Genomic DNA, 56095 nt, shown 5'->3' on the forward strand with positions numbered 1-56095 from the left:
GGCCACGACACGCACTGGCTCAACTGGCGACGCCGCCACCAGGCCCGCGCCCGCTGGTTCCACCAACGCACACGGCTGAACCGCGACTACGCCCTGGTCAGCTAGCAATTGGCGGCTGCCGTACTAGGACGAGGTGAGACGAGGATGAGACGACCAGTCACGCTACGGCTCCTGGCGGCACTGGCCACGGCAGGAATGGGGGCGGCGGTCTGCGTCGCCGTCACGACGCCCCAGGCGTCGGCGGCCGTCGGCAGCGCCACCGGCTTCGCCAGCCGCAACGGTGGCACCACCGGCGGCACCGGCGGGCAGACGGTACGCGCCACCACCGGTACCCAGATCCACGCGGCCCTGTGCAACCGGGCGAGCAGCAGCACCCCGATCATCATCCAGGTCGAGGGAACCATCAACCACGGCAACACCACCAAGGTCTCCGGTTCGAGTTGCAACACCGCCGCCGACGTGATCGAACTCAAGCAGATCAGCAACGTCACGATCTTCGGGGTCGGCAACGGGGCGGTCTTCGACCAGATCGGCATCCACATCCGCGAGGCCAGCAACATCGTCATCCAGAACGTGACCGTCCGAAACGTCAAGAAGTCGGGCTCGCCCACCTCCAACGGCGGCGACGCCATCGGCATGGAGGCCAACGTCCGCAACGTCTGGGTCGACCACGTCACCCTGGAGGCTTCGGGCGGGGAGTCGGAGGGCTTCGACGGCCTCTTCGACATGAAGAACAACACCCAGTACGTGACGCTGTCCTACAGCATCATGCGCAACTCCGGGCGTGGCGGCCTGATCGGGTCCAGCGAGAGCGACCTGTCGAACGGCTTCATCACCTTCCACCACAACCTGTACGAGAACCTCGACTCCCGGGTGCCCCTGCTGCGCGGCGGCACGGCCCACATCTACAACAATCACTACGTGAACATCCGGGAGTCCGGCATCAACTCCCGGGCCGGCGGCCGGGCGAAGGTGGACAACAACTACTTCCGCAACTCCAAGGACGTGCTGGGCACCTTCTACACCAACCAGGCCGGCTACTGGCAGGTCAGCGGCAACACCTTCGACAACGTGACCTGGTCCAGCCGCAGCAGTGAGAACAACCCCGCCGGCCCCAACCCGACCTCCAACACCAGCGTCAGCATCCCGTACGCCTACAGCCTCGACGCGGCCAGTTGCGTGCCGAGCGTCGTCAGCCAGACCGCCGGCGCCAACAAGGGCATCCGGACGTCGAACGGCAGCTGTACGCCGACCAGCCCGACGACGGGGCCCACCACGCCCGGGCCTGGGCCGACGAGCCCGACGCCGGGGCCGACGTCGCCGCCGAGCGGGACCAACCTCAGCATCGGCGCCGGCTCCGACGGCTCCAGCAAGGCCAGCGGCACCAGCTACGGCGACGTGCGGGACGGCAACATGAACACCGCCTGGTCGCCGAGCGGCGCGACCGGACAGATCTCGATCAAGTGGGACAGCAACACCAGGGTCTCCCGGGTCAACCTCCGTGAGGCGTCCGGCGCGGTCGGCAACGTCCGCTCCTGGCGGCTGCTCAACCACGACACCGGCGCCGTCCTGGCCTCCGGCAGCACGGCCGGCGTCATCACCTTCCCCGCGGTATCCCTGCGCAAGATCACCTTCGACATCACCAGCTCGTCCGGCACCCCTCGGATCGCCGAATTCGAGACGTACGCCGGATAACAGCGCCGGTCAGCCGGCACCCGGCCGCGGCGAACGACGGATCGTCGAGCCCCCGCCCTGACCGCCGCCCCCTTCCGTACCGATGATCCATCGGGCGAGGGCCGTCAGACCCACGGCCCTCGCCCCCTGCTGCCAGCCGTTCGGTTCGACGGCGTACGGCAGAATCTGCGGGCGATGCACGCCGCGACCATCCTCACCGCGCTCGCCGACCTGGCTCCGGCCGGAGCCGAGCGGGTCTTCGACGTGTCCGGGACCGGCCGACCACTGGTCTGGCTGCCGGAGCCGCACCGGGGTCCGCGCACCGCCCGGCTGGACCGCCTGGCCGCGCTGGACACACTGCACCGCGATGAGCGCGTGCTCCGCCGTGGCCTGGCCTTCCTGGTCGGTACGGCAGACGTGGAGGGCGCACGCCGGCGGATCCGGTTGCCGCTGCTGGCCCAGCCGGTACGTCTGGAGCGCGGGCTGCGCGGTTACCGCGTGCTACCCGCCGGTGACCTCGAACTGACCTCGCTGATCGAGGACCGCGACCTCGCGGCCCGGCTGGAGGCCGCACCCGGGCTGGCCGGACCCGGATGGCTGACGGCACCGGGCACCACCGCCTGGCTGACCGCGGCGGCGCAGGCCGCTGGGCTGAAGGTGACCTCGGTCGTCGCGACACCTCCGCGCAGCATCGACGACGAGACGCTCACCGGCGTGACCGCCGCCGCGATCTTCGTGACCCGGGACGTGTTCGCCGGTCGGCTCCGCGACACCCTGCTGAACTGGGCCGGCCGGCCCGGACTGGCGGACACCGCACTGAGCAGGCTCTACCTCGGCCCACCCGACACCACCGGCGGCGGGGCCGACGCCAGCCGGCCCAACGGCGCTGAAGCCGGTCAGGATGACGTTCTGTCGCCACTGCCACTGAACACCGCGCAGCGCAACGTGATCCGGCGGACCCGCACCGAACCGGTGGTGGTGGTCTCCGGTGCACCGGGCAACGGCAAGAGCCACGCCCTCGTCGCCGCCGCGTTGGACGTGGTGGACCGGGGCGGATCGGTGCTGGTGGCGACACAGTCGGTACACGCCGCGGAGGTGTTGGGCGAGCTGCTACGCCGCTATCCCGGGCCTCCTCCGGTGCTCTTCGGCGACGCCGAACGACGCGAAGCGGTCGCCACCGAACTGGCCGGCGGCAGCGCCGTCGGGGTGGCCGACGCGCAACTGCGCCGCGACGCCGACGCCGTGGCGGCTGCCGGAGACCGGGCCGCCGCGATCCGATCCGGCATCACCGCAGCGCTGGAGCAGGAGCGACGCGCCACCAGCCTGCCCGGCTGGCAGCCGCTGCTACCCGCCCTGAATCACGACGCCCCGGCCGTGTTCGACCCGGACGCCGACCTCGCCGAGATCCGGGCCGCCCTGACCGGCGCGAACCAGGACGGCGACCGCTGGTGGCAGCGGCTACGGCGGACGTACGCCTCCCGTCGGCTCCGACGGCTGACCGGCGCCGGCCCTGACGTACCCGTGCAGCGGTTGATGGCCGCAGTGGACGCCGCGGCGGCGGTCCGCGCTGCCGCGCGGTTACCCGCACTCGGCGGCACCGAGCTGACGGCCGCCTGGTCGGCGCTGGCCGAGGCGGACGCCGCGCTCGCCGACGCGGTCGGTGCGGCGCTGCGCCACCAGGCCACCAGCGCCCGGCGGTGGACCGGGGACGCCCGACGAGCCGCCAACGGGCTGGGCACCGCCCTGCGTGCCGGACGCAACCGCCGCCGGGAACTGCTCGCCGGGCTGGACGCCGAAGCCCTGGTGCGCGCGTTGCCCCTGTGGGTGGGCACGGTCGCCGACGTCGAGGACCTGCTGCCGCCGGTCGCCGGCATGTTCGACCTGGTGGTGCTGGACGAGGCGGCGCACGTCGATCAGCTGCGGGCCGCCCCGGTGCTGGCCCGGGCCCGCCGAGCGTTGGTCGCCGGCGATCCCCGGCAGTTGCGGTTCGTCTCCTTCGTCTCCGACGTCGAGGTGGCCGCCGCGCTGCACCGACACGGTCTGGACCGGGTCGCGGACCGACTCGACGTACGGCGGGCCAGCGCCTTCGACCTGGCGGCCGGCGCCGCACCGGTCACCTGGCTCGGTGAGCACTACCGGTCCGCCCCGCATCTGATCGGCTTCTCCGCCCAGCGGTTCTACGGCGGCAGACTGGAACTGGTCACCCGGCACCCCGGCAACGAGCGGACCGACGCCATCGACGTGCTGACGGTCGCCGAGGCCACCGTGGTCAACGGCGTCAACCAGGCAGAGGTGGACGCGGTGCTCGACCTGATCGGGACGCTGGCGGATCGGCCACCCGAGGGCGGGATCGCGGTGATCAGCCCGTTCCGGGCGCAGGCGGACGCGATCGAGGCGGCCTTGCTGTCCACGTACGACGTCAGCGAGATCGAACGGCTGGGCCTGCGATCCGGAACGGTGCACGCGTTCCAGGGCAGTGAGGCGGACCTGGTGATCGCCTCCCTCGGACTGGTCGACGACGATCCGCCGTCGCGGCACCGGTTCCTGGCCGAGCCGAACCTGTTCAACGTCCTGATCACCCGGGCCAGGAAGCGCCTCACGGTGGTCACCTCGCTGCGCTCGCCCGAGGGCATCCTCGGCGACTACCTTCGTTACGCCGAGCAGCCGCTGCCCAGCCCATCCGAGTCGGGCAACCGGGCAGCGGACCCGTGGATCCGCGCCCTCGCCGCCGAACTCGAGCGGCTCGGGCTGCCGGTCCGGGCCGGCTATCCGGTCGGCCGGTGGAAGCTCGACCTGTGCGTCGGCGACGGCGCGGAGGCGGTCGGGGTGATCTGCGGTGTGCACCCGGAGGGCGTGGCGGCGCACGTGGAGCGGCAGCGTACGCTCGCCCGCGCCGGCTGGCGCATGTACGACGTGTTCGCCAGCCACTGGACCGGCGACCCGATCCGGGCCGCCCTGGACCTTGCCGCCCGGATCACCAGCGACGCACTTCCTCAGAGATAGGCGAATCCTCACCGGCTGCTTCAGCGCGGCTTTGAGAACGGCCTGTCGCTTGCTCGGTGCCATTGCGCACCCCGAGGACGCAATGTCATAGGCGTGGGTGCGCATCCTCGACGCGATCAGCCTTGACGTAGGCCAGGAAGTCGGCCTGCTCAGGCGCGGGCAGCCCCGCGAACGCGGAGTAGGCGACGGCCCGCGCGTGCGGCGTTTCCGCTGCCAGCAGCCCGATGATGGCGGCCCAGGCGAGCGAGACCGAGTGGAACACGCGGTCCCCGCGCAGCGCGGTGAGCCTGCTCAACTCCCCCAGCCTGCTTGCCGCGCCGTCGTCCGCCTTGGCCCGGTCGACCAGTTCGAAAACGGCCTTGCCCCGGTACGGCCCACCGCTGCTGGCCAGCTCCGCCAACTCCTCGTTGCGCATCTGTTGCACCGGCGGTGGCGTGATGTTCGGCGGGTGGGGCACACTCATGGCGGATCTTCTCCAAAGATCTTCGCGTACTCTTCGCGGATCAACCAGTTCAGGTGCTCGACGGAGTCCTGGTCACCGATGGACTCCGCATAACTGATCTCCTGTTGGTAGGCGCGTACCTCGTTCTCGTAGCGCACCACGGGGTCTTCGAACCAGCCTCTCATCCCGACCCAGCCCGCAGCCTGATCCTCTCGGAGGTGCTGCATCTCGTGCAGCAACGCGCCGTACGAGGCATCCGGGTCGAGGATCAGGTGCCCCGGCTGCCCCGGCGACGGACTGGGCCCGTACGCGAGCCCGCCCTCGCGGAAGGTGATCTCGACACCCAGCTCGCGAGCCTGGAGGATGGCCGCGTCCCACTGTTCCGGATGGGTGTCGCGGGCCGCGCCCCACTTCCGGAGCGGATCGGCATCCGAGTGCAGCAGGTGTGTGTCGCGGGTCGGCGCTGGCGGCGGTGCCGAGGCACGGTCGCCGAGACGGCGGAGAACGGTCTGCAACTCCGCGATGAGTTCGCCGAGACGTCGCAGGATCGGTGCCAGCCGACGCAGGCTGCTGACGAGTCCGTGCAGCAGCCGGGTGATGCGCGCCACCCACTTGGCGGCAAGGGTGGTGACCTGGGTGACGACCCAGGGCGTTGCCACCCCCAGCGTGACGCCGGCTTCGGCAAGCCACACCCACAGGCGTACGGCCAGCACGGAGACGAACTCGGCGATAAGATCACGGACGAGTTCGCGGACCATGGCGACGAGTAGCCCGGCGCCGGCGGTGATCTCGGACATGGCGTTGCTGGCTCGGGCGAGGGCATCCAGTACGGCCTGGTGCTCCTGGCTGTGCCGGCGATAGGCGTCGGAAGCCGCACCCTTCCAGCCAGCGATCTGCCGGCTCACGGCGTCGCCGAGCGTGACGCGAGACTCCCCGATCGCGCCGGTCACGTTACGCCAGGTCTGGGCGTACGCGGCGATCTGATCGGGATCGCCAGCCAACTCGTCGAGCGCCTCGGAGAGCGGTTTGACATGCTCGATCAGCCAGCCGACGCCCCAGGCGACGAGCTGACCCAGCGGGTCGGTGACAAAGGCGAGGGCGTCCATGGAGACGGCGAATCCACCGATCGCCGTGTCGATCCATCCGCCTCCGGCGAAGCTTGCCAGCAGGCCGTCGATGTCCTCGGCGATGTAGATGCCGCTGAGCGCGGTGGTGCTGTCCTGGCGGGAGGCGATCAGCGGATTGGCAGGCTGGCTCATCGACCGGCACCGGAACCGAAGAGAGCCGCCACATCCTGATCGCCGCTCTCGTACCGGATCGCGCTGGCCTGCACATCGTCCGCCGTACGGCGCAACGCGTCGGTAGCCTCGTGCAACGCGTTGGTGGTGGCCTGCTGTACCGGGTCCAGCAGGCTGGGGATGAGCTGGCAGAGTCGACCGTACGCATGCCGGCCCAGTTGCACCGATCCGGCTGCCCGACGGCACTGATCGACCATTTCGGCGACCCCGTCGACACTGCCGGCGTGCTGGCGCAGTGCCCGGCTGTCAACGTCGAAGCCCGGCTCACCAACCATCGCGCTGCCGCCGGAAATCGCTGCGCAGCCCCTCTTCGTGGTCGTCGTCCACCTCGGGAAAACGCTCGGCGTAGCTCGTCACCACAGCACGGGCGGTCTCGGAGCCGGCGCCGACGGTCTGGGCGGCAATCTCAGCCACCGCCCCGGCGAGGCGGCCCTGGGCCCGACGCATCGTCGTCATGATCTCCGCCGCGACCCTCGCCCCGGACCAGCTCGACAACCGATCGCCAACCCGCAGGTCGGTGACCACTCCCGAGCCAGCCACCGTCACCCGCACCGCCCCATCAGCGCCGGTGGCCGAGACCGACAGCTGAGCGATCCGCTGCGACATCGCCTGCGCCTGCTCGGCCCGCTCCGATACGGACGCCGCCCAGGCATGCGTCCATTCCTCGGCCGCGTCCGCCGCCCCGTCGAACGAAGCATCCATCACAGTCGTTCCCCCACGGCGAGCCACGATATCCACCGGCACCGCTCGAACCTAGCCATGTGTCGCATCTCGGCTATCCCGAGAGGTAGGTCACGGCCACCCTGACCAGAGCGGTAACAGTGGTGCCGATGCCGGCGACCGTCGCCGTCCGTTGCCAGGAACTGCCCGACCTGCGCGGCATCGCCACCCGCATCGGCGTGGCACGCCGAGCCTGTGGAGACCACGGCAGCGGGCTGTCGCCCCGCGAATGGGCCACCCGAAGCGGCCACGCCGAGACGGAAGCGTTACTCAAAGCCGCATCGGACCTTGTCAAGGTCTGAATCGCAATAGGCCCGCGCAATGCGGTACCTGGGAGATCGCCCTGACATCCTGCCTCCCGTAGCACCAGACTTGCTTCGAGGCTGCGCTCGTTAGGAAGCGGCCCGCGAGGGCCGCCTCCGGCTTAGGAGCGGGTCCGGACCAGTGGTCAGCCGGAGGGCATATCGACAGACTACTCCTTCATTACCTGGTCGGATTGATGATCTTGGCAACGTCGATACGCTCGACCCTGACGGCACGGTTGCACTCGCCACCACTTGGTGTGGACCTCCTCGACCGACTCGGCCTGGTCCCGCAGGTCCTTCTCCAGGTTCTTGACCTGCTTCTGCAAGTCCGCCAAGAGCAGCCTCCAGTCGACGTCCCGAAGACTCTAGCCGTGCCGCGGGCGAGCAATGGTCCTCCACTTCGGCTGAGAAGTCCGTCGGGTGGTGGCTACAAAAGCTTGTGCTTACGAGCGAAGGCCGGGAACTCGCCACCGGCACAGGGAAGGCGAGCTCCCGTCGCCCGCAAGGCATCGATGACGTTGCCGGCGGCGGCCTCGGTCTGCTTACCCTCACGACATGCGCCGGCCAGAAGCCAGATGGAGCCGTGGACGCGAGCCCCATGGCTACGGGCAACCTGAGTAGCGCTCCGGTCATCCGTGATGGCGATCCCGCTACGCAATTCCGCAGCCGCGAGGACGGATGCTTCCCCAACGTCACGCTCGCCTGAGCCGATCCGTACGGCCCACTTCGTGAAGCATCGGATTTCATCGAGCGTGTCGAGTTGGGCGATGTGCAGCCAACCCGTCTCGGAGGCGGCGGTTACTTCGGGATGAGCGGGTGACCCTGCCCGCAGTTCCTCCAGGACCACCCGGGTCGTCCAGCAGTCAGCGTCGATCAGCAGATCCCGCAGGACGTCCAGCCGTTCCGCGAGGGTGAAGTGACTGAGGACCATCGTGTCGAGCACCAGGACGGAGGACGTCTGCGCTGGCAGGCTCACGGTGCGATCTCCAGGTCGTCCTCTGGTAGGTCCGCCTCGGTGATCTGGCCATGCATCAACTCCACGGCCCTGCCGCTGGTGATCCGGTGAGTTCGCCACGCTTCCATCACGGCGTGCGCGTATGCCGGCGGCACCCGCACCGATGCGAGGTCCGGTTGCGGCGCCCAACCGAGCGCCTCCATGAACTCCGCGTGCGTGGGTCGGACCTGGCTCCAGGATCTGCGGGTCGCCGCATCGATCACCCCGGCCTGCTCGGCCTGCCGCAAGGCCAACAACCAGGAGGTACGGTATCGGGCCGCGTAGCCGATGATGCGGTCACGAGTCGCCGGCCCGTCAGTCTGGGCGACGGCAATCGCCTGCACGGGTAGCAGCAGCTCCGCCGCGAATGCGTCGACGGTCGCCTCCCGCTCCGCTCGGGAGGCGCTCACGCCAAGATCAGCCGAGTACTCATCGCCGATGACCAGGTGGCCCAGTTCGTGTGCGGCGGTAGCCCGACGGCGACCGGGGTCGCCCGTGGTGCTCACGACCGCAACAGCCAGATCCCCATCGACGAGTGATGCGCCATCGCCCGGCAGATCAGTGGCCAGGACCCACTGACCGGCACGTTCGCAGACGTCCACCATGCTGGCGATCGGTTCGTCACCGAGCCCGAACCGCTGCCGCAACCAGCCGGCGGCCTGACGGGCATCCGCCTCGGAAGTCACGGCCTGCGGGTACCGAAGCAGCGGACGGGCATGCAGCACACCGAGTTCCCGCAACTGCTGCACGTTACGCAGCCACTCGACCAAGGCGATCTCCAGGCGCTCCGACGCTCGGGCCGCCTCGGTGTCGGTCTCCTCGGTCAAAGGTGCCGCGCGCCGCGAAAGCACTGCCGGCCGCGGCCGAACCAGGTACTCCATCGACACCTTGAGCGCGCGGGACAGCCGGGAGAGCTCCAAGCCGTCCAGCCGACGGGTGCCGGCCTCGACCTTGGCCAGCATGGTGCGGTCGAGCCCGACCATCGCCGCGAGATCCTGCTGCGAGAGCCCCAATGACAGGCGGGCCTGTCGCACCTGCTCGCCAACGAGAGGCCAGTCCAAGGCATCACCCATGGTGAGATAATCGCACACTCAACGCCAGCTGCATGCGCACACGCAGATCAGGGTTCGCGCATCCAGAGCTTCGGGTCGTTCACGAAGACACCCTTGCCCTGGTGTCGCCAGATCACCCGGAGGGCTTCCAGGCGCACGTAGACCTGCTTGACCGTCGACGGACTGACCTTGTACTTCGCGGCGAGCTGCGTGATCGAGGGCAGCTTGTCGTCCGGCTTGAGCTTGTTGGCTCTGATGTCGGCGGTGATCTCGTCGGCGATGCGGATGTAGTCGGCGGTGATCGGCATGACCTTCCCCTTGCGTGGCACGCCAATTCGATCACGCAACGACACTCCACAACAACTCACCGTTTGACTCGGGTGACTGGGGCAGCTAAGTTGGTCGTTGCCTCTTCCCTTGCGTGGCAACAAGGAGTCAGGAGGCATTCCCCTGGTCGGGGCGGGTGTGTGTGCCCGTCCCGACCGATCGGACTGCTCTGTGGTCGTACCGCTGATTAAAGCTGCGGCGGCAGAGCGGGCGGGCCGTGCGGACGCCGGCCACGCACGGCCCGCCCTTCCATCCACTCCCGGCTGGACCGGAAAGGATCGACGTGGCCCAGGTGTACCGAGGTGGCCACCTCTACGGGACCGGCCACCCGGCCCGGCTGACCCCGCACGAGGCCCGGACCCGCACGTTCGCGCCGCGTCGGCGCGGCGTCGACCCCGATGAGGTACGCCAGTTCCAGGCACTGGTCGCCGACGAGCTGGCCGATCTGCACAAACAGGTTCGCCAGCTCGCCGAGGAGAACGAGCGGCTCAAGCGGGCGCTGCGTGACTGGCAGGCCATGCACGCCCGCGAGTGCCCACCGCGCAACTCCGGCCACTGGTGAGCGCACGCCCCTCCCCCGGCGACCTGCTGATCGTCGACCGCAACGCCTCAGTGCAGTTCGCCGGGGACCGCGCGCTCACCTTCCGCGTGGTGTCGGTGTCCGACCGGCCGACGTACCACGGCTGGATCTGGCTGACCGGCTACGTGTTGAACCGCCGCGGCGATGCGATCGGCAAACGCGAGATCTACGTCCAGCTCGCCGGCCTCCGCCCAACAGCGCTTCCACCGCTACAGCCACCGCAGAGACGCACCACCAGGACCCACGCTCGCCGCGATTGCTGACATCGGGTCAGCAGGAGTCACACCTGCCGCTCACGGGAAGTTGGACGAAACAGGTGGAGCAGACCGGCCGGCGGGGCGGCGGGGCCTGGGCGCGACGGCGCTGGATGGTCGCCTGTAGTTTCGGCGCCAGCGCGGGCACCCCACCATCTGAAGGTAGCGATGCCCCGAAGTGGCGGTAGCAGGCCAGCCGGGAGCCGGCAGCGTGCTCCTCCCGCGCCATCTCGTCTTCCGCCAGCGGCTCGCCGATGATCCGGAGCACCTCGTTGTACCCCCCGCCCACCATCCCGTCCTCCATTCGGACGACGAGCGCCGACAGCGGCGGGTGACCGCGACGGAGTGACTCGTGGATCACTCGGTTGAGCACCTCTCCGACCCAGTTTTGCAGCAGGGCCGATGTGCGAATTCCAGAAGCAGCAAAGAGTCTGTCGCGGAGCTCACCGTAGGTGATCGTCGCGTGATACGTCTGGGCCACCTCGGTCAGAACGTCGTAGGCATACCCTGCCCAGACGTCCCATGCTTCCTGAGCACTGATCCGCTCCCCGCCTTCCCGCCAGTACCCACGCTGCTGCGTCACCACTGCCTCCATTCGGGCACGCCTCGCTGTCTCCAGTGGAGGGTACGGCCGCGTCATCGCTTGCCGACCCGGTGGACGGCCCAGGCGAAAGCGTGCTGTGGTGAGCGATCGTTGGCGGTTGGGCTGCAGAATTCCCGGCGTGTCGAGTCGCCGTGACGTCAACGATCATGGGCCGCAAGGTTGTCGTGGTGTCAGCCTCAGGTGGTGCGTCGGTGGGCGAGGATGGCCAGTGTTTCCCGACGTACCTCCTCGGGCTCGTATACCAGGCGGCGGTGGGCGAAGCGGACCACGAGGATGCCGACGGTCGCCAGCAGCGCATCCCGACGCAGGTCGATCTCCCGCTCACGCAGGGTGCCGTGAGTGGTGGCGCCGTCGAGTTCGATGTTGACCCGTTCCGGCTCGGCGAGAAGATCGAGGTACATGGTGCGCGGCCCGACGCACACCCGGGCCTGGCGGCGGAACGGGGGCATTCCGGGGCCGGTGAAGACCTGCTCGTGCCCCCAGATCTCCAGCGGGCTGCGGCAGCCCTCGGCGAGCCGGGTCAGCAGTGTCCGGAGGACTGCTCGACCGGTTAGCTTCGGCACGCTCTGTAACGCCGTCCGCAGCCGGTCAGGGGTCGTCATCCGGTCGTTGACCGCCCGGACGACCGGCGCTGGCCGCTCGTCGAGCGGAAGTAGTGGCCACGAGTCGACGAGGGTCTGATCGAGATGGGAAACCGGGAGCCCTCGCCGCGCCACCACCTGCGGAGGCTCGAGCACGAAGCCGAGGCGGCGATGTACGACGATCCCCGGCCGGCTGCGCAGGCCCGCCTCGGCTGGTGCGCTCAGGTGCAGCGGTTGCCCCGCAACGTGCCGGCGCAATCCCCACACGTCGAGGGCGCTGAGGTGGCTGAGCGCACCGCATCCCTGCGCCCAGGCGCACACCGCGCGGTGACCCATGCTGGGGTCGAGTCGGGTGATGGCCGGAAGGTCGCTCCGTCGGCCGTCCAGCAGGTGCGCCGCCACCAACACGCCGGGCAGCACACGCACCAGGTCGCCGTCGCCGCACGCCCGCTGCACCGTCCACGCCGGTACCATTTGCTCAGCCGCCACACGGGTCACCAGCCCGCCGCCGCGTTCCACCAACTCGCGAAGCACCGGATTCACGCCGTCGACCGTGTCGCCCCACCCCATCGTCCCGCAACCACACGCGCCCGGCCCTGTGGACACCCACCCTGTTGTGGAAAACCCCCATTCCCCGTCGCCATCTGCTATGGCGAGCCCTGATCGCTGACGCCCTGGCTGCCCGATTACCGGCGTGTCGAGTCGCCCCGACGTCAACGATCATGAGAGCTGTGGTCCAGGACGCGCGACGGGTGGCGGACAGCGGGGCCTCGGGTGGGGGTGGGCGTGGGGTATAAGGGGTGGGTGGGGTTGCCGTCTTATCTGGCCAGCATGCCGATGCATGCGATCACCGAGATGTATGGCGAGGTCGGGCTGCGGGAGCGGTTCCGGCTGGAGAGCGAGGCGTTCGACGCCGAGGGGCGGCGCCGGTTGGGTGCGGCGCTGGAATTGGCGGCCGCGCTGCACCACGCGGACCGGCGCTCGCGGGAGCCGTACCTCAACCATCTGCTCCGGGTGGCGATCCGGATGATGCACCACTACCAGGTACGCGACGTCGACGTGATCGTCGCCGGGCTGTTGCACGACGCGGTCGAGGACCATCCCGCCGAACTGGCCGGCGACCCCTGCGCGCCCGACCCGACCGCTGCGGCGTTGGCGGTGCTCGCCGACCGGTTCGGTGAACGGGTGGCACGTCTGGTGGCGGCGGTCACCAACCCGCCCTGGGATCCGGCGCGCGACCGCCACGAGCAGTACCACGAACACGTCGCCACCAGCCTCGACCGGGAACCATGGGCGCGGGTCATCAAGGTCTCCGACTTCACCGACAACGGCGTGGGCGTGATCCACTCCGTGGGCCCGAAGGTCGAGTCGTCGGCCCGCAAGTACCGCCCGCTGGTCCCGATCTTCCGGGACCTGGTCACCCGCGTCGACACTCCGCTGTCCGCGCCGGTGCGACAGCACATCCTCGACCAGCTCGACCTGGCCGAGGAACGCTTCAGCGCCATCCTCGACCAACCCGCCTGACAGGGCCGAGCCCGACCCGAGCCTGGCCCGAGCCGAGCCCGACCCGAGCCTGGCCCGACCCGAGCCCGGTCCGCGCACCGCCCGACCCGAGCCTGGCCCACGCACCGCCTAACCCGAGCCGACCCCAGACCGGACCGGACCGAGGCGAGACCAGCTCCGCGCCTCGCCCGAGCCCAGGCTGGGCTGTCAGGTCGGGTGGTGTTCGTCGGTGGGTCTGCCCGCCGGGGCGGTTCCCTTGTTCAGGCGGCTCATCAACAGGGCGGCCTGCGCCACCGATCCGCCCCCGACGCCGAGGCTGTCGCGCGCCGCGCGGTAGAAAGCGTCCCGGGCCTCGTTGGCGCGGTGCAGCAGGTCGGGCAGTTCGTCGCCGGTCGCCGCTGCGCGGGCGAGGCGCTCGACCTCCCAGACCGCGTCGCGCCACGCCCGCGCGGCGGCCACCGTCGGCCCGTCTCCGAGCAGCAGGACGTTCTCCCAGGCGATCGTGTGCCGTAGGTCGGCCTCGGCCAGCGCGGCCAGTTCCTGGTTCCGGTCGAGGTAGCCGCCGATCGTCCGGCTGGCGATCGTGTGCGCCTCCTTGAGCACGCGGGCGAATTCGGCGTACGCGTCCAGGCGCCGCTCGTCCCACCGCACCGTCTGGCGTCGGCGCCACCGTGCCCGGTCGGCGAGGGAGGTTGCGACGATCGTGCCGGCGGTGCCGACCAGCACACCGAGCAGGGCCGGCATCTGCGCGAGGAGACTCCCCATGGCGCACAGACTGCCAGTCGCCGGCAAGCCGACCCGGCGGCCGGTCGGGGTGCAGGGGGTCCCTACCCTTGGGGCACCTATGAGAAGGGAATTCATCATGCGTTTTGCGCGCGTACTCGCGCCCGCCGCGGTCGCGGTCGTGCTGCTCGCCGGCTGCGGGGGCGGTAACGGCGGCGGTGCGGCGGCGCCCACGTCCGCTCCGTCCAGCACCGCGCCCGCCGGCAACGGGGTCGCGGACCTGACGGCGGAGGAGATCCTGGCCGCGGCGACCGACGCCCTGAAGAAGGCGGGCTCCTACCAGATCACGGGCGAGGCGGTGGAGGACGGCGAGAAGATGTCCATGGACCTCCGGATCGCCGGCGACGATCTGGCCGGCACCATTGGCATGGGGAAGAGTTCCTTCGAGCTGCTGCTGGTGGGCGGCCAGCCCTACTTCAAGGCCGACGCCGCATTCTGGAAGCAGGTCGGCGGCTCGGAGGGCGCCGGAGTGGCCAAGCTGATCGGTGACCGGTGGGTCAAGGTCGGTAAGGACGACGACAACTTCAAGGGCCTCTTCGACCTCGCCGACACCGGAAAGATGCTCAAGCCCGACGGGGCCGTCACCAAGGGCGAGGTCAAGGAGATCGACGCCGGGCCGGCCATCGGGCTGGTCGACGAGAAGGACAAGGGCACGTTGTACGTGGCAACGACGGGCGAGCCGTACCCGCTGCTCATCGAGTCGTCCGACGGCGAGGTGGTGATCGGCGGGTTCGGGAAGTCGTTCCCGGAGATCAAGAAGCCGGCCGAGGACGAGGTCCTCGACTTCAGCGAGCTCGCCTCCGGCGCCTGACGGCACGGCGGTCTGCGCCGACACCGGGTCGGACAGCGGCGGGGCGGGACATCGGTCCCGCCCCGCCGCGCTGAACGCCTCAGCTCAGGAGCACGCTGAGCGCCTCAGCTCAGGAGGTGTACTTCTCCAGGGCGAGCTCGAGGGCGGCGCTGTCCGGCTGGGCGTACGCCTTCATGGTCTCCTTGTTGTAGGAGATGAAGCCCGGGCAACGGACCGCCGGGGCGTTGATCCGTCCACCGTCGCCGATCTTCTCGCCGGTCTTGGCGGCGTAGAAGGTCAGCGTGTAGCGCGCGGAGACATAGTCGACGGTGGCCTTCTTGCCGGAACTGTCGTACTCGCACTTGCGCGCCTCACCCTCGCTGCCCACCTCGAAGGCGAGGCAGGCGACGATGGAGACCGAGGCCCAGTCATTCGTCCGGGCGTAGTACGGCTTGTCGAAGCCGACCGACTTGCTCGTCCAGGACTCCGGGCGCTCCGGGGAGTTGGCGAAGGTGTAGACCTTGGCGCCCTTCGCGGTGGAGTACGGGGCGGCGTTGAGGATCGGGCTGCCCTCGCACACCGCCGACATGTCGCTGGAGTTGCGGGCGGTGATCGCGTTGTTGTTGAGCTGCTCGCCGGTCGGCGGCGCGGCCGAGGGGGCGCCGCTTTCCCCCGGGGAGGGCGCGCCGCTCTCGGTGGGCGAGCCGGTCGCGCCGGTGGCGACAGACGGCTCGTCCTCGTCGGCGAACATGAAGAAGCCGATGGTGCCACCGCAGGCGACCAGCACCGCCATGAGGGCGGCGCCGATACCCATGCCGAGCCAGAGCCCGGTCTTCGAGGATTTCTGCGGTGGGGCGCCGTACGGCGGCGGGGATGGCGGCGCGCCGAAGGCCGACGGGTATCCGGGCTGACCGATCGGAGAGCCGGGCGGAAGCGGTTGACCAACCGGAGAGCCGGGCGGCGTGCCCCACGCGGCGTTCGGATCCGGCTGCCCTCCGTACGGAGGGTGACTGTCACTCATGTGTTGCCCTTTGTCGAAGTCGAGAGGTTCACTGGCACATGATCACAGCCAGGGTAGTGAGCCGGGCAAACCAGGGCGGGCGCTCCACCAGCGGCGTTCCGCAGGATGGACACGCTTGGTGACGAAGTCCGGCACGGTGGGCGTCGGGCTTCCCCAACACTTCGACGCATCGAAATATTGCGTGATTGTTTCGCCGCATCGTAGGCTGCCGTGGGAGCGCTCCCGGCGAGTTCCGTGACGATCTTGTCGGAGCTGCCGTACCCACCCACGAGCAGAATGCGACGGTCCAGCATGAAGCATCCCCCGCGCCGCACCCGGCGCCTGTTGGTCACGGCCGGCACCATCGGTGCGCTGACCCTCGGCACGCTGGCATCCCTGCCCACCACCAGCGCGATGGCCGCGACCGGCTGCTCCGTGACCTACACGACGAACAGTTGGTCCGGCGGATTCACCGCGAGCGTGACCATCACCAACCTGGGCGACGCGGTCAGCAGTTGGACGCTCGGATTCTCCTTCCCGGACGGTGGCCAGCGCGTCACCCAGGGCTGGTCGGCGACGTGGAGCCAGAGCGGCAGAGCCGTGACGGCACAGAACCTGAGCTGGAACGGCTCGCTCGGCACCGGTGCCAGCACCAACATCGGCTTCAACGGCAGTTTCACCGGCGCCAACCCGTCACCGACCTCGTTCACCCTCAACGGCACGGTCTGCACCGGCTCGACCGGTCCCACCACGCCGGCACCGACGACTCCCCCGCCGAGCACTCCCCCGCCCACGACGCCACCGCCCGGCGGACAGACCCCGGTGGCCATCAACGGACAGCTGCGGGTCTGTGGGGTCAACCTGTGCAACCGGTACGGCCGACCGATCCAGCTGCGCGGGATGAGCAGCCACGGCATCCAGTGGTTCGGCAACTGCTACAACAGCGCCTCGCTCGACGCACTGGCCACCGACTGGCGGGCGGACCTGTTCCGCATCGCCATGTACGTGCAGGAGCAGGGTTACGAGACCGACCCGACCGGCTTCACCAACCGGGTCAACAACCTCGTCGAGGAGGCCACCCGCCGCGGCATGTACGCGATGGTCGACTTCCACACGCTGACCCCGGGCGATCCGATGCACAACCTGGAGCGGGCCAAGACCTTCTTCGCCACCGTCTCCGCCCGGCACGCGGCGAAGAACAACGTGATCTACGAGATCACCAACGAGCCCAACGGGGTGAGCTGGTCGACCATCAAGAACTACGCCGAGCAGGTCATCCCGGTGATCCGGGCCAACGACCCGGACGCGGTCATCATCGTCGGCACCCGGGCCTGGTCCTCGCTGGGCATCTCGGAGGGCGGCAACAGCACCGAGATCGTCAACAACCCGGTGAACGCCAGCAACATCATGTACGCGTTCCACTTCTACGCCGCGTCGCACCGGGACAACTACCGGGCCGAGGTGGAGCGGGCCGCGGCCCGGCTGCCGCTGTTCGTCACCGAGTTCGGCACGGTGGACTACACCGGTGACGGCGCGGCCGACCTGGCCAGCAGCACCCAGTGGTTGGATCTGCTGGACCGGCTGAAGATCGGCTACGCGAACTGGACGTTCTCCGACAAGGCCGAGGGCAGCGCCGCGCTGCGGCCCGGCACCTGTAACGGCAGCAACTACACCGGCACCTCCGTGCTCACCACCTCCGGCGCCTTCATGCGGGAGCGGATCCGCACCCCGGACAACTTCCCGACCAGCTGAGCCTGCCACCACCACCCGAGGCGGCCCCGACGCACACGCGCCGGGGCCGCCGTGGCAAGAGGACCGCCCGGCCACCAGTGGGGAGCCTGGTGGCCGGGCGGCCGGGGCGGGTAGCCACCCAACTTTCACCCGGTGCCGTTGCGCCGCAACGACATCGGTCGCCATCCATGATGGATCCCGTCGGGCCGGGAAGCCAGCATCAGCACGATAGCCGGAAGAGACTGCGCTGTCACCAGGGGTGAAGGGCGGATCTACTCCGGTACCGGACCGAGCAGCGAGTCGACGGGCCCGCCGGAACCGGCCGGGTACTCCCCCAGGGGCACCTCGTCCGCCCGCCAGGCGGCCAGCACCGGCTCGACGATGCGCCAGCACTCCTCGGCCACATCACCCCGCACCGACAGCGTCGGGTCCGCCTCGAAGGCGCCGCGCAGCACCTCGCCGTACGCCGGCAGTTCACCGGGACCGAAGTCGGCCGTCAGGCGGACCCGATCCAGGTCGAAGGGATTGCCAGGGCCGTTGATGTTGAGGTCGAGGCCGAGGCAGTCCGGGCCGAACCCGATCCGCAGCCGGTCGGGGCGTTCGTAGCCGGTGAGCCCGTCCGGCACCCGTTCCGGCTGCTTGAAGGTGATGATGGCCTCCTTGCGTACCGCCGACATGGCCTTGCCGGACCGCAGCCGGAACGGCACCCCCGCCCACCGCCAGGTGTCCACGGTGAGCACGATCTCGGCGAGGGTCTCCGTGCCGCGGGCCGGATCCACCCCCGGCTCGTCGGCGTAGTTCGGCAGCCGGCGTCCGTCGATCTCGCCCGCCGTGTAGCGGGCCCGCCGACTGGCCGCCACCGGGTCGTCGTCCCAGAGCCGGGCGGCCCGCAGCACCTGCGCCGTGCGGCCCCGCAGTTCCTGCGCGCTCACGCTCGGCGGCGGATCCATCGCGAGCAGGGCGAGCACCTGGAGCATATGGCTCTGCACCATGTCGATCAGCGCGCCGGCACCGTCGTAGTAGCCGGCCCGGCCCTCCAGCCCGAGGGTCTCGTCGAAGACGATGTCCACACAGGCCACATGCGCGGAGTTGAGCACCGGCTCGATGATCCGGTTGGCGAACCGCAGGCCGAGCAGGTTCAGCACCGTGGACTTGCCGAGGAAGTGGTCGATGCGGTGGACCTGCTCCTCCGGCACCAGGGTGGCCAGCAGGTTGTTCAGCGAGTGGGCCGAGATCCGGTCGACGCCGAACGGCTTCTCCAGCATCAGCCGGGTGCCGGGCGGCACACCGATGCGGGCCAGCATCGCCGCCGCGCGGGCGGCCACCATCGGCGGCAGCGCGAAGAAGATCACCAGTGGTCCGGTGCAGCCGGCCAGCAGCCGCCGCAGGCCCTCCTCGCTGGTCACGTCGGCGCGCACGTACCGGCTGGCCCGGATGACCTCGGACTCGCCCGCGCCGTCGGCGCCCACCGTGGCGAAGGAGTCGGCCACCCGGCGGCGCCAGCGCTCGTCATCCCAGGCGTCCATGCCGCTGCCAACCAGCCGCAGGCCGGGGACCGCGCCGGTGGCCAGCAACGCGCCCAGTCCGGGCAGCAGCAGCCGCCCGGTCAGGTCGCCGCTGGCGCCGAGCACCAGCAACGTCTGTCGCATGGGTGCGGTGGTGACAAAACTCGCGGGGGCGGTGGTGACGGAACTCGCGGGGGCGGAGGCCGGGGCGGTGGTGACGGAACTCGCGGGGGCGGCTGAGGGGGCGCGGGGTACCGACGTCGTCATGCCTCCACCATGCCGGGTAACGGTCGGCGGCCGGAAACTGGCCCCGGCGACGCGCATGCCCAGCGTGATCGGTCCGCCGCGTCCGGCTCGCGCCGCGATCTTCGTGTGGCAGGCTGGTCGTACCCCCGCCGGCGCAACGAGGCCGGCGACGCGCCGACCCTGCGAGGAGACGATCGATCCGATGGCTGCGGACGTCACCACCACCGAGGAGTGGCAGGCCCTACGCAAGCACGCCGACGAGATCCGCGCGACGCATCTGCGTGACCTGTTCGCCGGCGACCCCGCCCGGGGCGAACGGTTGACCGTCGAGGTGGCCGACCTGTACGTCGACTACAGCAAGAACCTGGTCACCGACGAGACCCTCGGGTTGCTGACCGCGCTGGCCGAGCGGGTCGGGCTCACCGAGCGGATCGCCGCGATGTTCGCCGGCAGCCACATCAACGGCACCGAGGACCGGGCCGTGCTGCACACCGCGCTGCGGCTGCCCCGCGACGCCGCGCTGAGGGTGGACGGCCAGGACGTGGTGGCCGACGTGCACGCCGTACGGCAGCGGATGGCCGAGTTCGCCGAGCAGGTGCGCGCAGGGCAGTGGCGCGGGCACACCGGCGAGCGGATCCGCACCGTGGTCAACATCGGCATCGGCGGCTCCGACCTGGGGCCGGTGATGGCGTACGAGGCCCTGAAGGCGTACCGCGACGGCGGCATCAGTTGCCGCTTCGTGTCGAACATCGACCCCACCGACATCCACGACACCACCGCGGACCTGGACCCGGCGAGCACCCTGTTCGTGGTGGTGTCCAAGACCTTCTCCACCCAGGAGACCCTGGCCAACGCCCACCAGGCCCGGCGCTGGCTGCTGGCCGGGCTCGACGCCGGCGAGGAGGCGGTGGCCAAGCACTTCGTCGCGGTCAGCACCAACGCGCCGCGGGTGAGCGACTTCGGCATCGACCCGGCGAACATGTTCGGCTTCTGGGACTGGGTCGGCGGCCGGTATTCGCTGCCCTCCGCGGTGGGCCTGTCGGTGCTGCTCGCCATCGGGCCGGCCCGCTTCGACGAGCTGCTCGCCGGTTACCACGCCGTCGACGAGCACTTCCGCACCGCGCCGCCGGCCCGCAACGCGCCGGTGCTGCTCGGGCTGCTCAACATCTGGTACACCAACTTCCTCGGTGCGCAGACCCACGCGGTGTTGCCGTACTCGCAGTACCTGCACCGGTTCCCCGCGTACCTGCAACAGCTGACCATGGAGAGCAACGGCAAGTCGGTGCGTACCGGCGGGCAGGCGGTGTCGTACGACACCGGGGAGATCTTCTGGGGCGAACCCGGCACCAACGGTCAGCACGCCTTCTACCAGCTGCTGCACCAGGGCACCCGGCTGGTGCCGGCGGACTTCATCGGGTTCACCGAGCCCAACCACGACATCGGCGACATGCACGACCTGTTCATGTCCAACTTCTTCGCCCAGACCGCCGCGCTGGCCTTCGGCCGCACCGCCGAACAGGTCGCGGCGGAGGGCACCCCGGCGGCGCTCGTGCCGCACCGGGTGATGGCGGGCAACCACCCCAGCACCACGATCGTCGCCGACCGGCTGACCCCGGCCACCCTCGGTCAGTTGGTCGCCCTCTACGAGCACATCGTGCTCACCGAGGGCGCGATCTGGGACATCAACCCGTTCGACCAGTGGGGCGTCGAACTGGGCAAGGTGATGGCCAACCAGCTCGCGCCGCTGCTCACCGGCGACCGGGCCGAGCTGGCGGACCTCGACTCCTCCACCGCCGCCCTGATCCGCCGCTACCGAGCCGAGCGCCGGCGGGACTAGCGGCCCGACGCGGACGGCAGGCAACGGCGATCTGTCATGCAACTGTCATCCAACCGTGCGGTCGACTCCAAGGTTGGTGCGCAAGGTGGTGGTCGATCGGAACGGCGCGTCTGGTCGCCGGCATCGACGACGAAGGAGATCGCTGTGGTGATGCCGTGGCCCTGGCCCATGCCCGACGACCACTCCTTCCGTGCTCTCTGGGACAACCCGCAGGACCATGACGAGGATGTCCGCCTCGCCGCGCTGGTCGCCCAGCGGCTGAGCGCCGACTGGACGACCCGCCGGCAGCAGATCACGGTCATGGTGCAGAACCGCGTGGTGATCCTCACCGGCCTGGTCGCCGGGGCCGAGACCCGGCGAGCCGCCGGCGAGCTGGCCTGGGATGTCGAGGGCGTGGTGGACGTCTGCAACGCTCTGCGGCTGGCCGGTCACCGGCGCGGTCGCCGCTGATCTCCGGCCCGCCCACGCCACCCGGCACCGGTGTCGCGGGCGGGCCGGACAGCACCCACCGGCGAGCCGCCACCGGCGTGGCTCAGGAGGCGGCGTGGCTCAGGAGGCGGCGTCGCCGACGCTCGGCGGGCCGGCTTCCAGCAGGGCGAGCGCGGCGGTCCGGTCGTCGGCGACGCAGAAGACCTCGGCCAGGCGGGTGACCTTGAGGACCTGCCGGATCAGCGGCGAGATCGTCACGACGCACAGCCGCCTGCCACGCTCGGCGGCGAGGCGGTGTGCGCGGGCGAGCAGCCCGAGGGCGGTGGAGTCGATCAGGTCGGTGCGGCCCAGGTCGACGAGAACGTGACCACCCATGTCGGCGGCGTGCCGCAGCGCCTGCCGAAGGGTGTCACCGGTGTCGAGGTCCACGTCGCCGGCGACGGTCACCACGGTGACGTCGCCAACGTGCTCGATGCCGAGGATGCCGCCGGGCACGCCGCCACCTGCCGGCCCGAGCCGGGTGCAGTGGGTGCACCGGTGCGGTCCGGCGGCGAGCGGGGAGCCGCTCCAGCCGTGCTCGGAGATCAGGGCCCAGGCCACCTCACTGTCGGACGGCACGCGGGGGCCGGCGACGGTGTCACCGCAGCTGTCACAGGTCAGGGTGACCAGGTGATCCTCCAGGACGACGGCCATGGCGTGCTCCTTCCGCGTCAATCGGTCGGCCACCCACCCTGCACGGGTCAGGTAGCGGGGACCACGCGGACATATGACGATTAGGTGACGAATCGATTTTCGCGACCCCGGTTCGACGCACCCGATCGGGTGGTCGCGGGCGCCGGGCGGGTACGCCGTGGTGGGCCCGCCCGTAGCGTCGAGAGCAGTGGCCACGAGGTGAGGAGCGGGTCGGTGACCGAGCCGGAGGAAGATCGCGAGAAGAGCAGAAAGACCGATCCCGTGCTGTTCTCTCCCGACGGCGACCCGCACCACAACCTCGCGCAGGCGCCACAGCCCGACGAGCATCCGCCGGCGCGGTTCACCCACGACGGCGAGACCGACATCGTCGGTGACGAACGTTAGCCTGCGGCTGGTTCAGCCGCGCCGGGCGAGGGCGGCGGCCAGTTCGTCGTCGTAGGTGGCGAGTTCGCGCCCGTCGGCGGCGTAGGCGACCAACCGTCCGTGGGTCATGGTCGCCGACCGGAACGAGAACGTCCGGACGCCCGGGTAGGTGGCCAGCAGCGGGATGCTGCGCGGCGGACCGCCGGGGGCGGAGTGGTATTCGAGTCGGTCCACCTGGGCGGAGACCACGCCGTTGACCCGTACCTTGGTCTTCTCGGTGCGGGTGTCGAAGGTGACCGGAGCGCCGGTGCCGAAGTCGGCGCACTCCGCGGGACTGCGACAGACGAAGAAGTAGCGCGGGTTGGCGACCTCCTCCGGCCCGTACGCCTTGAAGGTGGGATCGGCGCCGGCGGGCAGTGGCTGTACGGCGAAGAACGCAAGGATGCCGGCGGCCGCGACGCCCACCCGCAGCCAGGCCCGCCGGAGGGCGGCCCGACGGGCGGGACGGACGGCGACCGCGACCGCACCGAAGCCCGCCAGGCACAGCAGGCACACCCCGAGCGTACGGGCGTTCTCGAAGAGGAACTGCACGCCGGGCCGCATCGACACCGGTCCCAGCACCACGCCCAGGGAGAGCAGCATGCTGGTCAGCAGCGCGGCGCCGGCCAGCCGCCGGGTCACGCCCGCCGCACCGATCAGCAGCATCGCGGCCAAGACCGGCCAGACCTGGTGATGCGTCCAGGACACCGGAGACGCGGCCACGGTGGCGCAGCCGACGAGCACCACGGCGTGCCCGGGTCGCCCCTGCCCGGCCAGTTGCCGGGCCCGGAACAGTGCCACCGCACAGACGACGACCACCAGCGCCGCCCAGACCAGTGGCAGGGCGTCGTCGGGCAGGCCGAGGCGGAGCAGCATCCCGTGCACGGACTGGTTGCCCAGCGACGCCAGGTTGCCGATCCGGGAGGTCTCGGTCACGGTGCCCGCCCAGTAGGTCAGGCTCTCCCCGGGCAGGATCGCGAGGGCGAGCGCGCCGCACGCGACGAACGTGGCCGCCGCGCGGGCGGCGTCGCGGTACCGGCCGCAGACCAGGAAGTAGACCACGAACAGCAACGGGGTGAGTTTGATCGCCGCGGCCACCCCGACCAGCACACCGCGGACCCGCGACGGCCGGCCCATGCCGTCGAGCAACGCCAGGAGCACGAGGAAGATGCTCACCTGGCCGAAACGCAGGTTGCTCTGCACCGGCGCGGAGAGCATGAGCAGCACCGCCACCGCCGGCATCGGCTGGCCGGCACGCCCGGTCCCCAGTGCGCGACCGACCGGCACGGCCAGGGCGACCACCGCCGCGCAGGTCGCCGCCAACCAGACCGCTTCGACCACGCCGAGCGCGACGGTGGTGATCGGCCAGAGCACGAGGGCGGCGAACGGCGGATAGGTGAAGGGACCGCCGTTGGCCGCCACGTACCCGTAGAGCGGACGCCCGGCGCGCAGGTCGGCCAGCGCACCGTGATAGATGTGCAGGTCGGACAGGCGGTCCGGGCGCCGTAGGACGAGCGCGACCGACACCAGGGCGGCCACCGCGAACCCGGCCCACAGCAGCGCCACCCGACGATCCCGCATGGACCAAGGATAGAAAATTGTCGTCGTTCCCGTCGTCCCGGCCGCCGCCGACGTTCTCACCCGGGTGGCGGGCCGCCGACGCCTTGCCGCATCACCCCATTAGCACTGACAATCATCTATGTTCCTGAGCCGGACGAGATCGGGCGCCGGGCAGCCCTCGATCGGAACACCACCCTGTCCACTTCCGTCCGGAGGACCTGACTTCATGAAGAAGACGATCAGATTGTGGTGCGCCGCCCTGGCGGCCGTCGCACTGACCGCGCTGACCGCGCTGTCGGTATCGAGCCCGGCGTCGGCGGCGACGCTGACCGAGGTGACCAACTTCGGCACCAACCCCAGCAACCTGCGCATGCACCTCTACGTACCGGACCGGGTCGCACCCCGACCCGGGATCCTGGTCGTGGTGCACTACTGCACCGGCAGCGGGCCCGCGATGCACACCGGCACCCAGTTCGCATCCCTGGCCGACCAGTACGGCTACATCGTGATCTACCCGTCGGTGACCCGCAGCAGCAAGTGCTTCGACGTCTACTCCGCCCAGGCCCTGCGGCGGGGCGGCGGCAGCGACCCGGTCGGCATCATGTCGATGGTGGACTACGTCCGGGCACGGTACCCCGTCGACTCCGCCCGGATCTTCGCCACCGGCACCTCCTCCGGGGCGATGATGACCAACGTCCTGCTCGGGCTCTATCCGGACGTGTTCGCCGGCGGCGCCGCGTTCGCGGGCGTGCCGTTCGGTTGCTTCGCCACCACTGGCGGTTCGGAGTGGAACAGCGAGTGCGCCAACGGGCAGATCATCCGCACCCCGCAACAGTGGGGTGACCTGGTGCGCAACGCGTACCCCGGGTACAACGGGCCGCGACCGCGCATGCAGATCTGGCACGGCACCAACGACGACACCCTGCGATACCCGAACTTCGGTGAGCAGGTCAAGCAGTGGACCAACCTGCACGGGCTGAGCCAGACCCCCACCTTCACCGACAGCCCGCAGGCCGGCTACACGCGCACGCGCTACGGCAGTTCCGGCGGCAACGCGCCGGTCGAGGCGATCAGCATGCAGGGCGTGTCGCACAACCTGCCGGTCGACGCCGCCCAGGCCGTACGCTTCTTCGGCCTCAACGTCACGAACCCGACGCCGTCGCCGACCGCGACCTCGTCGCCGAGCCCGACGGTGTCACCGAGCCCGACGGTGTCGCCGAGCCCGACGGTGTCACCGACGGTCGGCCCCACCACGCCGCCGCCGAGCCCGACCGTGCCGCCGGGCGCCGGGTGCCAGATCCGGTACGAGGTCAATGCCTGGAACACCGGGCTGACCGCCTCGGTGACCATCACCAACACCGGCTCCACCGCTGTGAACGGCTGGAGCCTGGCGTTCACCCTGCCCGCCGGACAGAGCATCACCAACGGCTGGAACGCGACGTACTCCCCGACCTCCGGTGCGGTGACCGCGCGCAACGTCTCCTACAACGGCACCATCGCCCCGAAAACCTCCACCACCATCGGTTTCCAGGCAAACCACAGCGGTAACACCGATCGGCCGGCTTCGTTCACCCTCAACGGAATGTTCTGCTCGATCAACTGATCCCACACCCAACCCGTTGCCGGGGCCGGCACGGCTGCCCGCTGTGCCGGCCCCGGCCGTCGGCAGCGCGCCACCACCAACCCCAACCCGGAGGAACCCGCATGCTGTTCCGGACAACGACGCGACGACCACGCCGCTGGCTGGTCGTCGCCGCCACGCTGGCCATGCTCGGCGCCGCCACGACGGTCGCCGCGCCGAGCGCGATGGCCGCCACCGTCGATCCGAACGCCACGTACGTCTTCGTCAACCGACACAGCGGCAAGGCGATGGACGTGTGGAACTGGTCCACCGCCGACAACGCCCCGATCAACCAGTACGCCCGCAACGACGCCGCGGTGCAGCAGTGGCGCTTCGTCGACGTCGGCGGCGGCTACCACCAGATCCGCTCGGTGCACAGCGGCAAGGTCCTCGAGCTGCCCAACGCCACCGACGGCGTGCAGCTGGTGCAGAACGCCGCGGCCAGCGGCAACACCCGCCAGCACTTCCGGCTGGCCGACTCCGACGGCGGCCATGTCCGCTTCATCAACCGGCACTCCAACAAGGCGCTGGACGTGTGGGGCTGGTCCACCGCCGACGGCGGCATGATCTCCCAGTACCAGGACGTCAACGGCGCCAACCAGCAGTGGCGGCTCGTCGCCCTCGGCACCGGCGGCGGCAACGGCGGCGGCGACTGCGGCAGTGGTGCCTTCCAGGCCGAGGCGGTGCTCAGCGGCGGTACCTGGACCGCCCGCAACGGCGGCACGACGGTCTACACCGGCGGCGACATGCGCTCCGCCGTGCAGGCCGCGGTGAACAGCCTCAGCGCCGGTCGAACCAGCAAACAACGGGTCGTCGTACGCGGCTCCGGCTCGATCAGCGCCGGCTCCCGCATCTCCCTGCCCAGCTACACCACCATCGACGTGTGCGGCACGATCAACGTGACCGGCTCCGGCAGCGGTGACCAGGCGCCGATCTACTCCCGTGGCACCACCCAGATCGAGGTGCAGCACCTCACCGTCACCGGTTCCCCGTTGTACGGCATCTTCCTGCGCAACGTCACCGACGTGGTGCTCGGCCAGATCGACATGCGCCTCTCCAGCGGCCTGGGCGTACGCATCGACAACCGCGGTGACACCAGCCAGTGGACCCGCAACGTCCGCATCGACAACGTCTACGTCTCCGGCGCCAGTTCGCACGCCGTGGAGACGTACGGGGTGGACGGGTTGACCGTCGGCACCGTGACCGCGCGCAACGTCGGCGAGTCCGGGCTGCTGCTCAACCAGACGATCAACGCCACGGTGACCACGGTCGACGCGGAGAACGCGGGCACCGGCACCGGGTACGCGGCGTTCCGAATCGCCAACCGCGCCGGCCGGATCGGCTCCGGCTACCCGACCAACATCCGGGTGGGCACCGTACGGGCGCGCGGCGGCGGCCGGGGCATCTTCTGCGTCTCGGAGTCCGGTGGCCTGGCGGTCAACCGGGTCGACATCGCCAACACCGGCAACAACGCCATCCTCCTGGAGAACTGCTACGGCGTGGACATCGCCGCGGGAGGTGGCACGATCAGCGGCGGCGGGGAGGTACGCCTGGCCGCCCGCACCGAGTTCCCCGGCAACCGGGATCTGACCCTGCGCAACTTCACGCTGGTCAACAGCCGGATCCTGGAGAACCCCTGCACGACCAACCTGACCATCAGCAACATCGCCCTGAACAACTCGACCATCAGCCGCTGCTGAGCAGTCCGGCCCAGCGATGCCGAGCCGGGCCGACGCACGAGGCGTCGGCCCGGCCGGCTTGTTAAGAAGGGCCCCTTCCTATGCATCAGGCGTTAAGAAGGGCCCTTCCTTTCACTCAGCTGGCGGTGCAGGTGGGGGTGGCGGAGGGGCCGGTGCCGTTGCCCTGGAAGCCGAACTCGGTGCTGGTTCCGGGGTTGACCGTGCCGTTGTAGCTGACGTTGCGGAACGTCACGTTGCCGCTGGTGCCACTGGCCTGGGCGTTCCAGGTGTTGGTCACCGTGCTGCCGCCGGGTAGCGCGATGCTCACCGACCAGCCGTTGAGCCTGGTGGAGCCGGCGTTGACGTGGACCGTGGCGACGAATCCGCCGTTCCACTGGTTCAGGGACACCGAGGCGGTGCAGCCGGCGCCGCCGGGCGGCGGCGTGGTCGGCGGCGGCGCGGTGGTGGGCGGCGGGGGCGCGGTGGTGGGCGGCGGCGGTGCGGTGGTGGGCGGCGGGGTCGTACCGCCGGCGTTCAACGCCTCCAGGGTGGAGTTGTACGCCTGCTTCTTGTTGCCGCCGTTGTCGAAGAGCAGCGGGGTGCCGCCGGAGCGCCACGAGTCGGAGTCACGGATGCCCCACACCGTGATGCCGTTGCAGCGGGGCACGGCGAGGCAGTCGGTCACCACGTTGCGGTAGGTGTTGGCCTGCTGGGTGCCGGAGCCCTCGATGTCCAGCTCGGTGATCTGCACGTCGACCCCGAGGGCGGCGAAGCTGGACAGCGTGGTGCGGTAGTTGCCCGGGTAGGGCGAGTTGGGGTTGAAGTGCGACTGGAACCCGACGCAGTCGATCGGCACGCCACGCTGCTTGAAGTCCTGCACCATCCGGTAGACGCCCTGGGTCTTGGCGTGGGTCCAGTCGTCGGTGTTGTAGTCGTTGTAGCAGAGCTTGGCGCCCGGATCGGCGGCACGGGCGGCACGGAACGCGGCCTCGATCCAGTCGTTGCCGGTACGCTGCAGGTTCGAGTCGCGCCGGCCACCGCTGCTGCCGTCGGCGAACGCCTCGTTCACCACGTCCCACGAATGGATCTTGCCGCGGTAGTAGGTCGCCACCCGGGTGACGTGGTTGAGCATCGCGTTGCGCAGCGTGGTGCCGGACATGTTCTGCATCCAGCCGGGCTGCTGCGAGTGCCAGGCCAGCGTGTGACCGCGCACGGACATGCCGCGCGAGATGGCGTGGTTGACGATCCGGTCCGCGTTGGAGAAGTTGAACTGCCCCTGCTGCGGCTCCGTCGCGTCGATCTTCATCTCGTTCTCGGGGGTGACCGAGTTGAATTCGCGATTGAGGATGCCGACGTAGGTGGAGTCGCCGAGCTTGTTGGCGGCGATGGCGGCACCGAAGTACCGGCCCTTCTCCGCTGCGGAGGCGCCGAGGGTGGTCGCCGCGCTGGCGCTGGAGGCCACCATTACGCCGGTGGCGACGAGGGCGAGACCGACCACGGCCGAGACCAGCGCGGTACGCGGTCGCGGTCGGGTCGCCGGCCGCCCGCTGGCGCGGGCGAAGGCATTGTTCATGGCATGAGCCTTTCGACGAAGCCGTGCTGATGGGAAGCCGGCCCCGACTACTGCCCAACACGGTGGTTTCCCGTCGCGGCGCGGTCGCCCGGATGCCGCGCTGGCCGGTGCGCTCAGCCGGCCACCGTGAGTAGATCGAGGCTGTTCTATCGGAACAGTATCGAAACATGTCCGCAAGCTCAACGTGCCCGGACCGTCTTCTTCGGACTGACGCATGCCACCGCCGCGGTCCGATCCGGAGTGAATCACAGCCAGGCACCCGGACCACCGGGACCGAAAGTTTCGGTGCCGCCGATCAGCCGGCCACCGCTCGGCGGTCGCCGAGGTGCCGATCGGCCGGGGCCGCGGTCAGCCGGAGACCGGGACGGCGCCGGGCGGTGCCGCCGCGACCGGCTCCCCGAGCAGGGCGGCCAGCCAGCGCAACTGACGCCGGACGTGGGTCGCGTCCCCGTGTTCGTGGCCGTTGAACGGGTACACGTGCATGCTCCGCGCCGGCAACGGCCCGTCGCCGGCGGCGCCGTACTGGTTGTAGGCGGCGAACCCGGTGCTGGGCGGGCAGATGAGGTCGCGCAGCCCGATGCCGAAGTGCGTCGGCGCGGTGGCCCGCCGGGCGAAGCTGACACCGTCGACGTAGGAGAGGGTGTTGCGCACCGCCGCCTCGGCGTCCCGGTTGATCGCGAGGTAGTTGACGATCTCGCCGTACACGCCGACGTCGGTGATCTCGATGGCCCGCTGGAAGTGGCAGAGGAACGGCGCGGTGGCGAGCACGGCGGCGAGGTCCGGTACGAGCCCGGCGACCGCGAGCGCCAGCCCACCGCCCTGGCTGTTGCCCGCGACGACCACCCGCCGCGGGTCGACTCCCGGCAGGGCACGAGCGGCCTGGACCGCCCGCACCGCGTCGGTGATGAGTCGACGGTAGTAGTAGCCGGCCGGCGACAGGATCCCCCGGGTCACCGGCGAGGGCCCGCCTGGCGCGCTGCCGTGCGGGTCGGCCGTGTCACCCGCGCCGTACTGCCCGGACTGTCCCCGGGCGTCCATCAGCAGGTGCGCGTACCCGGCGACCGGCCAGATCAGCCGCTCGTGCGGCAGCCCCCGGCCGCGCCCGTAGCCGACGTACTCGACGATCACCGGCAACATGCCGTCGGCTCCGGTGGGGCGGGTGTACCAGGCCCGGACCGGGTCACCGGCGAAGCCCGCGAAAGTGACGTCCCAGGTGTCCAGCAGGCGCAGGTCGGTCGGCTCGGAACGGACGTCGAGCAGCACCGGCATCTGCGCCGCCGCGTCCAGGGTGGCCCGCCAGAACGTGTCGAAATCGGCGGGCTCGGCCACCGTGGGCGCGTAGTCGCGCAGTTGGTCGAGGGGCAGGTCGAACAGGGGCATGGGCTCCTCGCAGGTGATTGGTCAGGACCGCCGGGGCGGCGCGGTGCTCTCGCGTACCACCAGCTCGGCGACCAGGTCGATGCGGCTGGTGGGCAGGGCCTCCCCGCGCGCGAGGTCGAGCAGCATCTGGGTGGCCGTGCCGGCCATGTCGCGCAACGGCTGATTGACCGTGGTCAGCGCGGGGCCGATCCAGGCCGAGACCGGCAGGTTGTCGTACCCGACCACGGACAGGTCGGCCGGGACGTCGAGGCCGAGCTGCCGGGCCGCCCGCAGCACTCCCATCGCCTGCAGGTCCGAGCCGGCGAAGATCGCCGTCGGCCGGTCGGGCCCGCTGAGCAACTCTATGCCCTGCCGGTAGCCGGCGTCGAGGTGGAAGGTCCCGGAGCGGACCAGGCAGGGATCGACGGGTACGCCGAACTCCTCGTGGGCGCAGCGGAAGCCCGCCGCGCGCGCCCGGGCGCAGAGCACGCCCTGCGGACCGGAGATGATCGCGATCCGACGGTGCCCGAGCTCCAGCAGGTGGCGGGTGGCGAGCAGGCCGCCGTTCCAGTTGTTCGAGCCCACGGTGGGCACCGAGGCCGCGCTGGCGCTGTCGGTGTCGACCACGACGACCGGGATCGCCTGACGCCGCAACCGCTGCCGCTGCTGGCCGGTCAGGTTGCACATGACCAGCAGAACGCCGAGCGGACGTCGGGCGATCACCGTGTCGAGCCACGACGGCGCCGGCCGGTGCGCGCCGCTCAGCTGCGTCAGCACCACGGTGAGCCGTTGCGCGGTGGCGACGGTCTCGACCCCCCGGATGATCTCCAGCGCCCAGTCGGAGCCGAACTCGTGGAACACCAGGTCTATCTGACCCTCACCGGCGGCCCGGCGGGCGCGGCGGCGGTAGTGGTGCCGCTCCAGGCTGGCCTCGACGCGGGCCCTGGTGCCCGCCGCGACGTCCGACCGTCCGTTGAGGACCTTAGAGACCGTCGCCGACGAGACACCGACCTCCCGCGCGATGGTCGCGATCGTCGCGATCGTCGCGGAGCCGAGCGCCGTCGGTGGACGGTGTACGGTCATCGGAATCCCTGCAACCGGTCGGCGAAAATTTCGGGGAACTGTAGCACGTAAACAGCCACCGGTGGTGACGCCAGTCAATGACATGGCGACCACGGCGCCGCAGCAGGCAATCGCTTACCCGCGTGGCGGCACCCGTGTGGACAGTGCCTTTCCAACCCTTGACACAGCTTCGTCAACGCCCTTAGGTTGCCCGACACGAGCGTCGAAGTGGTTTCCGAAATTTTCGATAACCGTCGTGCCGCACAGCGGCTGGCACGGCCGCCGAGCGACCTCGCGAGCGCGGCCAAAGGGGTTCGCATGACAAGTCAGAAGCGGGTGACCGCCGGGCCGGTTCCGGAGCAGCGACGAGCAGCCCGACCACCCTGGCCTCGCCCGCGCCGGCCACGGATCCGGCGGCCCCGCCTCCCGCGGCCCCCCGGGCCGCCCGCCGCACCTGGCGTCGGGCGCTGCGTCGCGACTGGCAGCTCTACTCGCTGGCGATCCTGCCGCTGCTGTTCTTCCTGATCTTCCGGTACCTGCCGATGCTCGGCAACGTGATCGCCTTCCGGCGGTTCCGGCCGGGCGGCAGCATCTTCGGCGAGTACTGGGTGGGCCTGCGGTACTTCAAGATGTTCCTCGCCGACCCCACGTTCTGGAACGTCTTCACCAACACCCTGGTGCTGGGCGGGCTGACCCTGCTGTTCTGCTTCCCGCTGCCGATCGTGCTGGCGCTGCTGCTCAACGAGGTGCGCGCCCGCCGGCTCAAGCGGTTCGTGCAGTCCGTGTCCTACCTGCCGCACTTCCTGTCCATCGTGATCGTGGCGGCCATCGTCATGCAGTTGCTCTCCATGGACGGCACCGTGAACCAGTTCGTCCGGGCGGCCGGCGGCGAGGAGATCGCGTTCCTGCAACGGCCCGAGTGGTTCCGCACCATCTACGTCTCCTCGGAGGTGTGGCAGACGGTGGGTTGGGGGACGATCCTCTACCTGGCCGCGCTCACCACCATCGACGACGACCTGTACGAGGCGGCCCGGATCGACGGCGCGAACCGGTGGCGGCAGACCTGGCACGTCACCCTGCCGGGCATCCGGCCGACCATGGTGACACTGCTGATCCTCAACATCGGCACCTTCATGGCGGTCGGGTTCGAGAAGATCCTGCTGTTGTACAACCCGCTGACCTATCCGACCGCCGACGTGATCTCCACATACCTGTTCCGGGTGGGCTTCGCGTCCAGCAACTTCAGCTACGCCGCGGCGATCGGCCTGTTCGAGGCGGTGATCGGGTTGGTCCTGGTGCTGTCGGCCAACCTGATCGCCCGCCGCACGGTGGGGACGAGCCTGTGGTGACCGTCGACGCCGCCGAGCGGGCCACCGAGGTCGGTCCACGACCCCGCCGACGCCGGGGCATCCGGCAGACCCGCGGCTACCGGGTGTTCCAGGTGGTCAACGCGATCATCCTGACCCTCGTGGTGGTGGTCACGCTCTACCCGTTCGTCAACATCGTGGCCCGTTCGATGAGCCATGAGGCGTACATCATCGCCGGGCAGGTGAACCTGGTGCCGCGAGGGTTCACCCTCGACACGTACCAGTTGGTGATGTCCGACCCGCTGTTCTGGACGAACTACCGAAACACGGTGTTCTACACGGTCACCGCGACGCTCATCTCGATCGTGATGACCACCTGTTACGCGTACGTGCTGTCGAAGAAGCACCTCAAGGGGCGCACCGCCCTGATCGGCATCGCGGTCTTCACCATGTTCTTCACCGGCGGGCTGATCCCCAACTACGTGCTGGTGACCAGCCTCGGCCTGAAAAACAGCGTCTGGGCGATCGCGCTGCCCAACGCCATCAACGTGTTCAACCTCCTGGTGATGAAGGCGTTCTTCGAGAGCCTGCCGGTCGAGTTGGAGGAGGCCGCCGCCGTCGACGGGCTCAACACGTACGGCATCCTGCTGCGGATCGTGCTGCCGCTGTCGAAGGCCATCGTCGCCACGATGGTGCTCTTCTACGCGGTGGCCTTCTGGAACTCCTGGTTCGCGGCCTTCCTCTACATGGACCAACAGGAGCTGTGGCCGGTCACCGTGTACCTGCGCAACCTGATCGCCGGCGCCACCGGCGCGGAGAACATCGGAGCCATCGCCGAGGCGAACGAGGTGCAGGCCGAGGCGACGCTCAAGTCCGTGACCATCGTGCTCACCACCCTGCCCATCCTGCTGGTCTATCCCTTCGTCCAGCGGTACTTCGTCCGGGGCATCATGCTCGGCGCGGTGAAGGGCTGAGACCGGCGACCCACCCTCCCACCACCACAGATGAAAGGACCCGCCATGTTCCGCAGATCGTGGCGTCACGCGGCGGCAGCCACCGCCGCGGTACTCGCCCTCACCAGCGTCACCGCCTGTAGCGACGACCCGTCCGACGCGGAGAACCGGGCCGGCGCGATGGAGAACTACGCCGTCGGTACGCAGTTCAAGGCCACCGAGCCGGTCTCCTTTTCCATCCTCTACAACAACCACCCGAACTACCCGCTGAAGAACGACTGGCTGTTCTGGTCGGAGCTGAAGTCGCGGACGAACGTCAGCCTCGAAAAGGTCGCGGTGCCGCTGAGCGACTACAACCAGAAGCGAAGCCTGCTGATCGGCGCCGGTGACGCGCCGTTGCTCATCCCGAAGACGTACCCGCCGGACGTGCACGCGTACGTCTCCTCGGGGGCGATCCTGCCGGTCAGCGACCACCTCGATCTGATGCCGAACCTCAAGGACAAGATCGAAAAGTGGAACCTGCAGCCTGAGCTGGACACGCTGCGCCAGGCGGACGGCAAGTTCTATCTCCTGCCCGGTGTGCACGAGAAGCCCTGGCACGAATACTCCCTGGCGGTCCGCACCGACATCCTCGACGAGCTGAACCTGGAAGTCCCCAAGACCTGGGACGACGTCTACACCATGCTCAAGGCGATGAAGGCGAAGTACCCGAACATCTACCCGTTCTCCGACCGGTACAGCCAGCCCAACCCGGCCGGCAACCTGCTGAACCTCCTGGCCGTGTCGCACGGCCTGGAGGGCGCGGGCTGGAACTTCCAGCACGTGAGCTGGAACGCGCAGGCGCAGAAGTTCGAGTACACCGGCGCCACCGAGCAGTACAAGCAGATGTTGCAGTACCTCAACAAGCTGGTCGCCGAGAAGCTGCTCGACCCGGAGAGCTTCACCCAGACCGACGACCTGGCCCGGCAGAAGCTCGCGAACAGCAAGTCCTTCGTCATCAGCGGCAACGCCCAGGCACTGGTGAACGACTACCGGCCGGACCTGGCCGCAACCAACCCGAAGGCGAAGATCACCAAAATTCCGCTGCCGGTCGGCCCGGCCGGGGAGATCAACCCGGCCAGCCGGCTGGAGAACGGCATGATGATCTCCTCGAAGGCCCGCGACAGCAAGAACTTCGTGGCGATGATGCAGTTCGTCGACTGGCTGTGGTATTCCGACGAGGGCCAGGAGTTCGCCAGGTGGGGCGTGGAGGGCACCACCTTCGTCAAGGACGCCGCCGGCAAGCACAGTCTCGCCAAGGACGTCGACATGATCGGCCTCAACCCGGGCGCGCCCAAGCACCTCCAGAAGGACTTCGGCTTCGCCAACGGGGTGTTCGCCTACGGCGGCAAGCCCGAGTTGGTGCAGGCCTTCTTCTCCCCGGAGGAGCAGGAGTTCCAGCAGGTGATGAACGCCCGGACGCCAAAGTCGCCGCCGCCGCCCTTCCCGCTCAGCGACGAGGAACGGGAGCAGGTGTCACTCTGGGAGACCCCGCTGAAAGATCTCGTGTACCAGGCGACGCTCCAATTCGTCCTCGGGCAGCGTGACCTCGCCCAGTGGGACGCCTACGTGGCGGAGTTGAAGAGCAAGAACATGGACGCCTACCTGGAGACGGTCAACAAGGCGTACGAGCGGTACCGGGAGAAGCACAACTGATGCCTGGCCGGTCCGGTCGTGTCGGCGCGACCGGACCGGCCACCACCTGCGTACCCGGTGCTGATCAAGAGGAGTGAGGATGCACATCCGGTCGGCGGGCCCGCTCCCCCGGCGCGCGTCATGAGCACGGCGGCGCGGCGGGAGTTCGGCGCGGGTCCGCTGTCCCGCGCCGCCGCCCTGATCTACACGCTGCTCGTGGTCGAGTTGCTGCTGCTGCTCTGCGCGGCGCCCGGCCTGGTCGCGCTCTTCGCGTTGGAACGGCACGCGAGCAACCTGCCGCTGGTCGCCGCCTGCGCGGTGCCGCTCGGCCCGGCGTTCTCCGCCGCACTGTACGCGCTGCACCACCAGCGTCTCGACCTGACCGAACTGCACCCGTCGCGGCTGTTCCGGCGCGGCTACCGGGCCAACCTGGCCGGTTCGCTGCTGGTCTGGGTGCCGACGCTGCTGTGGCTGACCGTTATCGCGATCAACCTGGTCAACCTGTCGGCGGCCGGGGTACCCCGCTGGTGGGCGGCGCTGCTGGTGCCGGTCGGCGCGGGGGTGGCCGTGGTCGGGGTCAACGCGCTGGTGATCACCTCGCTGTTCACGTTCCGGGTACGCGACGTCGTCCGGCTGGCCGGGTACTTCGTGCTGCGTACCCCGCAGGTGACGGTCGGCACCGCGCTGCTGCTGGTCGCGGCGACGGTGCTCACCCTGGTCGCGTCGGAGGCGGCGCTCGCCGCGCTCGGTTCGGTGCTGGCGCTGGCGCTGGTCCGCGGCGGCGAACCGATGATCACCACCGTCCGCCAGGAGTTCACCCGGTGAGGCTGCCGGTGACGGACTACGCCTCGCCGGGTCGGCTGAGGGTCACGCCGGGCCGGGCTTCGTGGCGTGAACGCGCTCGATCAGGCCGGCCTTGAGCCGCTCGGTCTCGACGACCCGGAAGCCGGCGGCCCGCACCAGCGGTAGCGGGCGGCGGGTGAAGTGCTCTCCGGCCGTACGCATGGTGATCCGCTCGACCAGCCATTGCAGGGCGTACACCGGTGGCCAGGTGCTGCCGACGTGGTCGAGCAGGAGCAGCCGTCCGCCCGGGACGAGGACCCGTTTCATCTCGTCGAGCGCGGCGGCGGGGTCGGGGATGGTGCACAGCGACAGCGCGCAGACCACGGTGTCGAAGGAGGCCTCGGGGAACGGCAACCGTTCCGCGTCCCCCTCCCGCAGGTCGGCGGGGCGGCCGAGGTCGGCGGCACGCTGCCGGGCGACGGCGAGCATCGCCGGGCTCAGCTCGATTCCGGTGATGTCCGCGTCCGTCGGATAGTGGGGCAGGCTGCGGCCGGTGCCGATGGCGACCTCGAGGACCCGGCCCTGGGCACGCGTGCCGAGCCACTCCCGGCCGCCGCCGAGCAGGCGCCGCTCGGCGAAGCCGATCTGCCGGTCGTAGCTGTCGGCCATCCGGTCCCAGACGCGCCGCTGCCGCGCGGTCGGGTCCTCCTGCCGGTTCGCCTTGGCGGTGTCGCCCACGTCCCACCTTCCCTCGCACGCGCCACTGGCGTGCTCTCACGTGTTAAGAAGGGGCCCCTTTACTACACCAGGCGTTAACAAGGGGCCCTTCCTTCCACCTTGTCAGTGCAGGGGGCGGTGGTGGGCGTCGGGGGTGCCGGACTTGCGGTGGAAGTAGGCGTTGACCTGGTCGCGCCACTCCCGCGCGCAGCGCAGCTGCTCGGTGAGGCGCTCGGTGACCCGGGCGTGCACGTCGGGGTCGATCAGCCCGGCGAGGCGCTGCCAACGCCCGACCGTCTCCTCCACCTCCCGTACGCCGTCGAAGTGGCTGTCGTAGATGTGCTGGATGACCGTCTTGCCGCTGTGCAGCACGTGGTCGTAGGGCACGTGGTGGAAGAAGAGCAGCAGCTCGTCGGGGCACTCGTCGAGCGACTCGTACACCTGCGACCAGGGTGGCGGGTACTGGCCGGTGAAGCCGGTGCCGGTGGCGCGGGTACGGTCCACACCCAGCCCGTCGCGGTCGGCGAAGTGGTACGTGCCCCACGGGGTGTACTCGTACCCGTCCACGTCGGGGCCGTAGTGGTGGCCGGGTCGGACCATGAAGCCCACGCCCAGCGGGGCGGTGTATCGCTCGTAGGTGCGCCACGAGTCGTCCATCACCTCGTGCAACGTCCGCCGCAGCAGCGCGGGACCGGTCGACCGCGCCGGGTCGAAGGTCAGGTCGATCCACTCGTCGAGCACCGCCTCCGGAGTCAGCCCCGGCTCCCAGGCGAGCCGGCCGAAGGCGTACAGGTTGGCCTGGGCCAGCGGATGCCCGGTCCAGAACCGGTCGTCGCCCACGTTGGAGACCGCGACCAGATCACCGCCGTCGGCGGCCACGTCGGCGACCGACCGGCCGCCGTCGCCCCACGGGCGGTACCGCAGCACCTCGCTCCACCACGGGGCCAGATAGCACACGTGCCGCTGCTGGCCGGTGTACTCCTGGGTCACCTGGAACTCCACCGCCAGCCGGGTGCCCGGCATCGCCGCGATCACCGGGGAGACCGGTTCCCGCGCCTGGAAGTCCATCGGGCCGTGCTTGACCTGCAGGATCACGTTGTCCCGAAACCGGCCGTCGAGGGGGGCGAAGTGGTCGAAGGCGGCCCGGGCCCGGTCGGTCGAGCGGTCCCGCCAGTCCTGCCGGTGGTTGTAGACGAAGGCCCGCCAGTGCACCACGCCGCCGTACGGCGCCAGCGCCTCGGCCAGCAGGTTCGCCCCGTCGGCGTGGTCGCGGCCGTAGCTGAACGGCCCGGGCTGCCCTTCCGAGTCGGCCTTCACCAGATAGCCGCCGAAATCCGGGATGCGGGCGTACACCCGGCGGGTGGCCTCGGCCCACCAGGTGCGTACCGCATCGTCGAGCGGGTCGGCGGTGGGCAGGCCGTCGAGGACGACGGGCGCGGCGAAGGTGACCGAGAGGTGCACCCGGATGGCGTACGGCCGCAGTTCGTCGGCGATCTCGGCCACGTCGTCGAGCCGGTCGGTCAGCAGCCGGGCCTCGGTGGCGTGCACGTTGACGTTGTTCACCGCCACCGCGTTGACGCCGCACGCCGCCAGCAGCCGCGCGTACGCCCGCGCCCGGGCGCGGTCGCGCCGGGGTCGCCCGTCGCGCCAGAAGATCGACCCGCCGGCGTAGCCGCGTTCGACCTGCCCCATCACCGGATGCGGGTCGACGTTGTCCCAGTGGTCCAGCATCCGCCGGCCCAGCGCCGGGCGGTGCACCCGCACCGGGCACTCCGGGCCGAAGGCCGCCTCGCCGAGGCGCACCACCTGGAACAGTCCGTAGAGGAGCCCGGCGGGCGCGTCGGCCAGCACCACGGTGACCTGGCCGTGACGGGTCAGCGCGAAGCCCTCGGCACCGAGCGCCGCGCCGGCGAGGTCGACGTGCGCCGCCCGAACGGCGTCGAGGTCGACCTGCGCCGCCGGTACCGCGTCGGGGTCGGTGTCGGACGCCGCGATGGGTTCGCGGACGTCGTCGGGCCGACGGTCGGCCGCCGGCAGCGCCGGAGTCAGGGCGAGCACCAGGTCGGCCGGCCGAGCGTCGGGCTCGTCGGTCGCCCGCCGGACGGCGCCGCCGTGCCCGGCGCAGGCCCGCTCGACCTCTCCGAACACCGTGTCGACGAGCGGCCCGTCGCCGGAGACGAGGGTGTGCCGGGAACCGACGGCGCGAAACGCCTCCGGTGGCAGCCAGGCCGGGTGTACGTCGGGAGCGACGTCGGGTGGGATCACGGGCATTCGGCGGCGATACCGTCGCATTGCGCAGATCGTAATGATTCCTCCGAATGCGTCAAGGTGCTTCCGGAAGTCGCGCCCCCGGCTTCTCCCCACGCTGCCGGGGGCGCCGCGTCGTTTGCCGGGCCTTTTCCCGGGTAGACGCCCGGTCCGTGGTGAGAAGGGGGCCGGCGAGGTGGACAACGACCAGTTCATCGACTCCGTGGCGCGCCGCACCGGAGCGTCGGCCGAGCAGGCCGCCGCCCTCGCGCGGGCCACGCTGACCACCCTCGCCGAGCGGATCGACGGCGGTGAGGCGCGGGACCTGGCCGACCGGCTGCCCGAAGCGCTGCGGGCGTACGCCTTCGCCCCGGACGAGAGCGCCGAGCCGTTCGGGCTCGACGTGTTCGTGCAGCGGGTCGGTGGGCGGGCGGACGTCGAGCCCGACCTGGCGCAGGCCGGCATCCGGGCGGTCTTCGACACGATCCGCGACAGCATCGACGCGGGCGACTACGACGACGTCATCGCGCAACTGCCCGCCGAGCTGTGGCAGGTGGCCAACCCGGCCCCGCCCTACGACCGGTAAGGCGCCCCGGCGCTACGGGGCGGCCGGTTCCAGGTACACCGGCAGGTGGTGTCCCGCCCTGGCCACGAACATGGCCACCTCGTACGCCATGTCCCCCACCTCGGCGTCACCGTCGATGCCGACGGCGAGCACCGCGCCGTTGCCGGTCGTGGCGTGGAACAGGAACGCCCGCGACATCTGCACGACGACCTGGTGCAACTCGCCGTCGCCACACACCCGGGCGGCGGCCAGGCCGAGCGCCTGTAGGCCGCAGACCATGCTGGACAACTGGGTGGCGAGTTCGTCGTCGATGCCACGGGACGCGCCCAGCAGGAGCCCGTCCGGCGAGAGCACCACCGCGAACTGCGCACCCGGTACCCGGTCGACGATGTCGTCGAGCGCACGTCCGAGGTTGTCGGCGGTGGCCACAGCAGGGGTCATGGAGTTGTCCTCTCGGATCGGCGATACTGACGGATGCCTCTGCCCACCAGGGACGATGCTGGTGTTGCCGATGTCGATCCCGAGGGCGTACGGCATCTGCCTTCTTCCTTGCTCGCTCGCGCGTCGGTGGGGTGATTGGACGCCCGACCGTACGGGGATGCCCCCGGGGATCCCGCACGGGCCCTACGTTCGTACCAGAGATCGCCATCGCATCAGGAGCCCCAACTTCAGCCGATCCCCGTCCCCCCATCCCCCTAACGTACGAGGGGGCGCTGGTCCCTGACCGGGCGGGGGCGGGTTGCGGATTCACTCTCGATACCCCTGCCGCTCACCGGGCGTAGCGTCGTCGGCGATCAGCGGTCGCTGACCCACGACGGAGGAGAACCACCGAGATGGTGCCGCCAGGCCACGCAGCACGCCGAGTCCACCGTTGACCTCGATCAGCAGCGGGTCGGGGACCCGGGTGTCGGCGGCCGGGCGGCGGACCGGGATCGGGCTCTTCGGCATCATGTCCCGGTGACACCGTCGGACGCGTCGAGGTTTTGTCCAGCGACAGTGGAACCAGCACGACGCTGGCGGTGTCCAGACAGTGACCGCACCGGGAGGTTCCACTGGACGACGAGGAGTGCGTCACCCGAGCTCAGGCAGGTGACCTGGGGGCGTACGAGTCCCTGGTCGCCCGGCACACCGCGTCCGCGTACCGGACCGCGGTGCTGCTCGGCGCGGGTTCGGACGCGGAGGACGTCATCCAGGAGGCGTTCGTGAAGGGGTACCGGAAGCTGTCCCGCTATCGCGGGGACTCGTCGTTTCGGTCCTGGCTGTTGGCGATCGTGGCGAACGAGACCCGCAACCTGCACCGGTCACGGGACCGACGTCACGGGTTGGTGCTGCGGGCCGCGCGGGTGGCGCCGGGCTCGGAAGCCGAGGACGGGTCGGTCGGCGCGGTCCTGGCCGGGGAACGGCGGGCCGCGCTGGTCCGGGCGCTGCGGCTGCTACCGGAGAAGGACCGCGAGGTGATCGTCTGCCGCTACTTCCTCGACCTGAGCGAGGACGAGACGGTGGCCATGCTGGGCTGGCCCCGGGGCACGGTGAAGTCCCGGACCTCCCGGGCCCTGGTGAAGCTGCGCGGTCTGCTCGACGTCCAGGAGCTGAGCCGTGGATGACCTGGAGCGGGAGCTGCGCGCACTGTCCGGGTGGCTGGAGACACCCGAGCCGCCGGAGGTGGCCGCCCAGGTGCGCGCCCGGCTCGTCGCCACGAGCGCCCCGGCCGTCCGCCGACACCGATGGCGGTACGCCCTCGCGGCGGCGCTGGCCGCCCTGCTCGTCGCGCTGCTGCCGCCGGGCCGGGCCGCCGTCGCCGACACGGTGACCGGGCTGCTGCGCTTCGCCGGGATCATCATCAGCACCTCCTCCGCACCGGTGCTGCCGACCGGCTCCCCGTCGCCGCTGCCCGCGCAGCGGCCGGTCGGGCTGGACGAGGCCCAGCGGTCGGTGCGGTTCCCGATCCGGCTGCCGGCCGCGCTGGGGCCGCCCGATCGGGTGCTGGTGGCCGACCCGGACGACAGCGGCGGCCATCGGGTGGCGAGCCTGCTCTACCAGGGCGGCGAGCTGCGCCTGGACGCCTTCGACGGTCGCCTCGATCCGGTCTTCTTCAAGGAGGTCGCCAGCGCGCGAACGGAGTGGACGCAGGTCGGCGCCGCATCGGCGATCTGGGTCGGTGAGCCGCACCCGGTGTCGTACCTGGACCGCGCCGGCACGCTGCGGCAGGAGAGCGCCCGGCTGTCCGCCGCCACCTTGATCTGGGAGGACGCGGGGGTGGTCTACCGGCTGGAGGGCGAGCTGACCATGACCGAGGCGGTCGCGATCGCCACCTCGTTGGCGTGACCCGGCTCGACGCCGAGCCCTCTTTCCGTGACGGAGTTCCTACCGGGAGTTTTCCGATAAGCCGGAGCCGCACACTCCGACGGGAGACGGAGTGAACCGGTCACCGTCGGCTCGCTGGCCTCGCCACCAACGCTTCGCGCCCGGCGCCGCGCCGCCACACTCGACGGACCGGGCCGGAAGTTTCGGAAACGTGTCTTGTGTTTTCCCGTTCGGTCTGCGACTGTTTGGCCGTCGGTGGCCCGGGTCGTTCCGGTCGACCGCGATGTGGCCGCGAGCCGAGCACCGGACCAGCGCCTGTCGACCGGAGGGAAGCCTCCGGTCTGCCTTTGAATGCCCTGGTCGGTAGCTCCGTTCGCCGGAGGGAGTTTCAGGTGGACAGCCTCGGCAGGAAGGAACACTGATGAGGGCGAGAAAGCTACTGGCGGTAGCCCTGGCGACAGGCATGCTGGCTACGGCCGCCTGCGGCGGCGACTCGGAGAACCGGGACAGTGACGGCAACGTCACGATGAGCTTCTGGCACAACGCCACCACCGGGCCGGGCAAGGCCTTCTGGGAGAAGACGGTCGCCGACTTCGAAGCCGCCAACTCGGGCGTGAAGATCGAAATCCAGTCCATCCAGAACGAGGACCTGGACGGCAAGCTCCAGACCGCGCTCAACTCCGGCGACGCCCCCGACGTCTTCATGCAGCGCGGCGGCGGCAAGATGGCCGCGATGGTCAAGGCCGGCCAGCTGATGGACATCACCGGCTCGATCACCGACGAGACCAAGAAGGTGATCTCGGAGGGGTCCTTCACCGCCCAGACGATCGACGGCAAGGTCTACGCGATGCCGGTGGCGGTTCTGCCCGGTGGCTTCTTCTACAGCAAGGACCTGTTCGCCAAGGCCGGCATCACGCAGACGCCGACCACGCTCGCCGACCTTCAGAACGCCGTGACGAAGCTGAAGGCGGCGAACATCCAGCCGATCGCCCTCGGCGCCAAGGACGCCTGGCCGGCCGCGTTCTACTACTACTTCTTCGCGCTGCGCGAGTGCAGCTCGGAGACGATCACCCAGGCCGGCCAGACGATGAACTTCGACGACCCCTGCTGGTTGAAGGCCGGTCAGGACGTGCAGAGCTTCGCCGGGGCGAAGCCGTTCAACAACGGCTTCCTGACCACGTCGGCGCAGCAGGGCGCCGGCAGCTCCGCCGGTCTGCTCGCCAACCACAAGGCGGCGATGGAGCTGATGGGTGCCTGGAACCCTGGCGTCATCGCCTCCCTGACCCCGGACGAGAAGCCGCTGCCCGACCTGGACTGGTTCCCCTTCCCCAGCATCGAGGGCGGTGCCGGTCAGCCCGGCGCCATTCTCGGCGGCGTCGACGGTTACTCCTGCTCGGCCCAGGCCCCCAAGACGGAGTGCAGCGCCTTCCTGAACTACATGGCGCGCACGGACGTGCAGAAGGCCTACTACGAGGCGTTCAACGCTCCGCCGGTCAACAGCGAGGCGCAGGCCGCAGTCGAGGAGCCGCACCTGAAGTCGATCCTCACCGCCTACAGCCAGGCGCCGTTCGTCTCCCAGTGGCTCGACACGGTCTACGGGCAGAACGTCGGCAACGCGCTGAACAGCGCCGTGGTGAACATGCTGGCCGGCAAGGGCGACCCGCAGAGCATCGTGGACGCGGTCAAGACCGCCGCCAAGAGGGCTCAGTAGCCCGACCGCCATGTCTGACACGCAACACGAGAGCGTACGGCTCGCGCCGGACCCGTCCCCGGGTCTGACGACGGTCGGGGGTGACACGCCGGTCGTGTCGCCCCCGGCCGGGCGCCGGACACGCAGGGGCATCGGCTGGCCGGCCCGGCTGGAGATCGCGCTGATGACAGGGCCGACACTGGTCGTGTTCCTGTCCTTCGTCATCCTCCCCGTGGCCATGGCGGCCTACTACGGCTTCTTCAGCTGGCAGGGTTACGGGCCGGCCGAAGACTTCGTCGGCTTCCGCAACTACCTGCTCATCTTCGAGGACAGCACCTTCCTCGCCGCCCTGCGCCACAACGGCATCATCGTGGTGTTGTCGCTGCTGCTCCAGGGGCCGGCGGCCGTCCTGCTCGCCCTGCTGCTGAACCGGCAGATCCGGGGGCAGACGCTCATCCGGGTGCTCATCTTCGTCCCCTATGTGATCTCCGAGGTGGTCGTCGGCACCGGTTGGAGCCTGATGCTGCACGGCGACGGCGTCGTCAACGCCGTCCTCGGGAAGATCGGGCTGGGCTGGCTGCAGAGCGAATGGCTCTCCGACCCCAAGATCGCGATCTGGACGCTGATGGGCATCCTCACCTGGAAGTACATCGGCTTCGCCGTGATCCTCTTTCTCGCCGGGTTGCAGGGCATCCCGGAGGAGCTGACGGAGGCCGCGGCGATCGACGGGGCGTCGTACTGGCAGATCCAGCGTCGCATCACGTTGCCACTGCTCGGGCCGACGATCCGCATCTGGGCCTTCCTGTCGATGATCGGCGCGCTGCAGCTGTTCGACCTGGTCTACATCATCTGGGGCCAGTACATCGCGGACACCGCCGGCACGTCGACGATGGCCACCTACATGGTCGCCAACGGCCGGACCGCCGGAGAGTACGGGTACGGCAACGCGGTCGCCGTGGTCCTGTTCGTCGTCTCGCTCGTCGCCGCTCTGTTCTACCAGCGGTTCGTCCTGCGCCGGGACACCGAAGGCGCGATCACCGGAGGGAGGAACTGATGGCCGCGACCGCCGTGTTCGGGCGCCGGGCGAGGCGACCCCGCCAGCGGCTGGCGTGGGGTAGCCCGTCTGTCTACTTCGTCGCGTTGCTGCTCATCGGGATGATGCTGGCACCGGTCGTCTACATCATCCTCGGTGGTTTCCGCACGAATGCGCAGATCACCACCGATCCCGCCGGGTGGCCCAGCCCCTGGAAGGTCAACAACTACCTCGACGTGCTGACCGGGACGACGTTCTGGCGTCAGGTGTTCAACTCCACCCTCGTCGCCGTGTTCACCACGGTGGGCGTGGTCACCCTCGGTCTGATGACGAGCTACATCATCGCCCGCTACCGGTTCCGGGGGCGGGGGGCGATGTACTCGCTCTTCGCCGCCGGTCTGATGTTCCCGCTGACCGTGGCGATCACCCCGCTGTACGTCCTGATCAAGAATCTCGGGTTGATGAACACGCTGCCGGGGGTGATCCTCCCGCAGATCGGGTTCGCCATCCCGATGACGATCATCATCCTGGTCCCCTTCGTACGGGCGATCCCCGACGAGATCCAGGAGGCGGCGTCGATCGACGGCTGCGGCCGGCTGGGCTTCTTCTGGCGGATGGTGCTGCCGCTGGCCATGCCGGGGGTCATCACCGTGGGCATCCTGACCTTCATCCAGAGTTGGAACGGATACCTGCTTCCGCTGTTCATCCTGAACCGGGAGGAAACCTTCACCCTGCCGCTCGGCGTGCAGGCCTTCGCCTCGCAGTACTCGGTCGACACGGCCAAGGTCCTGGCGTTCACGTCGCTGTCGATGATCCCGGCCCTGCTCTTCTTCAGCCTGTTCCAACGGCGGATCGTCGGCGGGCTGACCGGAGCCGTCAAGGGGTGACCCTGGACTCCCTGCTCAGCTGGTTGGCCGGCGGCGTGCTGTTAGCTCGCCGCCGGCCTCGTCACCACCCTGCTGCCCCGCCGGCGGGCCCGTGCGGAGCAGGCCCGGGTGGCCTGGTCGACCGCGCGCGCGGCGATCGACAGCGCCACGGTCAGCCGCGACGCGACCAGGGCGCGGGTGCCCGAGGCCGAGCGCCTGCTGGCCCGCGCCGAGTTCCTCGCCGCCGAGCGGGGCGGCGCTCACCGCCGCCACCGCCGCCCTCGCCCAGCAGATCATCGACCTCGACCAGCGGTACGGCGCCGACGCCCGCCCGGCTTACCTGCGGCTGGCCAGCGACTACGCCCGGCTGCTCGACGAGGTGACGGCGATCGAGGGGGCCGACGAGACGGGCGTACGCCGGCTGCGCGGCCAGGTCGGCACCCTCAGCCGGAAGGCGTCCCGGCTCGCGGGCAGGCCCTGAGGTTTGCTGGGCGCCCACTCGGCGAGGCAGAAGCGACGAACGAGGTGCGCAACGGGTAACCCGGCGGGGAGCAGATAGCCGGAACGTCGTCATGTCACACAGACATGATTATGTCTGTGTGACATGACGGCTCCAACAAGTAATGCTCCCGCGACGTCCAAACGGGCTGGCACACTCAACCCCATGGCGATCATTCCAGTCCGGATGGTGCTTGCCGTGGTAGCCGGCGCGGTGATGCCGCTGCTGCTGGTCTCGGGCTGCACCAGTGGCACGTCACCAGCGGCTTCGGTCTCGGCTGGCGACGGCAGCGAGCAAGTCGTCGCCGACGAGGTCCGGTATCTACAGATCCGCGGCGACGCCCGAGTCACCGTACTGGACGCCAACGTGATCTTGGAGGTTCGACTGGCCTCGCCGACGCCCGTAGGCGACGACCAGGCGGCGGCCCTTCCCCTGGCATCGGCACGGGTCACCAATCACGCACTGGACCTGGTCCGCGCCGCCTGACAGGTACGTCAGGTGGTGATGAGGTCTCGTGCGTCCTGGCAGAATCGGCGGACGGCGGGCGTACGCCGATATGGCCGCAAGGTGTCGACCAGATTGCGGACATGCTTGATACACCTGGCGGAGGTGACCTGGCCGGTGAGGGTTTGCACCGCCTGGTCGCCAAGGGCGATCGCCCTGTCCAACTCGGGCTGCTCCTGCTGAACGTACGTGGTGGCGAGCAGCGCGTTGCGCAGCGCGCCCTCGCGGGTGTACTCGTCGGCCTGTAGCCGCAGCGCGGTCCGCAGATGGTCACGGGCCCGCGCCCAGTCTTCGAGCTTGACGTAGCAGTAGCCGGCCTGAGCGTGGGCCTGTGCCTCGTTGATCCAGTAGGACCAGTCGGGATCGCCATGTTCCGGCCGATTGTCGCTGAACCGATCGAACGCGTTGTCGAGCGCGCGGCGGGTGTCGGTCTCCGAACGGTTGTTGGCGTACGCCTCGGCCGCCCGCAGGTCGAGGATCACCGGGACCTTTGGACTGGTGGCGGGGTATGTGGCTCGGGCGGTCTCGGCCAGGGTTGGAATAGCTGCGCTCCCCCAGGACACCGACCACGGTGCGCAGGTGTTGGCGGACCAGCCCCAGTGTTTGACCACTGCCGAGATGGTCGTCCATGCGCCTCAGGCTGGCGGTGATCGCGTCCAAGTGGTCGACGACCTCGCCGACCAACCGACGGCCGGTGGTCGACGCGACGTCCTGCGGAGATTCAGCGAGCATCCACTCGTGCGCCGGTGCGGTCAGTCCGGAGCCGAGCAGGGCGAGGAACGTCCGTCGATGCATCATTCCCTCAGGTTCGTTCACCACCTCAGCCGCCTGCAAGGCCCCCGTTGAGGACCAGGGCAGATGCAGACCGACAGCGGCAGAAACGGCCTCACATCCATCGTCCGGCCACCCCAGCTCATCGAGGCTCACCGTTCGTTGCAACTGCTCGGACAGCAGCACCGTGGTCAACAGCGGCCAAGGGCTACGGGGAACCTATGTCATCGGGTAACTACGGCACGGAACCGCACCAATAGGCACCACTCGCACCCACCCACACCAAAGCCTGAGTCGGATCAAATGGACGCATCGGATCGGCGATATCCATCCCGGTCGAGTCCAGGTGGCCGGCGGCCGGGACGCGGCAACGTCCCGGCCTTCGGCTGCTCAGGAGGTGAGGGTGCTCGTGGCTTCGATGACCGTGTCGGTTGTGCTCGGTGGGCTGGTGCCGGGTTTTCTGCTCGGGCTGTTCGCGTTCAAGGTGAAGGCGCGGTGGTGCCCGCGCTGCGGGGAGTCCACCGACGCCACGCCGTCGGTGGAGCGGGGCTGATGAACCGCCCGCACCGGCGCGACCACAATGCCGTACCACTCGGCCGGCGGGTGGCCGAGCTACGGGCCCGCCGGGCCATGAGCCAACAAGCCTTCGCCGACCGGCTCGGCCAGTCGAAGAGCTGGGTCGACAAGGTCGAACGCGGCGTACGGAAACTCGACCGCTACTCCGTGATCCGCGAGATCGCCGACGTCCTGCGCCTCGACCCGGCAGTCCTGCTCGGCTCCCGCCAACCGTCGCCCACCACGACACCGGGCCCGGGCGGGATCGATGCCAGCGATGAACGCGCTACCGCTCACCGACGCGTGGACCAGCCACGACGCCGGGCGATGACCCACGGGGAAAAACCCCGACTCACGTCGGCACTATATCTTGCTCGGCACGATATAGTGCCGACATGAGTTCTCGGGCGATGAGCGAACCTGCCTTCTTCATCCTCACCGCGTTGGTCGACGCTCCCCGTCACGGGTACGGCATCGTCGCGGAGACGGCCGAGCTGTCCCAGGGCCGGGTACGGCTGAAGATCGGCTCGCTCTACGGGGCCCTGGACCGGCTCGTCGGGGAAGGGCTGGTCGAAGTGGACCGCGAGGAGGCTTGGCAGGGACGGCTACGCCGGTACTACCGGCTGACCGAGCAAGGCCGCCAAGCCCTCGACGCGGAGGCCCGCCGACTGACCGCCAACGCGCGCCTCGCCTCGACCCGACTGGTCAACTCCCGGCGACCTGTCACGGGGGAATCCTCGTGAGCCGCCTGGAGGAGCGCTACCTCCGGGTGCTGCGCCTGCTGCCCGCCGCCTACCGGCAGGAATGGGAAGACGAGATGGTGGCCGCCTTCCTGGAGAGCATGAACACCGGCGATCCGGAGACCGACGAATATCTCGCGGACCATGGCCGGCCGAGCCTGTCGGAGGTCGCCAGCGTCCTGTCCCTCGCCCTCCGGCTGCGGCTCGGCGGGGTCGGCGCGGAACCCCGTGCGTACGCCTGGGGGCAGGCCGTGCGACTGGCGACACTGATGGGGGTGCTGGCCAACGCCGTGCTCGCCACCGCCGGCATCGCCGTCATGCTGTGGCAGGCCGGGCGGATCGCCTGGCTGCCGGCACCGGCACCGGAGTTGATGCTCACTCTGCCCGAGCAGAGTTGGAGCACCGCCTGGCACCTCGCCGGCTATGCCTGGCTGCCGGCCTACCTCGCGCTCGTCCTGGGGCATCGGCGGGTGGCCCAGGCGGTCGCCCTGATCGCCGTCGTGCCACCGGTCATCACCGGCGTGATCGCGGCCGCCGGTGACTCGCCACTGACCGTGGCGCCCTGGGCGATGCGGGTGACCGACATCGTGCTGCTGCTCGCCATGTCGGCCTTCCGCTCCGACACCCCTGCGGTGCCGCGCCGCCCCTGGCTCCTCGCGCTACCGGTCGGCATCCTCCTCGTCCCGGTGCCGCTGTTCATCGCCCAGGCCACCACCCCGGCGCTTCAGCTGCTGGACTGGCCGGGCCTGGCCTGCGCGGTGGTCGCCGCCGCGCTCGCGGTCCACCTGGCAGGTGGCGCGATCCGCCGTACGCCCCGTGCCGTGTCCTGGTCGCTGGCGTTCAGCCTGCTCGCCACGGCAACGCTCGTCACGCGGATCGCGACCCTGATCGACTACCGCAACCAGGTGCAGCACGCCACCCTGACCACGATCGGGGCGATCGAAGTGATCGCCGTGGCAGCCGTCGGCGTACCGGTGGCCGTACTCGCCGCCCGAGGCCTCAGAGCAACCAACCCTCAGTGACGCGAGCGGCTCGCGGGGCGGCCGGTGGCCGACCGACCGCCCGGGCGCTCCGGTCAGCGGCTGTTCGCGAGGTCGGTGCAGTCGGTCTCGTCGGGCAGCAGCGGCCGCAGGGTGACCGTCCACCGCTTGCCGTCCGAGGCCCACGGGGTCAGCGCGTTGGCGCTCGCGGCGGCGGTCAGCAGATCCCGCGCCTGCTCGCCGGTGACCGTCACACAACCGACCCCCAGGTCCTTGCCGAGATCCGCGCCGGGCAGCGCCGGCCCGGGCCAGGCCACCTCGGGCTGCTCGCCGAGTTCGGCGTTGGCGACCCACGGCTCGGCGACCGCCGCCACGACGGTGGGCGCGTACGCCTGTGCACCGGCGTGTGCCGCAGCGAGCGGGCCGGAATCGCTGGTCAACGACTCGGCGAACTCGCGCAGCTTCTCTCGGGCCGCCCGCTGGTCAGCGGTCAGGCCCTGCTCGGCGGCGGGGTCGCCGCCAGCGGGCACGGTCAGGGCATCCACCTCCAGCTCCGCCACGCCGTCGACGCCGAAGACGGTGAACCGGGTCGACGGGACGTCGGCGACCGGCGGGGTGCCGAGGTCGCTCACCGTACCCACCCCGGCGGCGCGGGCCAGCTCGACCAGCTTCTCCACATCTGCGGCGCTGATCGTGCCGAGCTGGAGGTTGGGCAGCGCCGGGCCGGGAAAGGCCAGAGTCGTCGGCCCCTCGGTGATCACGCGTCCATCGCCGTAGACGCTGATCCCGGGCAGGCGGGCCGCTCGCATGGCCGGGGTCACGAACCCGCCCACGTGATCCATCCGGAACACCAGGGTGTCGGCGGAGTAGGACATCTCGGCCGCGCCGGAATCTCCGGCACCGCCGGCGCCGGCCTGCTGGCCGCAGGCCGACGCCGTCAACATCAGCAGGGGCACGAGGGCCAGCCACCGGCTTCGGGAAGTTCTCATGCCGCTTCGACGTACGTGGACGGGACTTGGTTGCATCGGTGGGGGTCGCCCGGCCGGGCGACCCCCACCACGGGTGTTACTCGAACAGGGACAGGGTCAGCGTCGAGGAGTACTCACCGGCCGCGACATCCGCCGGCGTACGCAGGAACAGATCCGCGTCCACCGCGTACTCGCCACCGGCCACCGCACCCGAGTCGTACGTGGAGACCAGCAGCTCCTGGTCGACCAGACCCACGTTGTTGCCCGGCTGCGTCGGCTCGTCGACGACGGTCACGACCTCCTCGCCCTCGGCCACCAGACCGGTGTCACCACCGTCGAGCAGCCGCGGCCGCCAGCCCAGGTGCCCGGCGCCGATCGGCTCCTGACCGGCCGCACCGACGAAGTCGGACGCCGAACCCAGCACCGCCCACGCCGCACCCGCCGGCACCTCGTCCTCCGTCCGGGTGTCCGTCACCGTCACCGTCGGCAGAACACCCACGAACTGACGCACCAGCAACGTCGACCCGTCCTCCGACAGGGCCACCGAATCACCCGCCACCGACAGGGCCAACACCCCCGGCTCCCGGATCTCCTCGATGTCGACCGTCACCGACACATCGGCGTTGCCGTCCGGGTCGGCCGACGCCGGCGACGCCACCGCCACCGACCCGGCGACCATCGCGCCCGCGGCCGCCGCCGCGAACAGGCGCTTGCGATTACTCGTTCTCATTCCCACGCTCCGTAGTCATTGTTGATTGTTGGACACAGGGCAGGTCAGCCGGCGCAGTTCAGGCCGGAGTAGTCGGCGGTGAAGAGGCTCGTCACGTCCCGACCGTCGATCGAACCGCTGGCGCGTACGGTCGCCGAACCGGCCTCGACCGCGCCCGTACGGGTGGCGAACTGCTGGAAGGCGTTCGCACCCGGGGCCACGCTCATCACCGACCGCTCGCCGTACGCGGTCCGCAGGACGATGTCCAGCGGCGCGTCGTGGGCGTTGCGGGCCTGCACGGCGACGTACGCCTTGCCGGCGACGCAGCGCACCTGCGCGCTGACCTCGACGGGCAGCACGGTGGCCGACCCGGCTTCGAAGGCCCAGGTGTCGAGCTCGAACAGATCCTCGCCCTGCGGCCCGGAGTAGGTGAAGTACACGTCGTGCACTCCGCTGACGCCGTCGAGCTGGGCGCTCAGCTCCGTCCACTCACCGAGCGGCGCGTCGACCTGGATGGTCCCGACGACCGGCCCGGTGAGCTCGTCGAGCCGAACCTCGATCTTCCCGCCGGCCACGAGCGGACGCACCTTCGCCGTCACGCTGCCGGCACCCTCGCCGAAGTTCACCGACGACAGCGCGGTCCAGTCGCCGTTGTCGATGTCGCGGACCACCAGGTTCGGCGCGGTGGCGCCGAACTGGGGCGACCCGCCGTCGATCTTCGCGGTCGCGATGCCCTTGCTCCAGCCGAACGTCTCCGCCTCGAAGACCCGGAACGGGTCGAAGTCGCGGACCTGCTCGACGCCGGCGTAGGTGCCGACGACCTGCTGGATGGTGCCGTCCGGGTTGAAGGCCAGTTCCTGGATGTGCGGGCTGCGGTAGCCCTGGGTGTTGTTGCCGGTGATCCGCTTGTTCAGCGTCGGGGCGTGGTACGTGAAGTAGTACTTGCCCTCGTACTCGAACGCCGACTGGTGGTTGTTGCCCCCGGTGCCGCTGCCGAAGAACTGCGACTGGTTCGGGAACAGCACGCCCGCGTAGGTCTCCTTCGACCAGGACATCGGGTCGTCGGAGATCATGTAGCCGATCTGGCCACCCTCGGGGTAGCCGGGCAGCCGCGTCTGGTTGCCGCCGAAGTCGTTGCCGCCGAAGTGCGACGAGTACGAGAGGTAGTACTTGCCCTCGCGCTTGAACACCTGGGCCGCCTCGAAGGCCACCGGGGCGTCCACGACCGCCGACGTGCCCTCGGTCGACACCATGTCGTCACCGAGCTTGATCACCCGCAGGTTCTTCGGGTTGTTGAAGCGCTCGGCCGGCGGCATGCTGGTCGACGCGGGACCGCCACCGTAGTAGAGGTACGCTTCGCCGTCGTCGTCCGTCAGCGGGGCCGGGTCGAACTTCCAGGCCACACCCTCGGAGCCGGGGGTACGGCCGTCGATCAGCGTGCTGGTGCGCTCGCTGGTCCACGGGCCGAGCGGGGAGGCACCCGTGATCACGTTGCTGGACCCGCCGCCGTTGGCGTAGTAGAGGAAGAACTTCTCCTCACCGTTCACGACCTTCTTGGCCATGCCGGGCGCCCACGAGTTGCCGGTGAACGGCGCCACGCCGTTCGGGCCGGCGACCTGGATCTCACCGTGGTCCGTCCAGTTCACCATGTCCGTGGTGGAGATCAGGGTGATCTGGTTGATGTGGCCGTAGTTGATGCCGGGCGAGATCCCGGTGACCGGGTCGGGCTGGTACCCCTGGGTGTCGTTGGTCATGTACATGTACACCCGGCCGTCGTGTACGAAGCCGTACCCGTCGGCGCCGAACTTGTGCCCGATCAACGGGTTGTGCTCGCCGGGCAGCTTGCCGACGACCTCGATGGTCCGCGAGGGCGGCGGAGGCGGCGCAGCGCCGACCACGGACACGGCGTCGAGCTTGAAGTCCATCAGGTGGAGGTTCGGGTTCGCGGACGGGTCACTCGTCCACGGCGTCTCGAAGAAGAGCCGGGCCATCGTCACGTTCTGCCCGGCGGGAATGGTGAACTGGCCGTTGAAGTGGGCCCACTGCCCCCTGGTCGCCGTCACACTGACCAGGTTGGTGTAGGTGCCTCCGCCGTAGTGCATGGTGGCGAAGAACTCCTTGGTCGCGGGGCTCTCCGGGTTCTCGTACTTGATCCGGGCGGTGAGGGCGTAGGTCTTCCCGGCCTGCACCTTGCCGGAGAGGTCCTGCATCGGGCCGGAACCGGTCGTCTGCCGGTCGGTCACCAGCGCGGCGCTCGAACCGGCGTGGGCGTCCGTCGTCAGCGACAGCGTCGCACCGTCGGTGGCGTTGCCGTTGTTGACGAACCAGCCGTCAAGGCCGTTCTCGAATCCACCGTTGACGATGAGTTCGGTCTCGGCGGCCTGACCGGGCGCCGCCGTCACGGCGAGCCCGGCGGCCACCATGGCGCCGGCCGTCGCGATCGCGCCGACCCGTCGCCGGGTCAAGCTTCGGAAGCGATGTATCACTGAGCAACCTCCTTGGGGGTGTGGGTTGGCGATTACCGGACCTGCCGGGGCCCGCAGTCGATCGCGGGGTACTCGGCGGTGCGGACGGTGGTGACATCGCGGCCGTCGACGGTTCCGGTGACCCGGACCGTGGCCGAGCCGGCCTCGACTCCGGCGGCACGCGTGGTGAACTGCTGGTACGCGTTCGCGCCCGGCGCCACGTTCGCCACCGAACGTTCGCCGTACGCGGTCTGGAGGGTGATCTCCACGGGCGCGTCGTGGTCGTTGCGCGCCTGCACCGCGACGTACGCCGTGCCGGTCACGCACCGGGCCTGCACAGTGACCGTGACGGGCAGCTCGGACGCGCTCCTGAGCACGCCGAGCCGGGCCAACTGGTAGCTGAGTGCCCGCTCCGGCGCGTCGATCTGGTTCTGCGTACCGAACTCGCCGGCCCGCGCCGCCGTCGCGTCGGCGAGCGCGGCCCGCATCGCCGCCCAGGCGTCCGCCGGGTGGTCGGACTCGTGCAGCGTGCGTGCGTACGCGATGGCCGCGTCGAGTTCACCGGTGTCCAGCGGCTGGCCCTGCGCGGTCAGCGTGTCGCTGAGCAGGTAGTGGTCGAAGTCGACGTGCCCGCCCTTCTGCTGCGTGGCGTAGTTGAATAGACCGACCCGGTGCCCCATGAAGTGCGAGAGGCTGCCGTCCAGGGTCTGCGGGCCGACCCGGTTGCCCAGCTGCGTCCAGGTCAGCCCGTCCAGGCTGTAGTAGAACGTCGTCCAGAGCTGGCCGACCGGCGAGGCGAAGTCGAGATCCGCCTTCAGGTGCACCTCGGTCGCGTCGCCCAGCGACACCGTCGTGCCGGGCAGGAAGTTCTCCAGCGTCGCCTGGTCGAGGTCGACCGCGAAGGGCTGCCCGCGGTTGACCACGCCGAGGGTGTTCACCCCACCGGCCCGCTTGACCGCCACGTACGAGAAGCCCCGGTTGTAGGCGGCCAGACCCGCGACGTCGCCGTCCTTCATCGCGGAGATGTCCATCTTGGTTTCCGCCGACTGCCGTGGTCCGAACGTACGCTGCGAGAGCGTGTTGCGGGCCTCCTCGAACCAGGCCAGCTCGGCCCGGTTGGAGAGCTTGGTGTAGACGTACTCACCGGTGACCACCTTGCCGGTGGTCAGCCGCAGCCAGCCCTCGCGGTCGGTCAGCGACCAGTAGCGGTTGTCCGGGGCGTGGTTCCACTCCCAGGCCATGTCCAGTCGCGAACCGTTGGGCTTGATCTCGCCCTCGGTCGGGTGCTCGCTGGTGAGCGGCTGCCCCACGATCGAGACGTCGTCGATCAGGTACTCCACGCTGGAGGAGGGCGGCTGCGGGTTGGCCCACGGCGTCTCCACCGCGAACTTGAAGTTGTTCAGGTTGGCCGTGGCCGGGACGGTGTACCGGCCGGTGACGGTCGTCCACTCCCCGACCGGCACGTTCGCGAAGGTCATCACCTGCACACCCGAGCCCCAGTCAGCGGCGAGGTTGAACCGCACGCTGCTCGGACCCGAGGTGTACTTGATCTTCGCCGAGACGGTGTAGGTCACGCCGTGCTGCATCTTGCCGTTGAGAACCTGGTTCGGGCCGGAGCCGTTGAGCGTGCGGTCGCTGACCTTCAGCGCCGCCGATCCGCCGGCCGGGTCGGTCGAGTCCAGCGCCAGCGTCGCGCCGAACTGCGCGGCCCAGGGCGAGAGCGCCCCGGCCTCGAACCCGGAATTCTCCAACAGCTCCACGCCGATCAGCGACTCGTCGATGTCGGGTGCCGCCGGGATCGTCCACTCCTCGTCCATGTACGCCTTGTGCGGGGCGTCGTTGGCGAAGTCGTCCGAGACGACGATGCCCTTCTGACGCTCGTACCGCTCCTGCGCCGGGCTGAGCCGGATCGGCTTGTCGAACAGCCCCTCCACCGGCACCACGCCGTCGGTGCCGAAGGTCGGCCACCCGTCGCGCCAGGTCGCCGGGATGAGCGCCGGGATGCGCCCGATCGGGAACGTGTCGCGGAAGAACATGCCGTACCAGTCGGTGCCGCCGCCGGAGCGCGAGATGGGCACCAGACTGCCCTGGGCGAAGCCGTTGGAGTTGAGCACGCCGCGCGCCTCGTAGGTGTTCACACCGCCGGGCGAGGTGTAGC

Annotated in this window: 54 protein-coding genes and 1 pseudogene (1 of these 55 cut by a window edge); 29 read left to right on the top strand and 26 right to left on the bottom strand. The window is 70.0% G+C overall.

What is annotated here, in order from left to right; translation table 11 throughout:
- The first annotated feature begins 144 nt into the window (after positions 1 to 144).
- A complete protein-coding gene (locus tag IEY61_RS20330; RefSeq protein ID WP_189046692.1) occupies positions 145 to 1695 on the top strand; it encodes a pectate lyase family protein in 1551 nt (516 codons plus the stop codon).
- A gap of 174 nt (positions 1696 to 1869) precedes the next feature.
- Complete coding sequence (locus tag IEY61_RS20335) at positions 1870 to 4677, top strand: AAA domain-containing protein (protein ID WP_189046694.1); 2808 nt, start codon at positions 1870 to 1872, stop codon at positions 4675 to 4677.
- An 85-nt stretch (positions 4678 to 4762) separates the two neighbouring features.
- Here IEY61_RS20335 and IEY61_RS20340 read toward each other — a convergent pair whose 3' ends face one another.
- Genes IEY61_RS20340 through IEY61_RS20355 form a run of 4 tightly spaced genes read right to left on the bottom strand, consistent with a single transcriptional unit; the run spans position 4763 to position 7119 of the window.
- Positions 4763 to 5140 (bottom strand): hypothetical protein, encoded by a 378-nt coding sequence (locus IEY61_RS20340; protein ID WP_229706168.1) that lies wholly within the window; start codon positions 5138 to 5140, stop codon positions 4763 to 4765.
- Positions 5137 to 6378: a WXG100 family type VII secretion target gene (locus IEY61_RS20345; protein WP_189046696.1), complete on the bottom strand. Its 1242-nt coding sequence runs from the start codon at positions 6376 to 6378 to the stop codon at positions 5137 to 5139. The genes IEY61_RS20340 and IEY61_RS20345 overlap by 4 nt, the downstream gene beginning before the upstream one ends.
- On the bottom strand, positions 6375 to 6692 hold the full coding sequence (locus IEY61_RS20350) for a type VII secretion target (protein WP_189046698.1): 318 nt from the start codon (positions 6690 to 6692) through the stop codon (positions 6375 to 6377). Before IEY61_RS20350 ends, IEY61_RS20345 begins: the two co-directional genes overlap by 4 nt.
- A complete protein-coding gene (locus IEY61_RS20355) occupies positions 6682 to 7119 on the bottom strand; it encodes a YbaB/EbfC family nucleoid-associated protein (RefSeq protein WP_189046700.1) in 438 nt (145 codons plus the stop codon). Before IEY61_RS20355 ends, IEY61_RS20350 begins: the two co-directional genes overlap by 11 nt.
- A gap of 128 nt (positions 7120 to 7247) precedes the next feature.
- Between IEY61_RS20355 and IEY61_RS20360 the strand changes: the two genes are divergently transcribed.
- Positions 7248 to 7439: a hypothetical protein gene (locus tag IEY61_RS20360; protein ID WP_189046702.1), complete on the top strand. Its 192-nt coding sequence runs from the start codon at positions 7248 to 7250 to the stop codon at positions 7437 to 7439.
- 430 nt (positions 7440 to 7869) lie between these two features.
- Here the strand turns inward: IEY61_RS20360 and IEY61_RS20365 are convergent, their stop codons facing one another.
- From IEY61_RS20365 to IEY61_RS20375, 3 genes are read right to left on the bottom strand one after another with little or no spacing between them, the layout of a single operon-like run.
- Positions 7870 to 8418: a PIN domain-containing protein gene (locus tag IEY61_RS20365; RefSeq protein ID WP_189046704.1), complete on the bottom strand. Its 549-nt coding sequence runs from the start codon at positions 8416 to 8418 to the stop codon at positions 7870 to 7872.
- Positions 8415 to 9509 (bottom strand): helix-turn-helix domain-containing protein, encoded by a 1095-nt coding sequence (locus IEY61_RS20370; RefSeq protein WP_189046706.1) that lies wholly within the window; start codon positions 9507 to 9509, stop codon positions 8415 to 8417. The genes IEY61_RS20365 and IEY61_RS20370 overlap by 4 nt, the downstream gene beginning before the upstream one ends.
- 47 nt (positions 9510 to 9556) lie before the next feature.
- Complete coding sequence (locus tag IEY61_RS20375) at positions 9557 to 9796, bottom strand: winged helix-turn-helix domain-containing protein (RefSeq protein WP_189046708.1); 240 nt, start codon at positions 9794 to 9796, stop codon at positions 9557 to 9559.
- 302 nt (positions 9797 to 10098) lie between these two features.
- On the opposite strand from IEY61_RS20375, the gene IEY61_RS20380 reads away from it, so the two are divergent.
- Together IEY61_RS20380 and IEY61_RS20385 are read left to right on the top strand one after the other, a co-directional pair.
- The gene (locus tag IEY61_RS20380; protein ID WP_229706170.1) at positions 10099 to 10377 is read left to right on the top strand and encodes a DivIVA domain-containing protein; all 279 of its coding nucleotides are present in this window, start codon (positions 10099 to 10101) and stop codon (positions 10375 to 10377) included.
- Complete coding sequence (locus tag IEY61_RS20385; protein WP_229706171.1) at positions 10374 to 10658, top strand: hypothetical protein; 285 nt, start codon at positions 10374 to 10376, stop codon at positions 10656 to 10658. Before IEY61_RS20380 ends, IEY61_RS20385 begins: the two co-directional genes overlap by 4 nt.
- Positions 10659 to 10665: 7 nt before the next feature.
- On the opposite strand, the gene IEY61_RS20390 is transcribed toward IEY61_RS20385, so the two are convergent.
- Both IEY61_RS20390 and IEY61_RS20395 read right to left on the bottom strand, forming a co-directional pair.
- Positions 10666 to 11232: a hypothetical protein gene (locus IEY61_RS20390; RefSeq protein ID WP_229706174.1), complete on the bottom strand. Its 567-nt coding sequence runs from the start codon at positions 11230 to 11232 to the stop codon at positions 10666 to 10668.
- A gap of 197 nt (positions 11233 to 11429) precedes the next feature.
- Complete coding sequence (locus IEY61_RS20395) at positions 11430 to 12377, bottom strand: DUF559 domain-containing protein (protein WP_189046710.1); 948 nt, start codon at positions 12375 to 12377, stop codon at positions 11430 to 11432.
- A gap of 288 nt (positions 12378 to 12665) precedes the next feature.
- Between IEY61_RS20395 and IEY61_RS20400 the strand changes: the two genes are divergently transcribed.
- A complete protein-coding gene (locus IEY61_RS20400; RefSeq protein WP_229706185.1) occupies positions 12666 to 13358 on the top strand; it encodes an HD domain-containing protein in 693 nt (230 codons plus the stop codon).
- A 186-nt stretch (positions 13359 to 13544) separates the two neighbouring features.
- Here the strand turns inward: IEY61_RS20400 and IEY61_RS20405 are convergent, their stop codons facing one another.
- Positions 13545 to 14102, bottom strand: coding sequence for a hypothetical protein (locus IEY61_RS20405; RefSeq protein WP_189046714.1), 558 nt, complete (start codon positions 14100 to 14102; stop codon positions 13545 to 13547).
- 97 nt (positions 14103 to 14199) lie between these two features.
- Between IEY61_RS20405 and IEY61_RS20410 the strand changes: the two genes are divergently transcribed.
- On the top strand, positions 14200 to 14931 hold the full coding sequence (locus tag IEY61_RS20410) for a hypothetical protein (RefSeq protein WP_189046716.1): 732 nt from the start codon (positions 14200 to 14202) through the stop codon (positions 14929 to 14931).
- A gap of 109 nt (positions 14932 to 15040) precedes the next feature.
- On the opposite strand, the gene IEY61_RS20415 is transcribed toward IEY61_RS20410, so the two are convergent.
- Entirely contained in the window at positions 15041 to 15931 is an 891-nt protein-coding gene (locus tag IEY61_RS20415; RefSeq protein WP_189046718.1) for a hypothetical protein, read from the bottom strand.
- 291 nt (positions 15932 to 16222) lie between these two features.
- On the opposite strand from IEY61_RS20415, the gene IEY61_RS20420 reads away from it, so the two are divergent.
- A complete protein-coding gene (locus IEY61_RS20420) occupies positions 16223 to 17662 on the top strand; it encodes a cellulase family glycosylhydrolase (RefSeq protein WP_189046719.1) in 1440 nt (479 codons plus the stop codon).
- 251 nt (positions 17663 to 17913) lie between these two features.
- On the opposite strand, the gene IEY61_RS20425 is transcribed toward IEY61_RS20420, so the two are convergent.
- Positions 17914 to 19413 carry a glucose-6-phosphate dehydrogenase gene (locus IEY61_RS20425; protein ID WP_373293188.1) on the bottom strand — a complete coding sequence of 500 codons (1500 nt, stop codon included), beginning with the start codon at positions 19411 to 19413 and terminating at the stop codon, positions 17914 to 17916.
- Positions 19414 to 19594: 181 nt separating this feature from the next.
- Here IEY61_RS20425 and pgi point away from each other — a divergent pair, with 181 nt between their 5' ends.
- Entirely contained in the window at positions 19595 to 21229 is a 1635-nt protein-coding gene (gene pgi, locus IEY61_RS20430) for a glucose-6-phosphate isomerase (protein WP_189046724.1), read from the top strand.
- Between the two features lie 150 nt (positions 21230 to 21379).
- Positions 21380 to 21679 (top strand): BON domain-containing protein, encoded by a 300-nt coding sequence (locus IEY61_RS20435; protein ID WP_189046844.1) that lies wholly within the window; start codon positions 21380 to 21382, stop codon positions 21677 to 21679.
- A 99-nt stretch (positions 21680 to 21778) separates the two neighbouring features.
- Here IEY61_RS20435 and IEY61_RS20440 read toward each other — a convergent pair whose 3' ends face one another.
- Positions 21779 to 22351 (bottom strand): STAS domain-containing protein, encoded by a 573-nt coding sequence (locus IEY61_RS20440; RefSeq protein ID WP_189046726.1) that lies wholly within the window; start codon positions 22349 to 22351, stop codon positions 21779 to 21781.
- Positions 22352 to 22564: 213 nt separating this feature from the next.
- On the opposite strand from IEY61_RS20440, the gene IEY61_RS20445 reads away from it, so the two are divergent.
- Positions 22565 to 22735 (top strand): hypothetical protein, encoded by a 171-nt coding sequence (locus IEY61_RS20445; RefSeq protein ID WP_189046728.1) that lies wholly within the window; start codon positions 22565 to 22567, stop codon positions 22733 to 22735.
- Between the two features lie 12 nt (positions 22736 to 22747).
- On the opposite strand, the gene IEY61_RS20450 is transcribed toward IEY61_RS20445, so the two are convergent.
- The gene (locus tag IEY61_RS20450) at positions 22748 to 24334 is read right to left on the bottom strand and encodes a glycosyltransferase 87 family protein (RefSeq protein ID WP_189046730.1); all 1587 of its coding nucleotides are present in this window, start codon (positions 24332 to 24334) and stop codon (positions 22748 to 22750) included.
- Positions 24335 to 24539: 205 nt separating this feature from the next.
- On the opposite strand from IEY61_RS20450, the gene IEY61_RS20455 reads away from it, so the two are divergent.
- The gene (locus IEY61_RS20455) at positions 24540 to 25916 is read left to right on the top strand and encodes an extracellular catalytic domain type 1 short-chain-length polyhydroxyalkanoate depolymerase (RefSeq protein ID WP_189046732.1); all 1377 of its coding nucleotides are present in this window, start codon (positions 24540 to 24542) and stop codon (positions 25914 to 25916) included.
- A gap of 101 nt (positions 25917 to 26017) precedes the next feature.
- Positions 26018 to 27634, top strand: a complete 1617-nt coding sequence (locus tag IEY61_RS20460) for an RICIN domain-containing protein (protein WP_189046734.1) — start codon at positions 26018 to 26020, stop codon at positions 27632 to 27634.
- A 115-nt stretch (positions 27635 to 27749) separates the two neighbouring features.
- On the opposite strand, the gene IEY61_RS20465 is transcribed toward IEY61_RS20460, so the two are convergent.
- The 3 genes from IEY61_RS20465 to IEY61_RS20475 all read right to left on the bottom strand — a co-directional run bounded on the left by IEY61_RS20465 (position 27750) and on the right by IEY61_RS20475 (position 31628).
- Positions 27750 to 29186 (bottom strand): glycoside hydrolase family 10 protein, encoded by a 1437-nt coding sequence (locus tag IEY61_RS20465; RefSeq protein ID WP_189046736.1) that lies wholly within the window; start codon positions 29184 to 29186, stop codon positions 27750 to 27752.
- A 348-nt stretch (positions 29187 to 29534) separates the two neighbouring features.
- Complete coding sequence (locus IEY61_RS20470; protein WP_189046738.1) at positions 29535 to 30566, bottom strand: acetylxylan esterase; 1032 nt, start codon at positions 30564 to 30566, stop codon at positions 29535 to 29537.
- A 21-nt stretch (positions 30567 to 30587) separates the two neighbouring features.
- Positions 30588 to 31628 (bottom strand): LacI family DNA-binding transcriptional regulator, encoded by a 1041-nt coding sequence (locus IEY61_RS20475; RefSeq protein WP_189046740.1) that lies wholly within the window; start codon positions 31626 to 31628, stop codon positions 30588 to 30590.
- A 521-nt stretch (positions 31629 to 32149) separates the two neighbouring features.
- Here IEY61_RS20475 and IEY61_RS20480 point away from each other — a divergent pair.
- The 4 genes from IEY61_RS20480 (at position 32150) to IEY61_RS20495 (ending at position 36366) form a co-directional block, all read left to right on the top strand.
- A complete protein-coding gene (locus tag IEY61_RS20480; RefSeq protein WP_229706191.1) occupies positions 32150 to 32956 on the top strand; it encodes an ABC transporter permease in 807 nt (268 codons plus the stop codon).
- Positions 32953 to 33888, top strand: coding sequence for a carbohydrate ABC transporter permease (locus IEY61_RS20485; protein WP_229706193.1), 936 nt, complete (start codon positions 32953 to 32955; stop codon positions 33886 to 33888). Before IEY61_RS20480 ends, IEY61_RS20485 begins: the two co-directional genes overlap by 4 nt.
- Positions 33889 to 33933: 45 nt before the next feature.
- Positions 33934 to 35562 (top strand): ABC transporter substrate-binding protein, encoded by a 1629-nt coding sequence (locus IEY61_RS20490; protein WP_189046744.1) that lies wholly within the window; start codon positions 33934 to 33936, stop codon positions 35560 to 35562.
- A gap of 120 nt (positions 35563 to 35682) precedes the next feature.
- A complete protein-coding gene (locus tag IEY61_RS20495) occupies positions 35683 to 36366 on the top strand; it encodes a hypothetical protein (protein ID WP_189046746.1) in 684 nt (227 codons plus the stop codon).
- A 42-nt stretch (positions 36367 to 36408) separates the two neighbouring features.
- Here the strand turns inward: IEY61_RS20495 and IEY61_RS20500 are convergent, their stop codons facing one another.
- Together IEY61_RS20500 and IEY61_RS20505 are read right to left on the bottom strand one after the other, a co-directional pair.
- Positions 36409 to 37062 (bottom strand): class I SAM-dependent methyltransferase, encoded by a 654-nt coding sequence (locus IEY61_RS20500; protein ID WP_229706195.1) that lies wholly within the window; start codon positions 37060 to 37062, stop codon positions 36409 to 36411.
- 102 nt (positions 37063 to 37164) lie between these two features.
- On the bottom strand, positions 37165 to 39312 hold the full coding sequence (locus IEY61_RS20505; RefSeq protein WP_229706197.1) for an alpha-glucuronidase: 2148 nt from the start codon (positions 39310 to 39312) through the stop codon (positions 37165 to 37167).
- 172 nt (positions 39313 to 39484) lie between these two features.
- Here IEY61_RS20505 and IEY61_RS20510 point away from each other — a divergent pair, with 172 nt between their 5' ends.
- A complete protein-coding gene (locus IEY61_RS20510) occupies positions 39485 to 39874 on the top strand; it encodes a DUF2267 domain-containing protein (protein WP_229706199.1) in 390 nt (129 codons plus the stop codon).
- A gap of 12 nt (positions 39875 to 39886) precedes the next feature.
- On the opposite strand, the gene IEY61_RS20515 is transcribed toward IEY61_RS20510, so the two are convergent.
- Together IEY61_RS20515 and IEY61_RS20520 are read right to left on the bottom strand one after the other, a co-directional pair.
- Positions 39887 to 40294, bottom strand: coding sequence for a roadblock/LC7 domain-containing protein (locus tag IEY61_RS20515; RefSeq protein ID WP_189046752.1), 408 nt, complete (start codon positions 40292 to 40294; stop codon positions 39887 to 39889).
- A gap of 306 nt (positions 40295 to 40600) precedes the next feature.
- Complete coding sequence (locus IEY61_RS20520; RefSeq protein WP_229706201.1) at positions 40601 to 40801, bottom strand: hypothetical protein; 201 nt, start codon at positions 40799 to 40801, stop codon at positions 40601 to 40603.
- 203 nt (positions 40802 to 41004) lie between these two features.
- On the opposite strand from IEY61_RS20520, the gene IEY61_RS20525 reads away from it, so the two are divergent.
- The 7 genes from IEY61_RS20525 (at position 41005) to IEY61_RS20555 (ending at position 46731) form a co-directional block, all read left to right on the top strand.
- Positions 41005 to 41457 (top strand): RNA polymerase sigma factor, encoded by a 453-nt coding sequence (locus IEY61_RS20525; RefSeq protein ID WP_229706204.1) that lies wholly within the window; start codon positions 41005 to 41007, stop codon positions 41455 to 41457.
- The gene (locus IEY61_RS20530) at positions 41450 to 42178 is read left to right on the top strand and encodes a hypothetical protein (protein WP_189046756.1); all 729 of its coding nucleotides are present in this window, start codon (positions 41450 to 41452) and stop codon (positions 42176 to 42178) included. Before IEY61_RS20525 ends, IEY61_RS20530 begins: the two co-directional genes overlap by 8 nt.
- A 400-nt stretch (positions 42179 to 42578) precedes the next feature.
- Positions 42579 to 43868: an ABC transporter substrate-binding protein gene (locus IEY61_RS20535; RefSeq protein ID WP_189046758.1), complete on the top strand. Its 1290-nt coding sequence runs from the start codon at positions 42579 to 42581 to the stop codon at positions 43866 to 43868.
- Between the two features lie 10 nt (positions 43869 to 43878).
- A complete protein-coding gene (locus tag IEY61_RS20540) occupies positions 43879 to 44901 on the top strand; it encodes a carbohydrate ABC transporter permease (RefSeq protein ID WP_189046760.1) in 1023 nt (340 codons plus the stop codon).
- The gene (locus tag IEY61_RS20545) at positions 44901 to 45767 is read left to right on the top strand and encodes a carbohydrate ABC transporter permease (protein WP_189046762.1); all 867 of its coding nucleotides are present in this window, start codon (positions 44901 to 44903) and stop codon (positions 45765 to 45767) included. Before IEY61_RS20540 ends, IEY61_RS20545 begins: the two co-directional genes overlap by 1 nt.
- 108 nt (positions 45768 to 45875) lie before the next feature.
- Positions 45876 to 46286, top strand: a complete 411-nt coding sequence (locus tag IEY61_RS20550) for a DUF6403 family protein (protein WP_229706208.1) — start codon at positions 45876 to 45878, stop codon at positions 46284 to 46286.
- A 124-nt stretch (positions 46287 to 46410) separates the two neighbouring features.
- Positions 46411 to 46731 (top strand): hypothetical protein, encoded by a 321-nt coding sequence (locus tag IEY61_RS20555; RefSeq protein ID WP_189046766.1) that lies wholly within the window; start codon positions 46411 to 46413, stop codon positions 46729 to 46731.
- A gap of 8 nt (positions 46732 to 46739) precedes the next feature.
- On the opposite strand, the gene IEY61_RS20560 is transcribed toward IEY61_RS20555, so the two are convergent.
- Positions 46740 to 47360, bottom strand: coding sequence for an NsdA family TPR-like regulatory protein (locus IEY61_RS20560; protein WP_189046768.1), 621 nt, complete (start codon positions 47358 to 47360; stop codon positions 46740 to 46742).
- 578 nt (positions 47361 to 47938) lie between these two features.
- On the opposite strand from IEY61_RS20560, the gene IEY61_RS31835 reads away from it, so the two are divergent.
- From IEY61_RS31835 to IEY61_RS20575, 4 genes and pseudogenes are all read left to right on the top strand, one after another.
- Positions 47939 to 48073, top strand: coding sequence for a hypothetical protein (locus IEY61_RS31835; protein WP_268240667.1), 135 nt, complete (start codon positions 47939 to 47941; stop codon positions 48071 to 48073).
- Positions 48073 to 48297: pseudogene (locus IEY61_RS31330) on the top strand (helix-turn-helix domain-containing protein); the annotation flags it as partial. The gene IEY61_RS31835 and the pseudogene IEY61_RS31330, both read left to right, overlap by 1 nt.
- A gap of 173 nt (positions 48298 to 48470) precedes the next feature.
- The gene (locus IEY61_RS20570; protein ID WP_229706210.1) at positions 48471 to 48818 is read left to right on the top strand and encodes a PadR family transcriptional regulator; all 348 of its coding nucleotides are present in this window, start codon (positions 48471 to 48473) and stop codon (positions 48816 to 48818) included.
- Positions 48815 to 49837, top strand: coding sequence for a hypothetical protein (locus tag IEY61_RS20575; RefSeq protein WP_189046772.1), 1023 nt, complete (start codon positions 48815 to 48817; stop codon positions 49835 to 49837). The genes IEY61_RS20570 and IEY61_RS20575 overlap by 4 nt, the downstream gene beginning before the upstream one ends.
- A 53-nt stretch (positions 49838 to 49890) precedes the next feature.
- Here the strand turns inward: IEY61_RS20575 and IEY61_RS20580 are convergent, their stop codons facing one another.
- The 4 genes from IEY61_RS20580 to IEY61_RS20595 form a co-directional block, all read right to left on the bottom strand.
- Complete coding sequence (locus IEY61_RS20580) at positions 49891 to 50784, bottom strand: hypothetical protein (protein WP_189046774.1); 894 nt, start codon at positions 50782 to 50784, stop codon at positions 49891 to 49893.
- A 76-nt stretch (positions 50785 to 50860) separates the two neighbouring features.
- Positions 50861 to 51493 carry a hypothetical protein gene (locus tag IEY61_RS20585; protein WP_189046776.1) on the bottom strand — a complete coding sequence of 211 codons (633 nt, stop codon included), beginning with the start codon at positions 51491 to 51493 and terminating at the stop codon, positions 50861 to 50863.
- Between the two features lie 44 nt (positions 51494 to 51537).
- On the bottom strand, positions 51538 to 53937 hold the full coding sequence (locus IEY61_RS20590) for a family 43 glycosylhydrolase (protein WP_229706212.1): 2400 nt from the start codon (positions 53935 to 53937) through the stop codon (positions 51538 to 51540).
- Between the two features lie 53 nt (positions 53938 to 53990).
- Positions 53991 to 56095: the 3' portion of a beta-xylosidase family glycoside hydrolase gene (locus tag IEY61_RS20595; protein WP_229706213.1), read on the bottom strand. The gene runs 841 nt beyond the window's last position; the window shows 2105 of its 2946 coding nt (coding positions 842-2946); its start codon lies beyond the right edge, outside the window — the gene reads right to left on this strand; the stop codon is at positions 53991 to 53993.

This window comes from Micromonospora sonchi (assembly GCF_014646235.1).
Taxonomy (GTDB): Bacteria; Actinomycetota; Actinomycetes; order Mycobacteriales; family Micromonosporaceae; genus Micromonospora; species Micromonospora sonchi.

What these genes read in the sequence shown, in the direction of transcription:
- IEY61_RS20330 (WP_189046692.1), top strand. Translation starts at nt 145, where the DNA reads ATGAGACGACCAGTCACGCTACGGCTCCTGGCGGCACTGGCCACGGCA.
- IEY61_RS20335 (WP_189046694.1), top strand. Translation starts at nt 1,870, where the DNA reads ATGCACGCCGCGACCATCCTCACCGCGCTCGCCGACCTGGCTCCGGCC.
- IEY61_RS20340 (WP_229706168.1), bottom strand. Translation starts at nt 5,140, where the DNA reads ATGAGTGTGCCCCACCCGCCGAACATCACGCCACCGCCGGTGCAACAG.
- IEY61_RS20345 (WP_189046696.1), bottom strand. Translation starts at nt 6,378, where the DNA reads ATGAGCCAGCCTGCCAATCCGCTGATCGCCTCCCGCCAGGACAGCACC.
- IEY61_RS20350 (WP_189046698.1), bottom strand. Translation starts at nt 6,692, where the DNA reads ATGGTTGGTGAGCCGGGCTTCGACGTTGACAGCCGGGCACTGCGCCAG.
- IEY61_RS20355 (WP_189046700.1), bottom strand. Translation starts at nt 7,119, where the DNA reads ATGGATGCTTCGTTCGACGGGGCGGCGGACGCGGCCGAGGAATGGACG.
- IEY61_RS20360 (WP_189046702.1), top strand. Translation starts at nt 7,248, where the DNA reads ATGCCGGCGACCGTCGCCGTCCGTTGCCAGGAACTGCCCGACCTGCGC.
- IEY61_RS20370 (WP_189046706.1), bottom strand. Translation starts at nt 9,509, where the DNA reads ATGGGTGATGCCTTGGACTGGCCTCTCGTTGGCGAGCAGGTGCGACAG.
- IEY61_RS20375 (WP_189046708.1), bottom strand. Translation starts at nt 9,796, where the DNA reads ATGCCGATCACCGCCGACTACATCCGCATCGCCGACGAGATCACCGCC.
- IEY61_RS20400 (WP_229706185.1), top strand. Translation starts at nt 12,666, where the DNA reads ATGCCGATGCATGCGATCACCGAGATGTATGGCGAGGTCGGGCTGCGG.
- IEY61_RS20405 (WP_189046714.1), bottom strand. Translation starts at nt 14,102, where the DNA reads ATGGGGAGTCTCCTCGCGCAGATGCCGGCCCTGCTCGGTGTGCTGGTC.
- IEY61_RS20410 (WP_189046716.1), top strand. Translation starts at nt 14,200, where the DNA reads ATGCGTTTTGCGCGCGTACTCGCGCCCGCCGCGGTCGCGGTCGTGCTG.
- IEY61_RS20415 (WP_189046718.1), bottom strand. Translation starts at nt 15,931, where the DNA reads ATGAGTGACAGTCACCCTCCGTACGGAGGGCAGCCGGATCCGAACGCC.
- IEY61_RS20420 (WP_189046719.1), top strand. Translation starts at nt 16,223, where the DNA reads ATGAAGCATCCCCCGCGCCGCACCCGGCGCCTGTTGGTCACGGCCGGC.
- IEY61_RS20425 (WP_373293188.1), bottom strand. Translation starts at nt 19,413, where the DNA reads ATGACGACGTCGGTACCCCGCGCCCCCTCAGCCGCCCCCGCGAGTTCC.
- pgi (WP_189046724.1), top strand. Translation starts at nt 19,595, where the DNA reads ATGGCTGCGGACGTCACCACCACCGAGGAGTGGCAGGCCCTACGCAAG.
- IEY61_RS20435 (WP_189046844.1), top strand. Translation starts at nt 21,380, where the DNA reads ATGCCGTGGCCCTGGCCCATGCCCGACGACCACTCCTTCCGTGCTCTC.
- IEY61_RS20440 (WP_189046726.1), bottom strand. Translation starts at nt 22,351, where the DNA reads ATGGCCGTCGTCCTGGAGGATCACCTGGTCACCCTGACCTGTGACAGC.
- IEY61_RS20450 (WP_189046730.1), bottom strand. Translation starts at nt 24,334, where the DNA reads ATGCGGGATCGTCGGGTGGCGCTGCTGTGGGCCGGGTTCGCGGTGGCC.
- IEY61_RS20455 (WP_189046732.1), top strand. Translation starts at nt 24,540, where the DNA reads ATGAAGAAGACGATCAGATTGTGGTGCGCCGCCCTGGCGGCCGTCGCA.
- IEY61_RS20460 (WP_189046734.1), top strand. Translation starts at nt 26,018, where the DNA reads ATGCTGTTCCGGACAACGACGCGACGACCACGCCGCTGGCTGGTCGTC.
- IEY61_RS20465 (WP_189046736.1), bottom strand. Translation starts at nt 29,186, where the DNA reads ATGAACAATGCCTTCGCCCGCGCCAGCGGGCGGCCGGCGACCCGACCG.
- IEY61_RS20470 (WP_189046738.1), bottom strand. Translation starts at nt 30,566, where the DNA reads ATGCCCCTGTTCGACCTGCCCCTCGACCAACTGCGCGACTACGCGCCC.
- IEY61_RS20475 (WP_189046740.1), bottom strand. Translation starts at nt 31,628, where the DNA reads ATGACCGTACACCGTCCACCGACGGCGCTCGGCTCCGCGACGATCGCG.
- IEY61_RS20480 (WP_229706191.1), top strand. Translation starts at nt 32,150, where the DNA reads ATGCTCGGCAACGTGATCGCCTTCCGGCGGTTCCGGCCGGGCGGCAGC.
- IEY61_RS20490 (WP_189046744.1), top strand. Translation starts at nt 33,934, where the DNA reads ATGTTCCGCAGATCGTGGCGTCACGCGGCGGCAGCCACCGCCGCGGTA.
- IEY61_RS20495 (WP_189046746.1), top strand. Translation starts at nt 35,683, where the DNA reads ATGAGCACGGCGGCGCGGCGGGAGTTCGGCGCGGGTCCGCTGTCCCGC.
- IEY61_RS20505 (WP_229706197.1), bottom strand. Translation starts at nt 39,312, where the DNA reads ATGCCCGTGATCCCACCCGACGTCGCTCCCGACGTACACCCGGCCTGG.
- IEY61_RS20515 (WP_189046752.1), bottom strand. Translation starts at nt 40,294, where the DNA reads ATGACCCCTGCTGTGGCCACCGCCGACAACCTCGGACGTGCGCTCGAC.
- IEY61_RS20520 (WP_229706201.1), bottom strand. Translation starts at nt 40,801, where the DNA reads ATGCCGAAGAGCCCGATCCCGGTCCGCCGCCCGGCCGCCGACACCCGG.
- IEY61_RS20535 (WP_189046758.1), top strand. Translation starts at nt 42,579, where the DNA reads ATGAGGGCGAGAAAGCTACTGGCGGTAGCCCTGGCGACAGGCATGCTG.
- IEY61_RS20540 (WP_189046760.1), top strand. Translation starts at nt 43,879, where the DNA reads ATGTCTGACACGCAACACGAGAGCGTACGGCTCGCGCCGGACCCGTCC.
- IEY61_RS20545 (WP_189046762.1), top strand. Translation starts at nt 44,901, where the DNA reads ATGGCCGCGACCGCCGTGTTCGGGCGCCGGGCGAGGCGACCCCGCCAG.
- IEY61_RS20555 (WP_189046766.1), top strand. Translation starts at nt 46,411, where the DNA reads ATGGCGATCATTCCAGTCCGGATGGTGCTTGCCGTGGTAGCCGGCGCG.
- IEY61_RS31835 (WP_268240667.1), top strand. Translation starts at nt 47,939, where the DNA reads ATGACCGTGTCGGTTGTGCTCGGTGGGCTGGTGCCGGGTTTTCTGCTC.
- IEY61_RS20570 (WP_229706210.1), top strand. Translation starts at nt 48,471, where the DNA reads ATGAGTTCTCGGGCGATGAGCGAACCTGCCTTCTTCATCCTCACCGCG.
- IEY61_RS20580 (WP_189046774.1), bottom strand. Translation starts at nt 50,784, where the DNA reads ATGAGAACTTCCCGAAGCCGGTGGCTGGCCCTCGTGCCCCTGCTGATG.
- IEY61_RS20585 (WP_189046776.1), bottom strand. Translation starts at nt 51,493, where the DNA reads ATGAGAACGAGTAATCGCAAGCGCCTGTTCGCGGCGGCGGCCGCGGGC.